59 protein-coding genes (2 of these 59 cut by a window edge) are annotated in these 56323 nt (G+C 55.2%); 31 read left to right on the plus strand and 28 right to left on the minus strand.

The genetic code is table 11. The features are described 5' to 3' along the window. The 7 genes from FHS72_RS09940 to mdh all read right to left on the minus strand — a co-directional run. Nucleotides 1–2209, minus strand: partial view of a 2-oxoglutarate dehydrogenase E1 component gene (locus FHS72_RS09940; RefSeq protein WP_183528620.1) — the 5' portion only. The gene continues 755 nt to the left of window position 1, outside the view; only the first 2209 of its 2964 coding nucleotides appear in the window; the start codon lies at nt 2207–2209; the stop codon falls past the left edge of the window. Beyond that, nucleotides 2206–2538, minus strand: a complete 333-nt coding sequence (locus tag FHS72_RS09945; RefSeq protein ID WP_183528621.1) for a hypothetical protein — start codon at nt 2536–2538, stop codon at nt 2206–2208. Before FHS72_RS09945 ends, FHS72_RS09940 begins: the two co-directional genes overlap by 4 nt. A gap of 53 nt (nt 2539–2591) precedes the next feature. Continuing rightward, nucleotides 2592–3476 carry a succinate--CoA ligase subunit alpha gene (gene sucD, locus FHS72_RS09950; RefSeq protein WP_183528622.1) on the minus strand — a complete coding sequence of 295 codons (885 nt, stop codon included), beginning with the start codon at nt 3474–3476 and terminating at the stop codon, nt 2592–2594. 148 nt (nt 3477–3624) lie between these two features. After that, on the minus strand, nt 3625–3816 hold the full coding sequence (locus tag FHS72_RS09955; RefSeq protein WP_183528623.1) for a hypothetical protein: 192 nt from the start codon (nt 3814–3816) through the stop codon (nt 3625–3627). Nucleotides 3817–4621: 805 nt separating this feature from the next. Beyond that, entirely contained in the window at nt 4622–4828 is a 207-nt protein-coding gene (locus FHS72_RS09960; RefSeq protein WP_183528625.1) for a hypothetical protein, read from the minus strand. 87 nt (nt 4829–4915) lie between these two features. Next, nucleotides 4916–6109 (minus strand): ADP-forming succinate--CoA ligase subunit beta, encoded by a 1194-nt coding sequence (gene sucC / locus FHS72_RS09965; RefSeq protein WP_183528627.1) that lies wholly within the window; start codon nt 6107–6109, stop codon nt 4916–4918. Nucleotides 6110–6397: 288 nt separating this feature from the next. After that, nucleotides 6398–7360 carry a malate dehydrogenase gene (gene mdh / locus FHS72_RS09970; protein WP_183528629.1) on the minus strand — a complete coding sequence of 321 codons (963 nt, stop codon included), beginning with the start codon at nt 7358–7360 and terminating at the stop codon, nt 6398–6400. Between the two features lie 405 nt (nt 7361–7765). On the opposite strand from mdh, the gene FHS72_RS09975 reads away from it, so the two are divergent. The 11 genes from FHS72_RS09975 (at nt 7766) to FHS72_RS10025 (ending at nt 15826) form a co-directional block, all read left to right on the plus strand. Beyond that, nucleotides 7766–8608 (plus strand): HpcH/HpaI aldolase/citrate lyase family protein, encoded by an 843-nt coding sequence (locus FHS72_RS09975; protein WP_183528631.1) that lies wholly within the window; start codon nt 7766–7768, stop codon nt 8606–8608. After that, entirely contained in the window at nt 8605–9150 is a 546-nt protein-coding gene (locus FHS72_RS09980) for an NnrU family protein (RefSeq protein WP_183528633.1), read from the plus strand. The genes FHS72_RS09975 and FHS72_RS09980 overlap by 4 nt, the downstream gene beginning before the upstream one ends. A gap of 3 nt (nt 9151–9153) precedes the next feature. Continuing rightward, nucleotides 9154–9357, plus strand: a complete 204-nt coding sequence (locus tag FHS72_RS09985; RefSeq protein WP_183528635.1) for a DUF1737 domain-containing protein — start codon at nt 9154–9156, stop codon at nt 9355–9357. After that, the gene (locus FHS72_RS09990) at nt 9357–10388 is read left to right on the plus strand and encodes a MaoC family dehydratase (protein ID WP_183528637.1); all 1032 of its coding nucleotides are present in this window, start codon (nt 9357–9359) and stop codon (nt 10386–10388) included. The genes FHS72_RS09985 and FHS72_RS09990 overlap by 1 nt, the downstream gene beginning before the upstream one ends. 220 nt (nt 10389–10608) lie before the next feature. Continuing rightward, nucleotides 10609–10992 carry a succinate dehydrogenase, cytochrome b556 subunit gene (gene sdhC / locus FHS72_RS09995; RefSeq protein WP_183528639.1) on the plus strand — a complete coding sequence of 128 codons (384 nt, stop codon included), beginning with the start codon at nt 10609–10611 and terminating at the stop codon, nt 10990–10992. Between the two features lie 12 nt (nt 10993–11004). Continuing rightward, nucleotides 11005–11376 (plus strand): succinate dehydrogenase, hydrophobic membrane anchor protein, encoded by a 372-nt coding sequence (gene sdhD, locus FHS72_RS10000; RefSeq protein ID WP_183528641.1) that lies wholly within the window; start codon nt 11005–11007, stop codon nt 11374–11376. Between the two features lie 18 nt (nt 11377–11394). Further along, a complete protein-coding gene (sdhA, locus tag FHS72_RS10005; protein ID WP_183528643.1) occupies nt 11395–13200 on the plus strand; it encodes a succinate dehydrogenase flavoprotein subunit in 1806 nt (601 codons plus the stop codon). Next, nucleotides 13200–13535, plus strand: a complete 336-nt coding sequence (locus tag FHS72_RS10010) for a succinate dehydrogenase (RefSeq protein ID WP_183528645.1) — start codon at nt 13200–13202, stop codon at nt 13533–13535. Before sdhA ends, FHS72_RS10010 begins: the two co-directional genes overlap by 1 nt. Next, complete coding sequence (locus tag FHS72_RS10015) at nt 13535–13825, plus strand: hypothetical protein (RefSeq protein WP_183528647.1); 291 nt, start codon at nt 13535–13537, stop codon at nt 13823–13825. The genes FHS72_RS10010 and FHS72_RS10015 overlap by 1 nt, the downstream gene beginning before the upstream one ends. A gap of 36 nt (nt 13826–13861) precedes the next feature. Continuing rightward, the gene (locus tag FHS72_RS10020; protein WP_183528649.1) at nt 13862–14641 is read left to right on the plus strand and encodes a succinate dehydrogenase iron-sulfur subunit; all 780 of its coding nucleotides are present in this window, start codon (nt 13862–13864) and stop codon (nt 14639–14641) included. 336 nt (nt 14642–14977) lie between these two features. After that, nucleotides 14978–15826, plus strand: coding sequence for an urea carboxylase-associated family protein (locus FHS72_RS10025; RefSeq protein WP_183528651.1), 849 nt, complete (start codon nt 14978–14980; stop codon nt 15824–15826). On the opposite strand, the gene FHS72_RS10030 is transcribed toward FHS72_RS10025, so the two are convergent. From FHS72_RS10030 to FHS72_RS10040, 3 genes are all read right to left on the minus strand, one after another. Next, on the minus strand, nt 15823–16404 hold the full coding sequence (locus FHS72_RS10030; RefSeq protein WP_183528653.1) for a hypothetical protein: 582 nt from the start codon (nt 16402–16404) through the stop codon (nt 15823–15825). The genes FHS72_RS10025 and FHS72_RS10030 overlap by 4 nt on opposite strands. A gap of 256 nt (nt 16405–16660) precedes the next feature. Next, nucleotides 16661–16999 carry an H-NS histone family protein gene (locus FHS72_RS10035; protein ID WP_183528655.1) on the minus strand — a complete coding sequence of 113 codons (339 nt, stop codon included), beginning with the start codon at nt 16997–16999 and terminating at the stop codon, nt 16661–16663. A 94-nt stretch (nt 17000–17093) separates the two neighbouring features. Next, on the minus strand, nt 17094–19061 hold the full coding sequence (locus tag FHS72_RS10040; protein ID WP_183528657.1) for a protein meaA: 1968 nt from the start codon (nt 19059–19061) through the stop codon (nt 17094–17096). A 157-nt stretch (nt 19062–19218) separates the two neighbouring features. Here FHS72_RS10040 and FHS72_RS10045 point away from each other — a divergent pair, with 157 nt between their 5' ends. The 6 genes from FHS72_RS10045 to FHS72_RS10070 all read left to right on the plus strand — a co-directional run bounded on the left by FHS72_RS10045 (nt 19219) and on the right by FHS72_RS10070 (nt 25880). After that, nucleotides 19219–20604: a 1-acyl-sn-glycerol-3-phosphate acyltransferase gene (locus FHS72_RS10045; protein ID WP_183528659.1), complete on the plus strand. Its 1386-nt coding sequence runs from the start codon at nt 19219–19221 to the stop codon at nt 20602–20604. Between the two features lie 57 nt (nt 20605–20661). Further along, nucleotides 20662–21027 carry a hypothetical protein gene (locus FHS72_RS10050; protein ID WP_183528661.1) on the plus strand — a complete coding sequence of 122 codons (366 nt, stop codon included), beginning with the start codon at nt 20662–20664 and terminating at the stop codon, nt 21025–21027. Between the two features lie 144 nt (nt 21028–21171). Beyond that, entirely contained in the window at nt 21172–22452 is a 1281-nt protein-coding gene (ccrA, locus tag FHS72_RS10055; protein ID WP_183528663.1) for a crotonyl-CoA carboxylase/reductase, read from the plus strand. 343 nt (nt 22453–22795) lie between these two features. Next, entirely contained in the window at nt 22796–23569 is a 774-nt protein-coding gene (locus FHS72_RS10060) for an autoinducer binding domain-containing protein (RefSeq protein ID WP_183528665.1), read from the plus strand. A gap of 94 nt (nt 23570–23663) precedes the next feature. Then, the gene (locus FHS72_RS10065) at nt 23664–24296 is read left to right on the plus strand and encodes an acyl-homoserine-lactone synthase (RefSeq protein ID WP_183528667.1); all 633 of its coding nucleotides are present in this window, start codon (nt 23664–23666) and stop codon (nt 24294–24296) included. 51 nt (nt 24297–24347) lie between these two features. Then, entirely contained in the window at nt 24348–25880 is a 1533-nt protein-coding gene (locus FHS72_RS10070) for an ATP-dependent DNA helicase (RefSeq protein ID WP_183528669.1), read from the plus strand. 16 nt (nt 25881–25896) lie between these two features. Here FHS72_RS10070 and FHS72_RS10075 read toward each other — a convergent pair whose 3' ends face one another. From FHS72_RS10075 to FHS72_RS10125, 11 genes are all read right to left on the minus strand, one after another. After that, entirely contained in the window at nt 25897–26646 is a 750-nt protein-coding gene (locus FHS72_RS10075) for a TIGR02186 family protein (RefSeq protein ID WP_183528671.1), read from the minus strand. After that, nucleotides 26646–27560 carry a sulfite exporter TauE/SafE family protein gene (locus FHS72_RS10080; protein WP_183528673.1) on the minus strand — a complete coding sequence of 305 codons (915 nt, stop codon included), beginning with the start codon at nt 27558–27560 and terminating at the stop codon, nt 26646–26648. Before FHS72_RS10080 ends, FHS72_RS10075 begins: the two co-directional genes overlap by 1 nt. 128 nt (nt 27561–27688) lie before the next feature. Continuing rightward, nucleotides 27689–28498, minus strand: coding sequence for a purine-nucleoside phosphorylase (locus FHS72_RS10085; RefSeq protein ID WP_183528675.1), 810 nt, complete (start codon nt 28496–28498; stop codon nt 27689–27691). Next, the gene (locus FHS72_RS10090) at nt 28482–29450 is read right to left on the minus strand and encodes an ABC transporter permease (RefSeq protein WP_183528677.1); all 969 of its coding nucleotides are present in this window, start codon (nt 29448–29450) and stop codon (nt 28482–28484) included. The genes FHS72_RS10085 and FHS72_RS10090 overlap by 17 nt, the downstream gene beginning before the upstream one ends. 3 nt (nt 29451–29453) lie before the next feature. Next, nucleotides 29454–30551 (minus strand): ABC transporter permease, encoded by a 1098-nt coding sequence (locus FHS72_RS10095; RefSeq protein ID WP_183528679.1) that lies wholly within the window; start codon nt 30549–30551, stop codon nt 29454–29456. Further along, nucleotides 30551–32152 (minus strand): ABC transporter ATP-binding protein, encoded by a 1602-nt coding sequence (locus tag FHS72_RS10100; RefSeq protein ID WP_183528681.1) that lies wholly within the window; start codon nt 32150–32152, stop codon nt 30551–30553. Before FHS72_RS10100 ends, FHS72_RS10095 begins: the two co-directional genes overlap by 1 nt. Nucleotides 32153–32249: 97 nt before the next feature. Continuing rightward, complete coding sequence (locus FHS72_RS10105) at nt 32250–33245, minus strand: BMP family lipoprotein (RefSeq protein WP_183528683.1); 996 nt, start codon at nt 33243–33245, stop codon at nt 32250–32252. 183 nt (nt 33246–33428) lie between these two features. Further along, on the minus strand, nt 33429–33848 hold the full coding sequence (locus tag FHS72_RS10110; protein ID WP_183528685.1) for a GNAT family N-acetyltransferase: 420 nt from the start codon (nt 33846–33848) through the stop codon (nt 33429–33431). Beyond that, nucleotides 33845–34429 carry a tRNA (adenosine(37)-N6)-threonylcarbamoyltransferase complex dimerization subunit type 1 TsaB gene (gene tsaB, locus FHS72_RS10115; RefSeq protein ID WP_183528687.1) on the minus strand — a complete coding sequence of 195 codons (585 nt, stop codon included), beginning with the start codon at nt 34427–34429 and terminating at the stop codon, nt 33845–33847. Before tsaB ends, FHS72_RS10110 begins: the two co-directional genes overlap by 4 nt. Beyond that, nucleotides 34426–34707, minus strand: a complete 282-nt coding sequence (locus FHS72_RS10120; protein WP_183528689.1) for a DUF6958 family protein — start codon at nt 34705–34707, stop codon at nt 34426–34428. Before FHS72_RS10120 ends, tsaB begins: the two co-directional genes overlap by 4 nt. 3 nt (nt 34708–34710) lie before the next feature. Then, on the minus strand, nt 34711–35274 hold the full coding sequence (locus FHS72_RS10125) for a NifU family protein (RefSeq protein ID WP_183528691.1): 564 nt from the start codon (nt 35272–35274) through the stop codon (nt 34711–34713). Nucleotides 35275–35599: 325 nt separating this feature from the next. On the opposite strand from FHS72_RS10125, the gene FHS72_RS10130 reads away from it, so the two are divergent. Continuing rightward, nucleotides 35600–36055 carry a universal stress protein gene (locus FHS72_RS10130; protein ID WP_183529117.1) on the plus strand — a complete coding sequence of 152 codons (456 nt, stop codon included), beginning with the start codon at nt 35600–35602 and terminating at the stop codon, nt 36053–36055. A gap of 54 nt (nt 36056–36109) precedes the next feature. Here the strand turns inward: FHS72_RS10130 and trpS are convergent, their stop codons facing one another. Next, nucleotides 36110–37144: a tryptophan--tRNA ligase gene (trpS, locus tag FHS72_RS10135; protein ID WP_183528693.1), complete on the minus strand. Its 1035-nt coding sequence runs from the start codon at nt 37142–37144 to the stop codon at nt 36110–36112. 87 nt (nt 37145–37231) lie between these two features. Here trpS and FHS72_RS10140 point away from each other — a divergent pair, with 87 nt between their 5' ends. From FHS72_RS10140 to FHS72_RS10155, 4 genes are all read left to right on the plus strand, one after another. Further along, the gene (locus tag FHS72_RS10140; RefSeq protein WP_183528695.1) at nt 37232–37924 is read left to right on the plus strand and encodes a rhomboid family intramembrane serine protease; all 693 of its coding nucleotides are present in this window, start codon (nt 37232–37234) and stop codon (nt 37922–37924) included. A 107-nt stretch (nt 37925–38031) separates the two neighbouring features. Further along, entirely contained in the window at nt 38032–39117 is a 1086-nt protein-coding gene (hisC, locus tag FHS72_RS10145; RefSeq protein ID WP_183528697.1) for a histidinol-phosphate transaminase, read from the plus strand. Next, nucleotides 39117–40040, plus strand: a complete 924-nt coding sequence (locus tag FHS72_RS10150) for a prephenate/arogenate dehydrogenase family protein (protein WP_183528699.1) — start codon at nt 39117–39119, stop codon at nt 40038–40040. Before hisC ends, FHS72_RS10150 begins: the two co-directional genes overlap by 1 nt. Beyond that, nucleotides 40037–40927, plus strand: a complete 891-nt coding sequence (locus FHS72_RS10155; protein ID WP_343042672.1) for an extensin-like domain-containing protein — start codon at nt 40037–40039, stop codon at nt 40925–40927. The genes FHS72_RS10150 and FHS72_RS10155 overlap by 4 nt, the downstream gene beginning before the upstream one ends. On the opposite strand, the gene FHS72_RS10160 is transcribed toward FHS72_RS10155, so the two are convergent. Further along, entirely contained in the window at nt 40913–42139 is a 1227-nt protein-coding gene (locus FHS72_RS10160; RefSeq protein ID WP_183528701.1) for an FAD-dependent oxidoreductase, read from the minus strand. The genes FHS72_RS10155 and FHS72_RS10160 overlap by 15 nt on opposite strands. A gap of 244 nt (nt 42140–42383) precedes the next feature. Between FHS72_RS10160 and ileS the strand changes: the two genes are divergently transcribed. Next, nucleotides 42384–45374, plus strand: a complete 2991-nt coding sequence (gene ileS, locus FHS72_RS10165) for an isoleucine--tRNA ligase (RefSeq protein WP_183528703.1) — start codon at nt 42384–42386, stop codon at nt 45372–45374. 22 nt (nt 45375–45396) lie between these two features. Then, the gene (locus FHS72_RS10170; protein ID WP_183528705.1) at nt 45397–45837 is read left to right on the plus strand and encodes a methylated-DNA--[protein]-cysteine S-methyltransferase; all 441 of its coding nucleotides are present in this window, start codon (nt 45397–45399) and stop codon (nt 45835–45837) included. 6 nt (nt 45838–45843) lie between these two features. On the opposite strand, the gene FHS72_RS10175 is transcribed toward FHS72_RS10170, so the two are convergent. From FHS72_RS10175 to fsa, 4 genes are all read right to left on the minus strand, one after another. After that, the gene (locus tag FHS72_RS10175; RefSeq protein WP_183528707.1) at nt 45844–46539 is read right to left on the minus strand and encodes a CDP-alcohol phosphatidyltransferase family protein; all 696 of its coding nucleotides are present in this window, start codon (nt 46537–46539) and stop codon (nt 45844–45846) included. Between the two features lie 143 nt (nt 46540–46682). Then, nucleotides 46683–47597 (minus strand): tyrosine recombinase XerC, encoded by a 915-nt coding sequence (locus FHS72_RS10180; RefSeq protein ID WP_246414639.1) that lies wholly within the window; start codon nt 47595–47597, stop codon nt 46683–46685. Beyond that, nucleotides 47594–48301 (minus strand): DUF484 family protein, encoded by a 708-nt coding sequence (locus FHS72_RS10185; RefSeq protein WP_183528709.1) that lies wholly within the window; start codon nt 48299–48301, stop codon nt 47594–47596. Before FHS72_RS10185 ends, FHS72_RS10180 begins: the two co-directional genes overlap by 4 nt. A gap of 209 nt (nt 48302–48510) precedes the next feature. After that, the gene (fsa, locus tag FHS72_RS10190) at nt 48511–49164 is read right to left on the minus strand and encodes a fructose-6-phosphate aldolase (protein WP_183528711.1); all 654 of its coding nucleotides are present in this window, start codon (nt 49162–49164) and stop codon (nt 48511–48513) included. Nucleotides 49165–49276: 112 nt separating this feature from the next. On the opposite strand from fsa, the gene FHS72_RS10195 reads away from it, so the two are divergent. The 4 genes from FHS72_RS10195 to FHS72_RS10210 all read left to right on the plus strand — a co-directional run bounded on the left by FHS72_RS10195 (nt 49277) and on the right by FHS72_RS10210 (nt 54295). After that, nucleotides 49277–51469: a primosomal protein N' gene (locus FHS72_RS10195; RefSeq protein WP_183528713.1), complete on the plus strand. Its 2193-nt coding sequence runs from the start codon at nt 49277–49279 to the stop codon at nt 51467–51469. 199 nt (nt 51470–51668) lie between these two features. Next, nucleotides 51669–52895 (plus strand): MFS transporter, encoded by a 1227-nt coding sequence (locus FHS72_RS10200; RefSeq protein ID WP_183528715.1) that lies wholly within the window; start codon nt 51669–51671, stop codon nt 52893–52895. A 78-nt stretch (nt 52896–52973) separates the two neighbouring features. Further along, nucleotides 52974–53846, plus strand: a complete 873-nt coding sequence (locus tag FHS72_RS10205) for a 50S ribosomal protein L11 methyltransferase (RefSeq protein WP_183528717.1) — start codon at nt 52974–52976, stop codon at nt 53844–53846. 101 nt (nt 53847–53947) lie between these two features. After that, nucleotides 53948–54295, plus strand: a complete 348-nt coding sequence (locus tag FHS72_RS10210) for a hypothetical protein (RefSeq protein ID WP_246414627.1) — start codon at nt 53948–53950, stop codon at nt 54293–54295. Between the two features lie 123 nt (nt 54296–54418). Here the strand turns inward: FHS72_RS10210 and FHS72_RS10215 are convergent, their stop codons facing one another. Next, complete coding sequence (locus tag FHS72_RS10215) at nt 54419–54625, minus strand: DUF1127 domain-containing protein (RefSeq protein WP_183528719.1); 207 nt, start codon at nt 54623–54625, stop codon at nt 54419–54421. Between the two features lie 342 nt (nt 54626–54967). Here FHS72_RS10215 and ruvC point away from each other — a divergent pair, with 342 nt between their 5' ends. The 3 genes in view from ruvC to ruvB are tightly spaced (at most 9 nt apart) and all read left to right on the plus strand, a layout consistent with a single transcriptional unit that may run on beyond the window. After that, the gene (gene ruvC, locus FHS72_RS10220) at nt 54968–55474 is read left to right on the plus strand and encodes a crossover junction endodeoxyribonuclease RuvC (RefSeq protein ID WP_183528721.1); all 507 of its coding nucleotides are present in this window, start codon (nt 54968–54970) and stop codon (nt 55472–55474) included. Beyond that, on the plus strand, nt 55471–56130 hold the full coding sequence (gene ruvA / locus FHS72_RS10225; protein ID WP_183528723.1) for a Holliday junction branch migration protein RuvA: 660 nt from the start codon (nt 55471–55473) through the stop codon (nt 56128–56130). Before ruvC ends, ruvA begins: the two co-directional genes overlap by 4 nt. A 9-nt stretch (nt 56131–56139) precedes the next feature. Then, nucleotides 56140–56323 carry the start of a Holliday junction branch migration DNA helicase RuvB gene (gene ruvB, locus FHS72_RS10230; protein ID WP_183529125.1) on the plus strand. It continues 836 nt past the right edge of the window, so the window shows 184 of its 1020 coding nt (coding positions 1–184); it begins with the start codon at nt 56140–56142; the stop codon falls past the right edge of the window.

A 56323-nucleotide genomic window follows, 5' to 3' on the forward strand; every position in this document is an offset into this window, starting at 1 on the left:
GGTCGAACATGATCTGCGCGCCGTTGGCAAAGTCACCGAACTGGGCTTCCCACAAGGTCAGCGCGTTTGGTTCGGCCAGTGAATAGCCGTATTCGAAGCCAAGAACCGCGTATTCCGACAGCATTGAATCGATGACTTCGTACTGTGCTTGACCTTCGCGGATGTGGTTCAGCGGGTAGTAGCGATCTTCGTTATCTTGGTTAATCAGGCCAGAGTGACGGTGGCTGAATGTGCCGCGTGTACAGTCCTGACCGGACAGACGCACGGGGTATCCTTCGGTCTGGAGCGACCCGAAAGCCAGCGCCTCGCCGGTGGCCCAGTCGATGTTTTCGCCAGTTTCAAACATCTTGGCTTTGGCATCAAGCAAGCGCGTCACGGTTTTATGCAACGGGAAGTCGACGGGGGCTGTGGACAGTGCCTTGCCGATTTCAGCGAAGGTTTCCTTGGAAATCGCTGTTTTACCGCGCTGGTATTTCTCTTTTTGACGATCCAGATGCGACCACTTGCCGTCAAGCCAATCGGCCTTGTTCGGTTTGTACTCTTTCCCGCTTTCGAATTCGGCATTCAGGTGCGCTTGGAACGCGGCCTTCATGTCTTCGATTTCGCCTTCTGGGATCAGGCCGTCTTTGACGAGACGTTCGGTATAAAGCGTCAGTGTCGTTTTCTGTTTCTTGATCTTTTTGTACATCACTGGGTTGGTGAACATCGGCTCGTCGCCTTCGTTGTGACCAAAGCGGCGGTAGCAGATGATATCCAGAACAACGTCTTTGTGGAACTTCTGACGGAATTCAGTCGCGACCCGCGCGGCGTGAACCACAGCTTCGGGATCGTCGCCGTTGACGTGGAAAATCGGCGCCTCAACCATCAGAGCGATGTCAGTCGGGTAGGGGCTAGAGCGGCTGAAATGCGGCGCAGTGGTGAAACCGATCTGGTTGTTCACCACGATATGCATCGTGCCGCCGGTTTTGTGACCCTTGAGACCGGACAGCCCGAAACCTTCGGCAACGACGCCTTGGCCTGCGAATGCTGCATCGCCGTGCAACAGGATCGCCATGACTTTTGTGCGGTCTTCGTCGTTTTTCTGGTCTTGTTTAGCGCGTACTTTACCCAAAACAACAGGGTTCACCGCCTCTAGGTGAGACGGGTTCGCGGTCAGCGACAAGTGTACGGTGTTATCGTCGAAAGACCGGTCGCTTGATGCGCCGAGGTGGTATTTCACATCGCCAGAACCATCGACGTCTTCGGGTTTGAACGATCCGCCTTGGAATTCATTAAAGATCGCGCGGTAAGGCTTTTCCATCACGTTGGCGAGGACGGACAAACGACCACGGTGCGGCATACCGATGACGATATCTTCCATGCCCAATTGGCCGCCGCGTTTGATGATCTGCTCCATCGCAGGGATCAGGCTTTCGCCGCCATCAAGGCCAAAGCGTTTGGTGCCCATGTATTTGACGTGCAAGAACTTTTCGAAACCTTCGGCCTGTACCAGCGAGTTCAGGATCGCCTTGCGGCCATTCTGGGTAAAGCTGATTTCTTTGCCGTAACCTTCGATGCGTTCCTTGAGCCAGCCCGCTTCTTCAGGGTTGGAAATGTGCATGTATTGCAGCGCAAATGTGCCGCAATATGTCCGGCGCACGATCGCGATGATTTCGTTCATCGTCGCGATTTCAAGACCCAGCACATTGTCGATAAAGATCGGGCGATCCATGTCGGCGTCAGTGAAACCGTAAGATTTCGGGTCCAGTTCCGCGTGAGCGTCACCTGTTTCGCGCATTTCCAGCGGATCGAGGTCCGCGATAAGGTGGCCGCGAATACGGTAGGCGCGGATGATCATCAACGCGCGGATGGAATCGAGAACGGCAGCGCGGACTTGTTCTTCGCCAAGCGCGACGCCTTTTTCAGCGGCTTTGTCTTTGATTTTCTTGCCAGCAGCGTCCGGTTCCGTCGCCCATTGGCCATCAAGTGCAGCTGTCAGGTCGTCGTTTGGGACCGGTGGCCAGTCCATACGGCCCCATGACGGACCTGCCGCCTCTGCCTTGGCGTCTGCGGGTGCATCGCCGAGAGACTTGAAAAATTCCTGCCAGCTTTCGTCAACCGCATTGGGGTCGTCGGCGTAGCGGGCGTAAAGTTGTTCAATGTATTCCGCGTTGTGGCCCTGCATAAAGGAAGAGGCGTGGAAAACGTCGTTTGGGGATTGGTCGTTCATGAGCGGACCTCATTGAGGGGGGTGTCGGAAACGGTGGGGGCGAACAGTTTCAGGCTAAATGACGCCGTCAAAAGGGAATAAGTTGGCAACAAGATGATGAGCCATGTCGTGACGGGCAGCGTATCAAGGTGTTGCACAAGCAGGTCGCCGAACGTGGCGATGCTGTTGAGTTGGTATGTCGTGACGGGCAGGGAGAATTGCATAAGAATGATTGCGGAAATCAGACCCACCGCTGCCAGCGTAAACCGCGAAAACACGGTCCGTGTTTCACGGTCCGTGGCCTGAAAGGTGTTGGTTACACCGGATCTTATGGCGTCTAGCAGTCCCATTGGTGCCTTCGTCTTTTGGTGTCGGTGGGCGGGGTTGCCCCCGCCCAGACCAATTATTTCGCGATTGCTTCGAGTACAGCTTCGCCCAATGTCGCTGGGCTGTCTGCCACGATGATCCCTGCGGATTTCATCGCTTCGATTTTGCTTTCTGCGTCGCCTTTACCACCGGCAACAATCGCGCCAGCGTGGCCCATGCGGCGGCCTGGAGGCGCTGTGCGGCCTGCGATGAAGCCAGCAGTTGGTTTCCAACGGCCTTTTTTACGCTCGGCTGCGAGGAATTCTGCGGCTTCTTCTTCTGCGGAACCGCCGATTTCACCGATCATGATCATCGAATGTGTTTCATCGTCGTCTAGGAACATGTTCAGGATGTCGATGTGTTCAGTCCCTTTGATCGGGTCGCCGCCGATGCCAACAGCCGTGGACTGGCCAAGGCCGGAATCGGATGTCTGTTTCACTGCCTCGTATGTCAGTGTGCCGGAACGGGATACAACACCCACGGAGCCACGTTTGTGGATGTGGCCTGGCATGATGCCGATTTTGCAGGCATCAGGCGTGATAACACCCGGGCAGTTAGGCCCGATCAGGCGGGATGCGGACCCTTCGAGGGCACGTTTCACGCGCATCATGTCCAGAACGGGGATGCCTTCGGTGATGCAGATGATCAGTTCCATCTCGGCGTCGATTGCTTCGAGGATCGAGTCGGCAGCGAACGGCGGCGGTACATAGATCACGGAAGCATTGGCTTCGGTGACAGATTTCGCTTCGTGGACAGAGTTAAAGATCGGCAGGTCCAGATGTGTTTGACCGCCTTTGCCGGGGGTCACGCCACCGACCATTTTGGTCCCGTAAGCAATCGCTTGCTCGGAGTGGAATGTCCCCTGCGAGCCGGTGAGGCCTTGGCAGATGACTTTGGTGTTTTCGTTGACGAGAATAGCCATAAGTTTAGTCCTTACTGGGCGTCGGTTAGAGTGGTTTGATTGGTCAGATGACCGCAACAGGTCGTTGCATGAGGCACGACATTGGGCTGACTGCTACCGTTGAGGGCAGATGTTTGCAGCGCATGAAATGTTGAGAAAATGTGCAGGCTCATGGCGTTTCCGCCATGGCAATGGCGACGGCTGTACCACGGAGTGGAGCGCCATCGACGTCAGGAGAATAAGGACGTTCGGCTTGTGGCGCCTCGCGCACGGGCAAGCTGGCTAATTCGGGGCCAGTACATGCAAAAAGGCCACAGGCCATAAAGCCTGTCGCCAGTAGTTTGATCGGTGTGCCCCGCATGTTTCACCCTTCTGGTTCGTCCCACAACGCATTTTACGCTATGGGGGCCCGAACCTTACCTGTAGGTGACCGGGCTCACTGTTTGTGGACCACAACGCACAGGAAGACCTGCAACTGGGACCAAATATTCTGCACTAATTCCAGTCACACCAGGACATGACGTCAGTGTACCGGACTTTTCGTAGTTCGTCGTTTGCGTACCTGCGCCGACACAAGCGGCCATTGACAGGGTAGAAAGGACAAGAATTGCTTGCTTAATCATGATTATTCGCCGTTCATCTCTAGTTTATCTAAAACTTGAATGATCTGCGGGTGAAGCAAAAATTAGGCGCAAATTTGACTTATTCGTGTCCTTGTTCGTTTGGTTGCGACAGCTGTCGCTGCGGTGTTTCGGGGTATCCCAGCGCAGCGAGCCGCGATGGGATGTGAGTAGTGGTTATTGACGAGTGTAAGGCGAAGCGGATTGTGGGCCACATCGGACAGGCAAGCCTGCGACGGGTTGTGAGTACTGCGCGCTGACGCCTGTCAAACCGGGGCAACTCGAAACGTGACCAGTGTGGTTACGGCTGACTTGCGTTGCTCCCTCTGTATTCATGCAAGCTGTTGTTGCGGTGAGGGCGATAAGTACGAGCATTGGCTTAAACATTGGTGTCATCCTTCGGTGCGTTGATCTGACTGGCACAGTGTTGTGCCTTGAAAACAGGTCTAGGTGCCAAAGGTTGACGAGATGTTGCAGTCACAATTCGCTTAAAATTCACTCCTCTCAAGTTTGATCGAACGTCGATAGTTTAACGTTAAAGATCGATTATTCGACTGGCTGGCTTTGCGGGCCACAACGTACTGGGTCACGGGCTGTTCCGACGGCAAAGGCCTGTTCTGATGGTGTTCCGGTGGTGCAATTCAGCGTCCCGACCCGTTCAAAGCTGGTATCTTGACCCGTTGTGCCAAGCGCATATTCGCATCCTGCCGCAAGTGTGAGGAGTGACGCGCTAACCAAAACTGACTTAAACATAAGATTTCTCCCTAAAAAGCGTTATACTCTGTCGAGTGGCACCCAAATATGGATGCCACATGCGATGTGCGGCTACGATGGTGTCGATTAGCCTTTGACCGCTTTCACGATCTTTTCAGCGCCATCTTTCAAGTCGTCAGCAGCGATCACATCAACGTCGGAATTGTTGATGATCGCTTTGCCTTCTTCCACGTTTGTACCTTCGAGACGAACAACCAGTGGAACCTTCAAGCCGACTTCTTTCACCGCAGCGACAACGCCTTCCGCGATCACATCACAGCGCATGATACCGCCGAAGATGTTCACAAGGATGCCTTTTACGTTTGGATCAGACGTGATGATTTTGAACGCTTCAGTCACTTTTTCTTTGGTCGCACCGCCACCAACATCAAGGAAGTTAGCGGGCTCTGCGCCGTAGAGTTTGATGATGTCCATTGTGGCCATCGCAAGACCAGCACCGTTCACCATGCAGCCGATTTCACCTTCAAGAGCGATGTAGTTCAGGTCATATTTCGACGCTGCCAACTCTTTTGGATCTTCTTCAGTTTCGTCGCGCAGGGCGGCGATGTCTTGGTGACGGTAGATTGCGTTGCCGTCGAAAGAAACTTTGGCGTCGAGAACCTTAAGGTCGCCTTTGTCAGTAACAATCAGCGGGTTGATTTCGAGCATTTCCATGTCTTTTTCGGTGAATGCTTTGTACAGAATACCCATCAAGCTGACGCACTGCTTAACCTGCGCACCAGTCAAACCAAGCGCAAAGGCGACGCGGCGACCATGGTAAGCTTGGTAGCCCGTTGCAGGATCAACTGTGAAGTTGAGGATTTTCTCTGGCGTGTTCTCGGCGACTTCTTCGATGTCCATGCCGCCTTCGGTAGAGACAACAAAGCCAATGCGGGATGTTTGACGATCCACGAGCAGCGCGAGGTACATTTCAGTTTCGATGCCGGAACCATCTTCGATGTAGACGCGGTTCACTTGCTTGCCAGCAGGGCCTGTCTGGTGCGTGACCAATGTGCGGCCCAGCATCTTCTTGGCTTCTTCAGCTGCTTCTTCAACAGATTTTGTCAGGCGCACGCCGCCTTTGTCGCCAGCGTCAGCTTCTTTGAAAGAACCTTTGCCGCGGCCACCAGCGTGGATCTGCGCCTTTACAACCCAAAGCGGGCCATCCATTTCGCCAGCGGCTGTTTTCGCGTCTTCGGCTTTCATCACCGGGCGGCCGTCGCTGACGGGGGCGCCATAAGATTTGAGCAATGCTTTGGCTTGGTATTCGTGGATGTTCATGTCTGTCCCTCGGTTGGGGTGAGTTTTGTTGACTGAAACATATCATGGGTTAAGAAAAAACTGCCAATTTTATGATCACCCAAAAAAACCGACATTTGTGATCACAGTGTTTTGGGGTGTGATCACAAAATGTAGCGCGTTCGCGCTAACATATGATTCGTTAATGATTGTTGGACATTTTAGGCGCACGGGGTGGCGGGAAGCCGCTGATCGAATGGCACCGCCGACGCGGCTCAACGAAAAAGGGCGCCCCTATGGGACGCCCTTTCGCATGTCTTGCAAGCTCGTTTATGCAAGTGATTCGTCGATGCCCTTACAAGCAGCGACCAAGCCTTTGACGGCGTCGACGGATTTGTCGAACATCGCTTGCTCGTCTTTGTTCATTTTGATCTCGACAACGCGTTCGATACCACCGGCACCGATCACTGTTGGCACGCCAACGTAGAAACCGTTCAAGCCGTAAGCGCCATCAACGTGTGCTGCACATGGCAGGACGCGCTTTTGGTCTTTGAGGTAGGCTTCGGCCATTTCGATGCCGGATGTTGCAGGGGCGTAGAACGCGGAACCTGTTTTCAGCAGGCCAACGATTTCCGCACCGCCATCACGTGTACGCTGAACGATTGCGTCCATCTTTTCCTGTGTGGTCCAGCCCATTTCGATCATGTCTGGCAATGGGATGCCCGCAACGGTGGAATAGCGCGTCAGTGGCACCATTGTGTCGCCGTGGCCGCCCAGAACGAATGCAGTCACGTCGCGCATGGAAACGTTGAATTCTTCGGCAAGGAAATGACGGAAGCGTGCGGAATCAAGTACGCCAGCCATGCCGCAAACCATGTGGTGTGGCAGGCCGGAAAATTCGCGCAGCGCCCAAACCATCGCGTCAAGCGGGTTGGTGATGCAGATCACAAATGCGTTTGGCGCATGGGCTGCGATGCCTTCGCCAACGGATTTCATAACCTTGAGGTTGATCCCCAGCAGGTCATCACGGGACATGCCTGGTTTACGTGCAACACCAGCTGTCACGATGCAAACGTCTGCGCCTGCGATGTCGGCGTAGTCGTTGGACCCTTTGAAAGACCCGTCGAATTTGCCCGCTGGGCCAGATTCGGAGATGTCGAGTGCTTTGCCTTGCGGCGCACCTTCGGCGATGTCGAACAGGACGACGTCGCCTAATTCTTTGACAGCTGCGAGGTGCGCAAGCGTGCCACCGATTTGTCCAGCGCCGATAAGGGCAATTTTAGGTCTAGCCATGAGAGGTATCCTCTGAGGGGTGAATTTGCCCAGATGCCTAGTCTGTTGTGTTGCGCGGTGCAAGTGTGCGGCGTTGCAGCATGTTCGCAGATGATTCTTAAGTTTGGGTTAACTTTCTGATAGCATGTGATATTTTCTGCATTTTGGTTTGTTAAGGCAGCATAAAAGTGTGTCGATTTTGTATGGATTTGGGCTGCTGGTGCGCCTCTTTATACCGCCGATTCTGGTGGTTTGGGACGATTTGAGCGTGCTTAACGTCATCCATGCTTGTGATGTTAAATGGCCGCCAACCCTCAAAGCCAGGGCCCCGAATATCGGTTTTCGCTGCGCTGCGGCGCATTTCGGGTTGAATGATTGTGTGGTTTTTGGTCATTGTTGCGCAACATTATTGCGAAGGAAGATTCGATGGATACCCGCCCAGCCCGTTCAGCCCTCTATATTCCCGGTTCCAAGGATCGCGCGTTGGACAAGGCGCGTGGCTTGCCTGTCGATATTATCCTCTTTGATCTCGAAGATGCTGTGTCTCCTGACGCAAAGGTCGAAGCGCGGGCGACTTTGGCCGCCGCGCTCAGCGCCGGTGGATACGGCCCGCGTCAAAAAATCGTGCGTATTAACGGTTTAGATACAGAATGGGGTCATGATGATGCAGCAGCCGTCGCTGCGATGGATTGTGATGCCGTCTTGCTGCCTAAAGTGAATAGTCCTGCGGATTTGGATGCGTTGGCTGAAATGATCCCTGATTTGCCAATTTGGGCGATGATGGAAACGCCGTTGGGGATTTTGAATGCCGCGAGCATTGCAGCACATCCGCGGCTCAAAGGGTTTGTGATGGGGACGAATGACCTTGCCAAGGACCTGACTGCGCGAAGCCGTCCGGCGATGACGGCGGCCTTGCAGCATTGCCTTTTGGCGGCGCGGGCGCATGGGGTTGTGGCGTTAGATGGGGTGTATAATGCGTTTAAGGATGACGATGGACTCGCAATCGAATGTGCTGAGGGGCGTGATATGGGGTTCGATGGAAAAACACTAATCCATCCCGCGCAGGTGGCTATCTGTAATGCTGCGTTCGGGCCGTCTGACGAGGATATAGCGCTTGCGACCCGTCAAATCGCGGCGTTCGAGGCGGCAGAGGCCGAAGGGCAGGGCGTCGCTGTTGTGGACGGAAAGATCGTTGAGAACTTGCACATTGTGACCGCACGGGCGACGTTGGCGAAAGCCGCAGCTATCGCCACGTTGGAGAAATCATGATCTATATTATTGCTGGCCTGATCCTATGGTCGGGTGTTCACTTTTGGAAGCGTATTGCGCCCCAAGAGCGGGCGAAATTCGGGGACAAAGGGAAGGGCATCGTCGCCGTCGGCTCTGTCGTCGCTATCGTGCTGATGGTGATCGGTTATCGCATGGCCGATGGTGCGTTTTATTGGGGCCGCAGTCCTGCTTTGACGGGTGTTAATAACCTGTTGATGTTGTTCGCATTTTATCTGTTTGCCTCCTCCGGCGCAAAAACGAAAATCACAAAGGTTATTCGTCACCCGCAACTGACTGCCGTCGTGGTTTGGTCAGTGGCGCATATTTTGGTGAACGGTGATACCCCGTCCTTCGTATTGTTCGGGGGCATGGCTGCTTGGGCGATCGCGGAAATGATCGTCGTCAGCAAGGCCGAAGGGCCGCGCGGACCGTATCATGAAGTGCCTGTGAAGAAAGAAATAACAGCCGTGATCGCGACGGTCGTTGTCTTTCTCGTCGTCGCTACAATCCATATTTTCCTTGGCTACAACCCGTTTGGATAAGACATGAAAATCTACCGCCTCTTGACCGAAGACGACAGTTCGGAATTTTGCCACAAGGTCTCGCTTGCGCTATCCAAAGGTTGGGAGCTGTACGGCGATCCGACTTATGCGTTTGACCATGCGAACGGCGTGATGCGCTGTGGTCAAGCCGTGACCAAGGACGTCGACACCCCTTATTCCCCCGAGATGAAGTTAGGTCAGCAATAATGGCACCCAAAACGAATGCAGGCCGCTTTTTTGAAGATTATGCGGTTGGCGATGTGATTACGCACGCCGTTCCGCGCACGATCAAAATGGGAGAGCGTGCGTTGTATCATGCGCTGTATCCTGCGCGTCATGCTCTGCATTCGTCGGATCAATTTGCCCAAAATTGCGGGCTGCCGTTTAGCCCGTTGGATGATCTGATTACGTTTCACACGGTTTTTGGCAAGACCGTGCCCGATGTGTCGCTGAATGCGGTTGCGAATTTGGGCTATGCTGAGGGGCGTTGGCATACATCGCTGTGGCCCGGTGATACGGTGACGGCGACCTCTGAGGTCATTGGTGTTAAACAGAACTCCAACGGGAAATCCGGTGTTGTTTGGGTGCGAACCGAGGGGCGTAACCAGCATGGCGAACTGCTGCTGTCCTATGTGCGCTGGGTGATGGTGCGTAAAAAAAGCGACGGTCCGGCGCCCGAAACGGTGATTCCTGATCTGGCGAAGGTGGTCGATCCGGCTGATCTGGTGATTCCGCAGGGACTTGATTTCACGAAGTATGACTATGCGCTGGCAGGCGAGCCGCATCGTTTGAGCGATTATAAAGTGGGCGAGGTTATCGACCATGTGGACGGTGTCACCATTGAGGAAGCCGAGCATATGATGGCAACGCGCCTGTGGCAAAACACGGCCAAGGTGCATTTTGACGCGACATTCCGGCCCGATGGGAAACGGTTAATGTACGGCGGTCATGTGATTTCGCTGGCACGGGCGTTGTCATTTAACGGCTTGGCGAATGCGCAGATGATTGTCGCGCTGAATGGCGGCGCACATGCGAACCCTTGTTTTGCTGGCGACACAGTGCGGGCATGGTCCGAAGTGTTGGATACTGCGGAAACATCAGCGCCGGGCGTTGGTGCGATCAGGCTGCGATTGGTTGCGACAAAGACGGCGGCGGGCGCGTTAAGAGGCGCGGATGGAAAGTACCTTCCCGATGTCTTGCTTGATCTTGATTACTGGGCGTTGATGCCGACGGGGTAACGATTTTTCGAGGAAAATCGCGTCTGGCGTCGCAGGTTACGTGTGAATTTGTGATCACACCTTTTGTGGCTGTGATCACAAGTCGCGAAAAAGTGGGCGTGTAGTGCAAATATTCATAGTTTCTTTGGATACCTCTGCGTGACTCTGCCTGCATAATCTTGCTAGAAAGCAGACAAAGCCTAAGCGCAGTTCGCTGTGCGAGCCAAAAAAGGGAAACAGCATGGCCGATGTGAACCGGGGCAATCGCCCTCTGTCACCGCATTTGACGATCTACCGCCCGCAAATGACGTCGATGACTTCTATCTTTGTCCGCGTGACCGGCAATGCCGTGATCGTTGCCGCACTGATGATCACGTGGTGGTTTGTTGCCGCCGCTGCCGGGCCTGACGCCTTTGCCACCGCAAACGGTTTCTTGACCAGCTGGTTTGGCGATCTTGTCCTGTTCTTGTCGACTTGGGCGATGTGGTTTCACACCTTTGGCGGTATTCGCCACCTGATCTGGGACATGGGTTACGGCCTTGAGGTCCAGAAATCCGAAACTATGGGCATATTGATGATTATCGGGTCCGTCCTGATGACCATTTTCTGTGTCGTCGTATTGTAAGGGATCAAAAACATGGCATTTGTAACTGATCGTAAACGCGTCGTCGGCATGGGGTCTGCTAAAACCGGCACGGATCATCATTGGAAAATGATGGTGTCGTCGATGGCCCTCGTTGTTCTGATCCCGCTGTTCATTTTCACCTTTGGCGCGACCCTTGGGTCATCCTACGAAGAGGTTGTTGCTTATTATTCCCGTCCTGTGCCTGCAGCGATTGCGGCCCTGACGTTCATGGTAAGCTTTTTCCACTTTCGCAAAGGTGTGCAGACATTGATCGAGGATTATGTGCATGGAACAATGCGCAAAATCCTGATCATCGCGATGATCTGTCTGTCATACGGTGCCGCAGCATTTGGCGTGATCGCCATCCTGCGCCTTGCCCTTTAATTCTGCCGGAGATTTTTGATGGCTGCTTACGAATATGAAACCCACTATTATGACGCGATTGTGGTTGGTGCCGGTGGTGCTGGTCTGCGCGCGACGCTGGGTCTTGCTGAACAAGGGTTGAAAACAGCCTGTATTTCTAAGGTGTTCCCAACACGCTCGCACACTGTTGCGGCGCAAGGTGGTATCGCCGCGTCCCTTGGTAACATGGGTCCGGATAGCTGGCAGTGGCACATGTATGACACTGTTAAAGGCTCTGACTGGCTCGGTGATATGGACGCGATGGAGTATCTGACGCGCGAAGCACCAAAAGCGGTTTACGAGCTGGAGCACTACGGCGTGCCATTCTCGCGGACTGAAAAGGGCGAGATTTACCAGCGTCCATTTGGTGGTCACACGACTGAATTTGGTGAAGGCCCGCCCGTGCAACGCACATGTGCCGCGGCTGACCGGACTGGTCACGCGATCCTGCACACGCTTTATGGTCAGTCTTTAAAGCAGCAAGCCGAGTTCTACATCGAATACTTTGCTATGGACTTGATCATGTCCGAAGACGGCGTTTGCCAAGGCGTGATCGCGTGGAAGCTTGACGATGGCACGATGCACATCTTCAACGCCAAAACGGTTGTTCTGGCGACTGGCGGTTACGGCCGCGCGTTCTTCTCGGCGACGTCTGCGCACACTTGTACGGGCGACGGCGGCGGCATGGTTGCGCGTCAGGGCTTGCCTTTGCAGGACATGGAATTCGTGCAGTTCCACCCGACTGGTATTTACGGCGCTGGCTGCTTGATTACTGAGGGTGCGCGCGGTGAGGGTGGTTATCTGACCAACTCTGAAGGCGAACGCTTTATGGAACGCTACGCGCCGACCTACAAAGACCTCGCGTCGCGTGATGTGGTGTCCCGCTGTATGACGATGGAAATTCGCGAAGGCCGCGGTGTTGGCGCCGATGGCGACCATATCCACCTGCACCTGAACCACCTGCCAAAAGAAACGCTAGACCTGCGTTTGCCGGGCATTTCGGAAAGCGCACGCATCTTTGCTGGCGTCGATTTGACCAAAGAACCGATCCCTGTGCTGCCGACTGTGCACTATAACATGGGCGGTATTCCGACGAACTATATGGGTGAAGTGCTGAACCCGACGGCTGATAACCCTGACGCGATTGTGCCGGGTCTGATGGCTGTTGGCGAAGCGGGCTGTGCCTCTGTTCACGGTGCGAACCGTCTTGGGTCCAACTCTTTGATCGATCTCGTGGTCTTTGGCCGTGCGGCTGCGATCCGCGCTGGTGAAGTTGTTGACCGCAATGCGTCGAACCCGACACTGAACCAAGCTTCTGTTGATTATGCGTTCGACCGTTTCGACGGGTTGCGTCATGCCAAGGGCGAAACGGCGACTGCCGATCTGCGCCTTGAGATGCAAAAAGCGATGCAAAAAGACGCGGCTGTGTTCCGGACTGACAAAACACTGGCCGAAGGTGTTGTCGCGATGGAAGAAATCGCTGGCAAAATGGGCGACATTAAAGTGACTGATCGGTCGCTGGTTTGGAACTCTGACCTGATGGAAACGCTAGAGTTGACAAACCTGATGCCAAACGCGTTGGCAACAATCGTGGCCGCAGAAGCGCGTAAAGAAAGCCGCGGGGCGCATGCCCACGAGGATTATCCTGATCGTGATGATGTTAACTGGCGCGTTCACTCTTTGGCGGTTGTTGATGGGGCGAAAACCACGTTGACGACACGTCCTGTGCATCTTGATCCGCTGACGACTGAATCTGAAGGCGGGATCGACTTGAAGAAGATCGCACCTAAAGCACGGGTTTATTAATGATCCGTTTCGCTTCAATCTGTGTGGCATTCTTCGCGATGGCAGCGTGTTCTGGCACGGGAAGTGTTGGGACTGACGCAATCGCACGCATTGCCGCAAAAGAAGTTGTGAATGGTATCGTTCAAACCCAACTGCCGGGCGTGAACGCCGAACCGCTGACTGATTGTATCATCGATCAGGCAAGTGGGGCTGAACTGTTGCAGATCGGGCAAGCCGCAGCACTTGGTAACAACGATCAAGCGACCACATCAGTTCTGAGCATCGCCCAGCGACCTGCGACGATCCAATGTGCGGCGCAAGATGTGTTAGGCCCTCTGGCCGCGTTAGGGTTGTGATGCGTAACGCGGTCTTGCTCTTTGCATTTCTCGGGATGGCGGCATGCGAATTGCCGCCACCTGATCCGGCGCTGACAGCGGACCGCTGCGAAGAACGGGCACGCGCGGCGCAAGGACCAACAGGCGAGATTAGCTTTGGCGCGAATAGCAACGAGGGTAATTTTGCCGAGGCAAGTGTCGGCGTGAGTTCCGACTATTTGCGCGGTGCCGATCCCGTTTTGGTCTACGAAAGATGTGTTTTTCAGCGCACAGGCGAATTGCCGATCCGGCCGCCTGTGCTGCGTAATTGATAGAATACTGGGCCGGTCCCAGAAGGAGAGAATGACATGGTACAACTGACGCTCCCTAAGAATAGCCGCATGGTGACGGGTAAAACTTGGCCGAAACCGACGGGTGCAACAAATCTGCGCAAGGTGCAGATTTATCGTTGGAACGAAGAAGACGGCAAAAACCCGTCTTTGGACACATACTTTGTCGATATGGACAACTGCGGGCCGATGGTTCTGGATGCGCTGATCAAGATCAAAAACGAGATTGACCCGACGCTGACGTTCCGCCGGTCTTGCCGTGAAGGTATTTGTGGGTCCTGTGCGATGAACATCGACGGGATCAACACGCTGGCCTGTATTTACGGCATGGATGAAGTTGACGGCGACGTTAAGATTTACCCGCTGCCGCACATGCCTGTGATCAAGGATTTGATCCCCGATTTGACGCATTTCTACGCGCAGCACGCATCGGTAATGCCGTGGCTTGAGACAAAAACGAACCGCCCCGCGAAAGAGTGGAAGCAATCCATTGAAGATCGCGAAAAACTGGATGGTCTTTATGAATGTGTGATGTGTGCATGTTGTTCCACATCTTGCCCATCCTACTGGTGGAACGGCGATCGGTATCTCGGACCAGCAGCGTTGTTGCATGCGTATCGTTGGATCATCGACAGCCGCGACGAAGCAACAGGCGAACGCTTGGATGATCTGGAAGATCCGTTCAAACTATATCGTTGCCACACGATTATGAACTGCGCAAAGACCTGCCCCAAAGGTCTGAACCCAGCCAAAGCCATCGCCAGCATCAAAGGCATGATGGTCGAACGGGTCGTTTAAGCGGTCACAGAATAGACAAAAGGCCCGCCAATTTGGTGGGCCTTTTTCGTTGTGTAGACCGTCTGTGGCTAGCGGGGATGGTTACGGATTTGGCTCGCGCCCAAAGAACCCACCTGCAACGACACTATCCGCTGATGCGCCATGAAAAATCCCTACCGTTTTTGCGTGACTGGCAAACCCTTGCAAATCGGCGGTGACGTCACTGCGCCAAATCGTGGGTTCGCTTACGATAACCTCGCCGCTAAATGTTGACGCACCGTGAGTGTCCCGCTGAGTGATCGTGTTCAACCTGATTTCACCCTTGTTTTCCGCGCATCATTCAGGTCTCTTGCGTTCATGACGAAATCCCCTCCTGAAGATGCCCAGTCGCGCCGCGCGGTGAAGCCTGTCATTTGTTATCCGGTGGATGCGCTGCCATCAGCGCCAGTCGCGGACTACGTTGCTGCGTTTATTGGCGCACCGATTGTCGCAAGCGCTACCGCCGCCCCGCGCGAGGCCGCGGCGATCCGCGTTCCTGCAGGGCACGTGTTGCGTATTTCCAGCGTTGGCGGACCGCAGGTTGGTGATTTGAACCTGTTCAACGCGAATAATCTGCAAGAGCGGTTTTATTCCGGCAAAACCCGTGCGCTGCATGGCGCCCATGTCAGCACTGGTGATCGGCTTTGGTCGCAATTGCCTTATCTACGCCCCATCGCGACGATCATTGCTGACACGCTTGATTGGTACGGTATCGATGATTTTGGCGGGTCTGTTCACGATGTGATCGGGACGCGCTGCGATCCTTACACCGGTAACCTATTGGGCGGGACGCAGTATCACCATTGCTGCCACTCCAACTTGACGCGGGCATTAGCCGATGAAACGGGGCTGTCGTTGGCAGAGGCTGAACCGCTTGTGCATGACGTATTGAATGTCTTTATGTGTACCGGATTTACGCGCGACACAGGCCAGTATTTCATGAAAGCGAGCCCAGTTCGGCCCGGTGATTATCTTGATATCTTCGCTGAAATTGAACTGCTTGCGGTGCTTAGCGCGTGCCCCGGTGGTGATTGCAGTGCCGAGCATTCGTCGGATACCGCCGCATGTTATCCGTTGCAGATGGACGTTTTAGCGCCTCGGGCAGGGGCGTTGACGGATTGGACGTCGCCGCCTGTTAACCAATACGACGGATCGCACGGCCGTTAAGGATTGCGTGTCGTCACAAATCCACCGGACATCAAATTGGTCTCGTTGCCGCCTTGGAATGCACCAAAGGCGCGGTCATTGCCGATTTCGCCGATCAATGTACCCGGAACACCATTAATCTCGACGTCGCCTGCGAGGTGGGTATTCTCGACGATCTGCGCATCAACGGATAGAAAACCGTCGCTACCAATCAGTGTCATGTCCGATAAATCGGCGTTGAGCGTAATTCTGCCCTCGTCGGTTAACGCATTCATGCCGTGTAGTTCATTATTAACGATAGAAATGTCGCGGATGATGGCCGCGCGGTAATTGCCTGTGAACGTGGCTTGCGCGGACAGTGGCGCTTGCGCAGGTTGGTTTGGTAAAATGCCGGCAAAAGCGCTGACGCCGACACCTACTTCATGTCCTGTTAAGAAAGAAACGGTATCGTCGATCACATCTGATTGGGTCTCAATGAGATTGTGTTCAAAATGCCCGTCAGCGGCAGGCGTACGAAACTCACCCTCTACGCTGATCTGCGCGACGCTAAGTTGCGCCGGCGATTTACTGCAAGACGCGAGGAAAATAGTTACCAGCAAAAGTGGCCATCGTTTTGAAAGCATAACTCAATCAATCTAAACAAGTCGAACAAAGTGCCGGAAATCGACACAACTCAATACGTGACCCCTGCGAAAATAGCGGAGTTACCTTAGGTGAATTGATGATCGTTTCGGGCGACCACTGCAAGTGTCGGGAAATTTTCAACCGACGCCTGTGTGGATTATGCCCCAGATTAAATGTGAAAAGGGGCAACCCGTAGGTCACCCCTATTACAGAAAATAACTGGGTAAGGTGCTATATTTCCATTGCTTCGGGGGCAGCCCCAGATGCAACAGCGTCTTTAAACCAAGTGGGCTGACGACCTTTGCCAGTCCATGTTTGGGTTTTGTCCGTTGGGTTGGCATACTTTGCAGGGGCTTTTGTTTTTGGCCCAGTTGCAATTTTACGTGCCTTTTTCACAGGCGCATCGCCCGTAATATCAGCAAGTGTATATCCGTGTTTCGCCGCAAGTTTCGCAGCTTCGTCCCGGACGGCCTTAAGTTCTTTATCACTAATTCGAGTAAGCGCTTTGTCCACGTCTTTTTGAAGCTTTTCAAGCTCCTTGCGAGACATACCTTTCAGGTCAATTTTCATCGGTATCTCCGTTTGAATTCACGCGCAAATCACCCCAAACTTCCGTAGGGTTTACGCGTGTACGACGGCCATACACGAAAAACGAGATAGATGTCTATTCCGCAGCGACTTTTCGTGGATCAACTAAAGCCACGATATCAAACATGATTTTGTTCAACTCGAAGTCCTTTGGCGTATAGACGCGCGCGACGCCCATTTCCTTTAGTTTCAATGCGTCTTCTTCGGGAATAATACCGCCTGCAATAACAGGGATATGAGACAGGCCTGCTTGCTTTAATTTGACCATAACGTCTGCAATTAAAGGCAAATGAGAGCCGGACAGAATAGACAGGCCAATCACATGCGCGTCTTCTTCGCGGGCGGCGTTGACGATGTCTTCGGGTGTGAGGCGGATACCATCATAGGCGATGTCCATGCCGCAATCACGCGCACGGGTCGCGATCTGTTCAGCCCCGTTCGAATGACCGTCAAGCCCAGGTTTCCCAACAAGAAATTTCATCCGGCGACCAAGTGCGGCGCTGACAAGATCGACCTGTTCGCGAATATCATCGAGACCTTCGGTTCGGTTCGACGGGCTGTTGCTGACGCCAGTGGGTGCGCGGTATTGACCGAACACATCGCGCACAACGTCGGCCCATTCGCCTGTCGTTACACCCGCTTTGGCGCAGGCAATTGACGGGATCATGATATTTGTGCCGTCAATTGCGGCGGCGCGTAATTCGGCAATGGCGCTATTTACAGCGGCCGTATCGCGGTCTGATTTCCATTTCGCCAAACGATTTAATTGATCAGCTTCGGCTGCTGGATCGGACACCATAATAGCATCATCGCCCGCCGTCAGTGGCGACGGTTCGCCTGCCTGCCATTTATTAACACCAACAACGGTTGTATCGCCGGATTCAATTCCACCGATGCGTGTTGCGTTTGAATCGACAAGACGCGATTTCATATAGGCAATTGCGCCAACCGCGCCGCCCATTCCGTCGATTTGTTTCAGCTCTGCTCGCGCACCTTCTTTGAGCGCATTTACTTTGCGATCAATCGCGGGATTGCCGTCGAATAGGTCTTCGTATTCCAAAAGATCAGTTTCATAGGCTAGAATTTGTTGCATCCGCAGCGACCATTGTTGGTCCCAGGGACGCGGAAGGCCTAACGCTTCGTTCCAGGCGGGCAGTTGCACAGCGCGCGCGCGGGCATTTTTGGACAGTGTGACGGCAAGCATTTCGATGAGGATACGGTAGACGTTGTTTTCGGGTTGCTGTTCGGTCAGGCCAAGCGAATTGACCTGCACGCCATAGCGGAAACGGCGGAATTTCGGGTCTTCGACACCATACCGTTCCTGACAAATCTCGTCCCATAACTCGACGAACGCACGCATTTTGCATAGCTCGGTCACGAACCGGATACCCGCATTCACAAAGAACGAAATGCGGCCAACCATGGCTGGGAAATGCTCTGCGGGAACTTTGTTTTTGAGGTCATCCAGCACGGCGGTGGCGGTGGCGAGCGCAAAGGCGAGCTCTTCTTCCGGCGTCGCACCGGCTTCTTGCAGGTGGTAGGAACACACGTTCATCGGGTTCCATTTTGGCAGGTGTTCGCGGGTATAGGCCGCGACGTCGGTGATCATGCGCAAAGACGGTTCTGGCGGGCAAATGTAGGTGCCGCGCGACAGGTATTCTTTGATTATGTCATTCTGAACAGTGCCTTGCAGGGCGCTGATGTCCGCGCCTTGTTCCTCTGCGACGGCGATATAAAGCGACAGTAACCACGGTGCGGTCGCGTTGATCGTCATCGAGGTGTTCATTTGATCAAGTGGAATATCGTCAAACAACGCCCGCATATCGCCAAGGTGCGATACGGGTACGCCGACTTTGCCGACTTCGCCTTTGGCAAGCAGATGATCGCTGTCGTAGCCCGTTTGCGTTGGCAGATCGAAGGCCACAGAAAGCCCGGTTTGCCCCTTTGCCAGATTGCCGCGATACAGTGCATTTGACGCGGTCGCGGTGGAATGGCCTGCGTATGTCCGGAACAACCAAGGTCTCGTTTTCTGCGCTTGCGACATGGGGATGCTCCGGAATCAGGGTGGGTAATAATCTTTCGCTAAAGCATCAGTATTAGACATTTTATACTGGTGTCAATTCGCTGCGATGCGGCATCCACGTTTTTCTTGAGGAAGTGATGGGATTTACGTCAACGCCGCCGCATGGCAATGTCAGCGCATGACGCAACCTGTGACGCTGCCCCTTTGGGCGTTCATTCTGATCGTGCTTTTCGCAGCAGTGACGTTTGCGTCGCATTTCCTATTTCCATCGGTCCGTTGGTATTTTCGGCGGCGTGCTGAAAAGCTGATCGCGCAGTTGAATACGCGACTAGAGCGCCCGATTGAGCCGTTCAAATTAGCGCGGCGCTACGATATGATTCAACGTCTGCTGTATGATCCCGATATTACGCAGGCGATTGTGGATCATGCTCGTGAACATGATGTCCCTGAAAACGTCGCGTTTGAAAAAGCACGGCATTACGCACGCGAGATTGTACCGTCATTTTCCGCGACTGCATATTTCACCTTTGGGATGCGGATTGCGAAATGGTTGTCGCGGATGCTGTACCGTGTGCGGTTGGGATCGTTTGACCGCGATGCGTTGCAATCATTGGACAAAGACGCGACCGTGATCTTTGTGATGAACCACCGCAGCAACATGGATTACGTGTTGGTAACGTATCTGGTCAGCCGCGCGTCAGCCCTGTCTTATGCTGTAGGCGAATGGGCGCGGGTTTGGCCGCTATCTGGTGTGATCCGGATGATGGGTGCTTACTTTATCCGGCGGCGGTCGCGCACTATTCTCTATCGGCGCGTGCTGGCGCGGTATGTCCAGATGTCCACGGACGCTGGTGTGACGCAGGCGATGTTCCCTGAAGGCGGGTTAAGCCTGACGGGTGAGGTTGGTAAACCAAAACTGGGTCTGCTGAATTACATCGTCGATAGCTACAAGGCGGGTGGGCGTGATGTGATCTTTGTGCCTGTGGCGCTGAACTACGATCAAGTGCTCGAAGATCGGTTCCTGATTAAAGCAGGCAAAGGCGGCAATCGCAGGTTCCGCCCGCCCGCGTGGACAGTTGTAAGTAGTGTGGCGATGTATTTCTGGCTACGCATTACGGGCCAATTCAAAGGGTTCGGTACGGCGTCTGTCGCCTTCGGTTCGCCGTTATATCTGTCCAGCTTTCCGATGAAGTCTGATTTGGCCCAAGAAGTCGGGCACGAATTGATGGGGCGGATCAGAGCGGTGGTGCCAGTCCTTGCTGCACCCTTGGTTGCGCGGGCAATTACGGTCGAAGGTGCGACGTCTGTAGCGGCGATAGAAGTTTCGGTTGCAGGCATGTTGGACGCGCTCAAAGAAAAACGTATGCCGCTGCCAAAGCGGAATGTGCATGCGATTGTTGATGAAACGCTCGCGCGGTTTTCGCTGCGTGAGTTGATTGTGCGCGACGAAGATGAAGTGCGCGTTATCGGTGATGGCATCGACGTGCTTGATTACTATGCAAATTCGATCAAGCACCATTTCCCGCAGGATACGAATTTATTAGCGCATTCCAGTCTTGCCTGAATGACAATTCCTGTGCCTAATAAACGGCATATTCAATAAATATATAGGAGTTCTTTCATGGCATTTCATTTCAAATCGCTGATCGCCGCGGGCATCATTGGTACGGGTCTTGCTGGATGTGCTGACGTGTCCAGCAGTGGCGGCGGTAGTCAGGTCGTGATTGCCGCGAACAAAGTTGTGAACATTCAGAACAACACCGGCCGCACCATTTGGCGGTTCTACGGATCGCCGACATCAACGAATAGCTGGGAAGAAGACATTCTAGGCTCGACCGTGCTGCCAGCAGGGCAATCGCGCAACGTCGACTTTGCGGATGGTCGGACCAGCTGCGGCTACGACATGAAGGCAGAATTCCAAGACGGCACGAGCATCGTGAAAAACAGCATCGACGTTTGCACCGTGTCTGGCGTGTCCTTTCCATAAGGTCGCTGCGACGCGGCAGACATAAAATTACAAAATGAGCGCCTGTGGTGTTGCTTTGTTTCGCGATCAATCTTATTGCTAGGTCAGACGCCCGATTCTGCGGCGCGGCATAGACACAGGAACGATAGCGAGATGGAGCGCACCATGGCCCTTGATTTAACTGCAGGCGCAGACGCCTACTCAGCCACGCAAAAAGACCTATACGAGATCGGTGAAATGCCGCCGCTCGGGCATGTCCCCGCGCAGATGCAGGCATGGACGATCCGCCGCGAACGCCACGGCGAGCCGGACAAAGCATTCGAGATCGAAACCGTCGCCACGCCGAAACCTGACAGCCACGAAGTGTTGGTGATGGTGATGGCCGCTGGCGTTAATTATAACGGTGTTTGGGCCGGATTAGGCGTGCCGATAAGCCCGTTCGACGTGCACAAGGCGGAATTCCACATCGCGGGTTCCGACGCATCCGGCATCGTGTGGGCGGTTGGTGACAAGGTGAAACGCTGGAAAGTTGGCGACGAGGTTGTGATCCATTGCAACCAAGATGACGGCGACGACGAACACTGCAACGGCGGCGACCCGATGTATTCCCCGTCGCAACGGATTTGGGGCTACGAGACACCGGATGGATCATTCGCGCAATTCACCTGTGTGCAATCGCAGCAATTAATGCAACGGCCTAAACATCTGACGTGGGAAGAGTCCGCGTGCTACACGCTGACGCTTGCCACGGCCTACCGGATGTTATTCGGCCACGAGCCGCATGAATTGAAACCGGGTCAGAACGTCTTGGTTTGGGGCGCGTCCGGTGGTTTGGGGTCATATGCGATCCAATTGATTAACACCGCAGGCGCAAATGCGATTGGGGTAATCAGCGACGAATCCAAGCGTGATTTTGTGATGTCGCTGGGCGCGAAAGGCGTGATTAACCGCAATGACTTTAGCTGTTGGGGCCAAATGCCGACGGTGAATACTGACGAATATAAAACGTGGTTCGACGAAACGCGTAAATTCGGCAAAGCGATTTGGGAAATCACGGGTAAAGGCAATAACGTCGATATGGTGTTCGAACATCCCGGCGAGGCGACGTTCCCTGTGTCCACTTTCGTGTGCAAACGCGGCGGTATGGTTGTGATTTGTGCGGGGACGACGGGCTACAATCTGACGCTTGATGTGCGGTATATGTGGATGCACCAGAAGCGCCTGCAAGGCAGCCACTTTGCCAATCTCAAACAGGCGTCAGCGGCGAATAACTTGATGGTTGAACGGCGTTTGGACCCGTGTATGTCCGAATGTTTTGGCTGGGATCAGATCCCAGAGGCACATACCAAAATGCGCAAAAACGAACATAAACCGGGCAATATGGCGGTTCTTGTTCAAGCGCCTAAAATGGGTCTGCGCACGTTCGAAGATTGCATCTCTGACTAGACCATCCTTCGACTGACTTGATCGCTAGGGCGCATCCATAATTGGGTGCGCCCTTTTGCTTTCAATGCTTTGCCCGACGCCGACCCGCTATTTCGGGGGAGGCAAAAACCGTCGGTGATATGGTTAAAAACGCCATGCTACCTTAAGTTGTTAGCGATTTGTTAACCTTATTCGCGAAGGCTGAAAATGGGACATCAATGGATCATCGACGTGATTGTCGATCTTAAAAGTTTTGCTCAGCAGAACGAATTGCCACGCTTGGCCGAAGAACTGGCACGGGTCGCGGCTGTCGCTGACGCTGAGCTAGACGCGGACAAGAGGGGCGCATCACATTTGATGCGATGTGAGGACACTGACGCTAGACGATTTTCTACTCAAGCTTGACGCTGTTACGGCTGTTGAAGAAATTCACGGGCTGACGTTCGATCTTCGCGATCATTACCGCATTGATCACGTCGTCTATCATTGGGTCAGCGCCGAGGGCGATCAATATGGATTTGGAACCTACTCTCCCAAATGGGTCCAGCATTATGTCGACAAAGAGTATTTGCGCATAGATCCGGTGGTCGTCGGCTGCTTTCAAGGTGCGCAGCCCGTCAATTGGAAACGTCTCGATTGGAGCAGTAAAGCCGCGCGGCAATTCAATTTAGACGCGGTCGCGCATGGCGTCGGAAATCAGGGATATTCGATCCCGCTACGTGGTCCAAACGGGCAATTCGCGATCTTTAGCCTGTCGCACAACTGCGACGACGACGTTTGGGCGGCATTCACAATCGAACATCTGCGCGATTTTGTTTTAATCGCATATTTCCTGAACCAAAAAGCGTTGGAGTTAGAGAAAAACCGCGTGCCAGAACCAACCCGCCCTTTATCGCCACGTGAGGTGGACGCGTTAACCTTTTTAGCGATGGGTTACGGGCGGGCGCAGGTGGCTGAAATGCTTACGATTTCGGAACATACACTAAGGGCCTATATCGAAAGCGCGCGTTTCAAGCTTGGCGCTGCAAACACGATCCACGCGGTTGCAAAGGCAATCGCGGACGGACATATCATCATTGGTGGTGCTGCTCGAGATGCTGCAGGCGGGTGGCCGGGCAGAGAAATCGCCACGCATTAATCATATCTTAACTACTTGTTTTCGTGCCGTAAGTAATTCTTCATCCTAATGCGCCAATCCTAACCATGTTTTTGAACAGGTTAGGGAACGGTACATGCTGCGCTACATTTACGGACGAGACCTTTGGTGCGAACCAAAGTTGCAAAAAACGATGCATTTGGATCGGGCGGATCAATTTCAGCGCCGTCTTGGTTGGGCGGTCAGCGTCGATAATCGTGGTTGGGAATGCGACGAATACGACCGCGATGACACGCTTTATGTGATTTGGGTGATGCCGGACGGCACGCACGGCGGCTCTATGCGGTTCATTCCGTCCTCGGGGCAAACCATGGTTAACGATCACTTCGGTAGACTGCTTGGCGGACGTGTGGTGAGTGATCCTTTGATTTGGGAATGCACGCGCTATTGTTTGCGCGATGGTGTGCCGTCGCGCGTCGCTGCAGCGCTTATGTTGGCGGGCGGGGAATTGATGCGGGCCTATGATTTAACGCATCTGTTGGGGGTCTTTGATGCCCGCATGATCCGCATTTACCGGATGATCGGGGCAAGTCCCGACGTGCTGGGCAGCAGCGGCACAGGGCGCGATCAAATCAGTGTTGGTTTGTGGCAATATCGCCCGCTTGATCGCGTGAATGTGCTGCGCCGCGCAGGGTTTTCATCCCAGACGTCAGAGCATTGGTTTTACCGGTCGATGGGCCGCCCTGTGATCTTGCCAAAAGCGGCGTGATCAGGTCCGCGATCTCTGGCACCTCGCGGGTGGGCGGGGTAGGGTCGGCGCATGAATATGCCGACCAAAATCACCTTCTCAGACGATCAGGCCGAAGCCTGGGATGCTGTCGCTGACGCCCTTCGCTTGTCGGGGGTTGATCTGGACGACAGTCTGCTGATGCCACCGGCGTCGGGCAAATCATCCGTGATGGCGGTGATTGGCAAGGCGGGGTCGGGTAAAACGATGCTGCTAGCCAAGCTGTACAAAGCCTTGGAAGATGCGGGCGTCGATATTATCTCAGGCGATTGGGAAGGCAAAAAGCGCAAGGATCGCAGGACATTAGCGATCCTCGCGCCCACGAACAAAGCGGCGTCTGTGTTGCGCAATCGCGGCGTACCTGCGACGACGATTCACCGTATTTTGTACACGCCGGTTTACGATCCCGAATACGAAAAGGTCGCGGAATGGCTGGCCGGATCGGGCGAAAAACCTGATATCGAAGGGCTGACCGAAGTTGCGCTGGACCGCGCATTTGCGTCTTACGAGATCAATAAATCCGTACCTGCCGCGCTTGCGGCTGCTGGATTGCGCGGGTCTGATTTCATCACAGGTTGGAAGCGTCGCGAAGAAGCGTTGGACATCGGATTTATCGACGAAAGCTCGATGCTCGACGCCAAGCAATTCGAAGACCTGCAAGAGATTTTCCCAACGCTTGTGCTGTTCGGCGATCCGGCGCAGTTGCCGCCTGTGCAATCATCCGGTGGGATGGTGTTCGAGACGCTGCCGAAGAAAAAGGTCAAATCGCTCGAACGGGTTCACCGCCAAGATGCGGGCAACCCGATCCTTGATCTGGCACATGCGCTTGCTGATCCGATGCTCGACTTTTATCATTTTGAAAAGATGGTCGCCGAAGCCGCGCAGCGCGATGAACGCGTCGTCATGGCGCAGCGTGTCGAATCGGACTTGATGGCGCGGTCGCCTGTGTTGGTCTGGACCAACAAAACCCGCATCCGGCTGATCCACGCATTTCGTGCGGCGTATAACGCGCCAATGGATGAATTGCTCGAAGGTGAACCGTTAATTTGCGACGGTATCGAGCTACCGATGAAGCACCGCAAAAAGCGGCTGGACCTTGAAGCACGCGGTCTGATTAAAGGCGCGCAAGTCGTCTACCTCGGACCTGGGCGCAAACCCGGTTTCTCGCGTTTGCACGTTATGGGGGCCGAAGAGCCGCAAATTTCGGCCGCATCGATTGTGAAGATCGAACAGGAAGGCGACGAAGAACCATTCATCCCATTCGCCGCACGCATGGGGGCGACGTTCCTGCACGGGGCGGCCGTCACGATCCATAAAGCGCAGGGTTCTCAATGGGATACGGTTCAAGTTTTCGCGCCTGATATTGAAATTGCCGCACGGATGGGGCGGGTCGAAGCTGGGCAACCGCTATGGAAACGCCTGACCTATGTGGCGATTACGCGGGCTGAAAATCAGTTGCGATGGGTCGTGCGAAATCGTCTTGCGAAGCCGTCAGGCGAATTGCGGATCGATGATTTGAGAGCACCTGCTGCACCGCTGGAATTGTCAGGCGGCGACGAAGTCTAATCGCGATCAGACCGATTTAGCGGCGGAACATGGTAAAGATGGCAGAAGCGCCCCAGCCTGCAGCGATCGCAATCGCCAGCGACATCAAACCGTAAATCATCGCGTTTTCATGCGCGAGATTGTACAACCAACGTTCCAAACCGACCTTTTTGACCGGAATCGTCGTTACATAGACGTCAACGATCTCGCCACCACGAGTCAGGTAAATTTCAGCGGTATAATCGCCTTCGGTCAGGTTGGCAGGCATCGAAATGTTGGTGCGAAACAGCGTTTCGTCCTCGACAAGCACCGCATCGGACAGGGTTTGATACAACCGCTGACCTTGACGAATGCGGATCAGCGCGTCTTCGAAGTCAGTCTCATATCCGTCGGGCTGGCCAAACGTCCGAATGGCGGTGTTGATGCTGATCCGCGCGCCATTGTCGTTTTTTGTGCTCAGAATATCAGACAGCGGCATGTTCGTGGCGACGGCGTAGAACGACGGCGCGACCGCAACATCCACCGAATCTGTATTCACCCAGATGCCGAGTCTGCGTTCTTTCCGGCGGACAGTCACGGGAATATCCGGTCCGGCAACGGTGATAATCACGCCTAGGTCTTCGCCTGTTGGGGCGGGCGCATCGCGCTTCACCGCTCCGAAAATTAGGATGTCAGAGCCGTCAAAGTTGGCGGTGATCGCCACCTCATCGTGGCTCAGACCGAGCACGATTTCTTCCGCGCTCGCGGGGGCGGCCAAGGCGCATAAAAGGCAAATCAGGCGCAACATCAGTGACCACCCTCAGTGCCGATTGAATACAGCTCGGCAGGTTGTACAAGCAGGTCAAACGCCAGCTTGCCACAGACCAACAGCACCATCATCGCGAGTAGAATGCGTAGCTGTTCGGCTTTCATTTTGACGCCAATCCGTGTGCCGATTTGCGCGCCAATGACGCCACCGACCAGTAGTAAAACCGCCAGTACGATATCGACGGTGTAGTTCGTCGTGGCGTGCAGCATCGTTGTGAACGCCGTCACAAAAATGATCTGAAACAGGGAGGTCCCAACAACAACTTTCGTCGGCATGCCAAGCAGATAGATCATCGCGGGGACCATGATAAAGCCGCCGCCGACACCCATAATCGCGGCCAAGACACCAACCAGAACACCAACGATCAGCGGTGGAATGACAGAAATATACAGACCAGAGACGCGGAATTTCATCTTGAACGGCAGGTTGTGAACCCAAGTGTGTTTTCGCCGCGTCGGCGGTGCACCTTTGCCGGATTTACGGATCGCGCGCAGGCTTTCGATGAACATCAGCCCACCGATCAGCCCCAGAAAAATGACGTAACAAAGTTTGACCAGCAAATCGACTTGGCCCGCAGCGCGTAGGTAATTGAACAAAACAATGCCAAGGCCGGACCCAACCAATCCGCCAATCAGCAGCACCGTTCCCATGCGCAAATCCACGGTTTTGCGTTTAAAATGCGCAAGAACTCCGGAAAATGACGATGCAACGATTTGGTTCGCTTCGGTGGCGACGGCCACGGCGGGGGGTATGCCGATAAAGAACAGCAGGGGCGTCATCAAGAACCCGCCGCCCACGCCAAACATGCCCGATAGAATGCCCACAATCCCGCCAAGACCGAGTAAAAGGAAGGCGTTCACCGAAACTTCGGCGATAGGAAGGTAAATTTGCATGGCTGTTCCGAGCGCGTTGAAGGTCGCTGCGCACACATGACCCGACTGGGCCTATGAAGTCAAACCCCGCAGGCGACTTTTTCCGCAGGCTAACGTTGAGTTTGCGGCGTTGGCCTTAGAAGCGAGCCTCAGTTGGACATATCACGCAGCCAACGGCGCAGCACTTTTTCCAGTTTTGCAGCGCCGATCGGGGCCATTGATTTGGTATGCTCGTGGCTAATGTTCTCGTCGGACATGCCTGCCGCCATATTCGTGATACACGAAATTGCTGCCGCTTTCAGGCCAAGGAACCGCGCGAGGATCACTTCGGGTACTGTCGACATGCCGACCGCGTCCGCACCTAACATCTTGATTGCGTTGATTTCTGCGACGGTCTCAAACGAGGGACCGGAATACCAAGCGTAGACGCCGCTGTTCATTTCGACGTCTTCGGCTTCTGCCGCGTGGCGCATTGCGGCGCGAATGCCGGGATTGTAGCAGTCTTTCATCGGCACAAAACGGCGGTCAGTTGGTTCGCCGATCAGCGGGTTCAGGCCCGAGAAATTGATGTGATCCGACAGGTTCATGATCGATCCGGTTGGCATCGCCTGGTGCATTGATCCCGCCGCGTTGGTGGCGACCATCGTGTCCGCGCCGAGTTCTTGCAGCACTTCCAACGGGTGGCGCATCGCGTCGCCCCGACCGGATTCGTAGTAGTGTGATCGGCCGCCAAACACGGCGACGCGCACACCTTCAAGGTCGCCGATTGTCAGGCTGGCTTTGTGGCCAGAGACGCCCGCATGCGGAAATCCGTCGAGGTCTGCATAGGGGATCGACACGCCGTCCACTTCGTCCGCGATATGGCCCAGTCCGGACCCAAGGATCAGGCCGACGTTAACCTTTGCGTCGCCAGCGCGTGCGCGAATGACGTCGGCGACGGCTTTAGCGTTCTTTGACATAAGGTTCGCCTCCGGCGCGTGGTGGGATCGCTTTGCCGACGAAACCGGCGAGAATAATCACAGTGAGAATATACGGCAGTACGTCCAGCAACTGGCCGTTTACCTTGAACGAAAGTACCGCTTCGATCAGGTCTGGACGCAGTGCAAGAGCCTGCAGGAAACCAAACAGCAGTGTCGCATACAGCGCGTACCATGGCCGCCATTTCGCAAAGATCAACGCGGCAAGCGCGATATATCCACGCCCCGCGCTCATGTCTTTCACAAAACCAGCTTGCAATGCGGTCGCAAGGTAAGCCCCTGCAATACCACACAAAACGCCACAGATGCCGACGGCAGCAAAGCGCAGACCGACAACAGATACACCTGCGGTATCCACAGCCGCAGGGTTCTCGCCCACAGCGCGCAGACGTAGGCCAAATCGGGTACGATATAGGATCCACCATGTCGCTGGCACACACAGCAGGGCGACATAAACAAGGATCGTGTGACCCGAGATCAGTTCGTAATATATCGGCCCCAAAACAGGCACGTCACGCAGGCTATCCGCGAAGGGCAGGGTGATCGGGTTGAAACGCGCAGCACCAGATAGCTGCGGTGTACGGCCCCCTTGGGCGAACCAGCTTTGCGCGATGACAACAGTCAGGCCCGCCGCGAGAAAGTTAATAGCGACGCCGGAAATCAGTTGGTTGCCACGGAAGGTGATCGAGGCGAGGCCGTGAATCCCGGACAGAACCAACGACGCCGCGATGCCCGCAAGCAAGCCAATCCAGACCGAACCGCTAGTGTAGGCGACGGCGGCGGATAGGAACGCGGCGGCCAGCATTTTGCCTTCGAGGCCGATGTCAAAAATGCCTGCGCGTTCCGAAAATAACCCAGCCAGACAAGCCAACAACAGCGGTGTGGCAAGGCGCATGGTAGAGTCGAGGATTTGTAAAAGCGTAAGAAGATCCATGATTTACACCTCCCCCTTTTTGCGTCGCATGGCGAGGAACATTTTCTCAAGCGGGCTGCGGACCATGTTGTCCAATGCGCCTGTGAACAGAATGACGAGGGCTTGAATCACGACGATCAATTCACGTGGGATCGAGGTCCATAGCGCCAATTCCGCGCCGCCTTGATAGAGAAATCCGAACAGGATCGCGGCGAGAAATACGCCAAACGGGTGGCTGCGGCCCATCAATGCGACGGCGATCCCGATGAAACCTGCGCCTTCAACCGCGTTTAAAACAAGGCGTTCGGCCTCTCCCATCACGTTATTGATCGCCATCATGCCTGCCAAACCGCCAGAGATCATCATTGAAATCATGATGATTTTCGTCGGGCTGATGCCCGCATATTTTGCAGCGCTTTCAGAATGGCCAAAAGCGCGAATTTCATAACCTAAACGCGTTTTCCAGATCAGCGCCCAGACCGCGATGCAGGCTGCGATTGCGACAAAAAACGACACGTTCGCAGGTGCGCCGCGGAACAGCGTTGCTTCACCGAAGCTGAACATGTCTTGGAACGACGGCAGGTGAGCGCCTTCAGCGAATTTGCGGGTCGCGGGTTCCATGCCGTCGGCTTTTAACGCGCCGATCAGCAGGTAGTTCAGCAATGCGGCAGCGATAAAGTTGAACATGATCGTCGTAATTACGATGTGGCTGCCGCGTTTCGCTTGCAAATACGCGGGGATCGCCGCCCATGCAGCGCCGAATAATGCGGCCCCAGCCGTTGCGCCGATCAGCGCCACCGACCAGTGCGGCCAAGGAATATAGAGACAGACCAAAGCGACGCCAAGCCCGCCCAAAACCGCCTGACCTTCGCCGCCAATATTGAACATCCGCGCGTGAAACGCGACGGCGACGGCAAGCCCGGTGAACATAAAGTTGGTCGCGTAATACAGCGTATAGCCCCAGCCGTAGGTCGAGCCTATCGCGCCTTCGATCATCAATTTTAACGCGGCTGTTGGACTTTCACCGATGGCAAGGATCACAAGTGCCGACAAAAAAGCCGCTAATAACAAAGAGATCAGCGGGACAAGGACCACTTCGGCCCATTTTGGCATGACATCCATTAGTGCAACTCCTTGCCGGTGCCAGCGTGGGCGAGGTTTTCTTCGATGGCTTCGACGATAGGCTTATCCGGCATTTCCGTGATCCCTGCCATCAGCAGTCCCAATTCTTGTTCGTTTGTTTCAGACGGAAGGCGTTCGCCCATGATTTTGCCGTCAAACATCACGGCCACGCGGTCAGAGAGCGACAGAATTTCCTCTAGCTCGACCGATACCAACAGGATCGCTTTGCCTTGATCGCGCAGTGCGACGATCTGTTGGTGGATGAATTCAATCGCGCCAATATCCACGCCGCGTGTCGGTTGCCCGATCAGCAGCAGGTCAGGATTGCGTTCGATCTCGCGGGCAAGAACAATCTTTTGCTGATTCCCGCCCGAGAAATTCTTGGACGCGAGTTTTGGATCAGGCGGCCGCACGTCAAAGCGTTCCATCTTTTCGATGGTATCCTGACGGATGGCGTTATTATCCATGAACAGGCTGGACCGTTGGTATTTTTCGTCATGGTGATAGCCAAACGCGGTGTTTTCCCACGCGCTATAATCCATGATCAGACCTTCACGTTGGCGATCTTCTGGGACGTGGGCGATTCCGCGTTTGCGGCGCGATTGCCCGTCAGATTTCGCGCCAGTCAGGTCCAATTCAAGACCATTCACGAGGATCGTACCTGTCGCTTTTTCATAGCCGCCAAGCACTTCAAGCAGTTCGGATTGACCATTGCCAGCCACACCCGCAATGCCGAGGATTTCACCTGCTGCGACGTTAAAGCTAACGTCTTTGACGCGGTGCACGCCTTTGTCATCGGTGACGTTCAGGTTCTTAACTTCAAGGATATTTGCACCCGGCTGTGCAGGTGCTTTATCCACTTGTAACAGTACCTTACGGCCAACCATCAGTTCGGCCAATTCCTGCGGTGATGTCTCGGATGTCTTGACCGTCGCGGTCATTTCGCCGCGCCGCATCACCGACACCGTGTCAGTCGTATCCATGATCTCGCGCAGCTTGTGGGTGATCAGGATGATGGTTTTGCCTTCGGCCTTCAGGCGTTCCAAAATGCGGAACAATTGATCGGCTTCGGCAGGGGTCAGCACGCCCGTCGGTTCGTCCAAAATCAGAATGTCGGCCTTGCGATACAGCGCTTTCAGGATCTCGACGCGCTGCTGCATGCCCACGCCGATATCTTGGATCAGCGCGTCAACTTCAACGTTCAAGCCGTATTCATCGGCGAGCGCTTTCAGTTCTTTACGGGCGCGGTTCAGCGACGGTTTCAACAACGCGCTGTCCTCTGCACCTAAGATCACGTTCTCAAGCACAGTAAAATTCTCAACCAGTTTAAAGTGCTGGAACACCATTCCGATACCTGCCGCAATCGCAGCTTGGCTGTCAGGGATCGACGTTTTCTGACCGCCGATGAAAATCTCACCAGCGTCGGCCTTATAGAACCCGAACAGGATCGACATCAGCGTTGATTTGCCCGCGCCGTTTTCGCCGATAATGCCGTGAACCGTGCCGGGCATGACGCGGATTGAGATGTCTTTGTTGGCTTGCACGGGGCCAAAAGCCTTGGAAATTCCCTTTAGCTCAATCGCGGGGGCCATATCGGTCATTGGGTCTTCTTTCACAAAAGTGAGTTCGCGTCGAAAATGAAGTGGGCCGCACCATTTGAAACGGTGCGGCCCTGATCGCTTGGCCTAAGGCATCAACTTAAAAGTCGAGAGCCGGGCAGGATTCGTCAGTGTTGTAGTTGTGGACAGAGATTTCACCCGCAACAATCGACGCCTGAGCTGCATCAAGAGCCGCTGTCATTTCTGCAGTGATCAGCGCTTCGTTGTGCTCGTCAACCGCGTAGCCCACGCCACCGTTGGACAGGTCCATGACGTTAAAGCCAGCTTCCAGCGTGTCGCCTGCGATCAATGCGTCGTAAACCGCGTTATCAACGCGCTTGAGCATGGATGTCAGAACTTCGCCCGGGTGCAGGTAGTTTTGGTTCGCGTCAACGCCGATAGATAGAATGTCTTCGTCAGCAGCTGTTTGCAGAACGCCAACACCAGTACCACCAGCGGCAGCATAGATCACGTCAACACCTTGAGAAATCTGCGCTTTTGTCATTTCAGACCCTTTAACCGGGTCGTTCCAAGCCGCAGGCGTTGTGCCTGTCATATTCGCAACAATTGTCGCGTCTGGATTTGCAGCCAATGCGCCCTGCGCGTAGCCACATGCAAAGTTGCGGATCAACGGGATGTCCATGCCGCCGATAAAGCCAACAGTGCCAGTTTCAGACGCCATCGCGGCCAGCATACCAACAAGGTATGAACCCTGCTCTTCAGCGAACACGATAGAGCGGACGTTTGGCGCGTCTACAACCATGTCGATGATTTGGAATTTGGTGTCTGGATAGTCGCCAGCAACGTCGCCCAGTGCGGATGCCCACGCAAAGCCGGCCATCACGATTGGGTTTGCACCAGTTTCAGCGAAACGACGGATCGCTTGCTCGCGCTGTGCGTCGGACTGAATTTCAACTTCAGCGTAAGTGCCGCCAGTTTCTTCGGCCCAGCGCTGTGCGCCGTTGAATGCGGATTCGTTGAAGGATTTGTCGAACTTGCCGCCGAGATCAAACAGGATCGCGGGATCAGCAGCGACGGCGCCGGCGGACAGCGCCAGCACGGCAGTCGCGCCGAGGAATTTTGTTGTAAGGGTCATATTGGTATCTCCCGGGTCGTTGTGATGAGGGGAAGGCCACCGGCTTTCCCCCAAAAGCCAAACCGGTCTGTGCCGGTTTATCGCACGATAAGGCATTGCCAGCCCGCTAGGGTCAACCGGTTTTTCATGGAGAGTGGTAAAATTTTGACCAACCGGTCAATTTTTAAGCGCAAGTTTGGTGGATCACGCCTGAACCAAGGTTCGACGTAGCACGGCTGCTGCGACTTTGGTGCCATCGGGGCGATTGTAATAGTTGGGGCGCATACCGACGTTTTTGAAATTGTTGTTTGCGTACAGCTCTTTAGCAGCAATATTGTCAGCCGCAACCTCTAGAAAGGCCGACTGCGCCTGTTGTTTTTGCAAGGCGTCTATAAATGCGGCAAGGCAAATCTGGGCAAGGCCCTGACGCTGAAATTCGGGCGCGGTGGCAATCGTCAGCACCTCTGCTTCGTCGGCGATCAACCGCCCCAGCACAAATGACCGCACGTCACCCCGCAGAATCACTCCTTTAGAATCAAGCAGCTCTGCGAATTCAGCGGCACTCCATGGTCGCGATTGGGTGAAAGCTGCAGCATGAACCTGCGCAAGCGCCTCTGGCGTCATGGTAGAATAACGGGTGCCGCATCGCGTGGCGGCGCGGCATCGGCAGCACGGACATAATAGGGGGCAGGGCGTTCGGTGACGTGGGGCGCACGGTCACGCGCAATCAGCGCGATATGCTGGATCATGTCCTCGGCCGCGATGATTGGCGGCGCGATCTTCGCGACATCGGACGCGGCAGGGACAAGCACGGCGGTGCTGATGATGTCGGCAAAGGTCTGAATATAAACGTGATCTCGGGGTGCTGCGACTTGGGCAACAACCGGACGCGCAAGACCGTGAACTTGGGCCTCCAGATGCGTCACGCCAATCGCAGGGACGCCAAGGCCCAAGGCAAGGCCGCGCGCCGCAGACACGGAAATCCGAATACCGGTAAAATTCCCCGGACCGGTCCCCACGCCAATCGCATCAAGATCGGCCCATGTTAGATTGTTTTCAACCAGCACGTCTTCCAGCATCGGCATCAGATGTTCAGCCTGTCCCTTTGCCATTGGATCGACGCGCACGACAATTTTGTCGTCGATGATCAAACACGCAGCACAGTGGGCCGTCGCCGTGTCAAACGCCAGAACTTTGCTGATCATACCTTGGTCCACGTCAATGGTTTTGTCGCATGACGGGTCAGTGCGTTCTTCGCTTCAAGATCTAGCTGTACGCATTTGATCCACCAGCCTGCTGTCGCACCGCCGGGGAACACATCCTCGGGCAAATGCGGCAGTGTGGCTGTTTTGATCTGCGCGTATGTCATCGGATCGGACGACATGCCTTTCAGCATCGCGTGGCGCATCGCTGTATATTTCGCAGCGTCCACATTCGTGATTTTGCCCGGCGTATTGACGTTTTCGACGGCGATCTTTGTCATGGCTTAGGCCGCGACAGGGCGCACTTCGATCACTTCTGGGATGTAGTGACGCAACAGGTTCTCGATGCCCATTTTCAAGGTCAACGTAGACGATGGGCAGCCAGCACAAGCGCCTTGCATGTGCAGATAAACGATCCCGCGCTCAAAACCGTGGAACGTGATGTCGCCACCATCTTGGGCAACAGCAGGACGGACGCGCGTGTCGAGCAATTCTTTGATTTGCCCTACGATTTCGCCGTCATCGCCAGTGTGTTCGGCGTGACCAGATGTAACCTCGTGATCGGCACCCATCACAGATGCGCCGGACTGGTAATGTTCCATGATCGCGCCAAGAATACCTGGCTTGATGTGGTCCCATTCAACGTCGTCAGCTTTGGTCACGGTCACAAAATCATTGCCGAAAAAGACGCCATTCACGCCGCCAGTCGCAAAGATGCGTTTGGCCAGCGGGGACGCTTGCCCAGCTTCGATTGTTGGAAAATCAGCGGTGCCGACTTCCAGAACGCTTTGGCCCGGCAAGAACTTCAGCGTGGCTGGGTTCGGTGTGGATTCGGTTTGAATAAACATGCGTAGGGCCCCTTTTTGGTCCCTTATGATATGCGCCTGACGAGCGTTTCTGTCAAGGGATTGGAATCATTCTAAGTTGGTGAAATTCAGTTAACACGGCGACTTTCACAGAACCGTTACGGGAATCATGCAGCCTAGACGCGTCCGATATCCCAAATCGGCGGTTGCGTGCCCGTCCCAAGTTTCACGCAGTCAGTTGGATGCGTCCGGTGTTCCCCCGCCGGACGCATTTCGTTTGGCGCTCAGGTTGAGGCGATACCGATTGCCAGCCTTGCGCAGTTCCGGCACAATCAGCCCAAGTCGAAAAAGGGAGGCAGAAATGCCAATGCGGAAATTTTTGGTTGTCCTTGATGACAGCCGCGAATGTCTCAACGCGATGCGGTTCGCGGCGATGCGCGCTGCAAAAACGGGTGGTGGCGTCGAAGTCCTGTCGATTATTCCACCGGATGAATTCAATCACTGGATCGGTGTCGGTGAAATCATGCGGGCCGAAGCGCGCGAACGGATCGAAGTTCACTTCGAGGTCTTCGCAAAGTGGATGCGCGATAAACAAGGGGTGAACCCAAAGCTTGTGATCCGCGAAGGCGAGCCAATCACCGAACTTCTGGCGCAAATTAACGATGATCCGGATGTTGGTGTTCTGGTCTTGGGCGCGGGTGCCGACAAAAAGGGCCCCGGTCCGTTGGTAACAGCGCTGTCGCGGCAAGCGGGCGATTTGCCAGTACCAATGACAATTGTTCCGGGCGAAATGTCCAAAGAGCGACTAGAAGCGATTACGTAAAAAAAACGGCTGCCCAATCGCTTGGGGCAGCCGTCCTATACCGTGTCGGATTGCTTAACGCGCCGGACGCAAAAGCCCCACAATATCGTAGGTCTGCTGCAAAATCGGCTCTGCAATCTCGCGAGCCTTAACAGCACCATTCGCCAAAATCCGGTCGATTTCAGCAGGGTCATCCATCAAACGCGCCATCTCAGTGCTAATCGGGCTCAGTTTCGCAACAGCCAGATCAGCCAGCGCAGGTTTGAACTTACCCCAACCCGCACCCGCATATTCGGCGATCACATCGTCAGGACTGCGATCATCAAGGGCTGCGTAAATCTCGACGAGGTTCTTGGCTTCGGGCCGATCTTTCAGCCCTTCCATCGTGTCAGGCAGCGCATCCGGATCGGTCCGCGCTTTTTTAAACTTTTTCGCGATCTGGTCGGCATCATCCGTCATATTGATGCGTTCCATGTCACTTTCGCCGGACTTCGACATTTTCTTTGTCCCGTCACGCAAGTTCATCACACGGGTCGCGGGACCGTCGATGACCGGAATGGTCTCAGGGAAAAAGTCGGTTTTGAAGTCGTGGTTAAACTTTTTACCAATATCGCGGGTCAACTCGACATGCTGCTTCTGGTCTTCGCCAACAGGCACATGCGTCGCGTGATACAGCAAGATGTCAGCAGCCATCAGGGCAGGATAGGCGTAGAGGCCCAGCGACACCTTTTCAGCGTTCGCACCCGCTTTGTCCTTGAACTGTGTCATCCGGTTCATCCAGCCGACACGCGCTACGCAATTGAAAATCCAGCCTAATTCGGCGTGTGCGGCAACAGCAGATTGATTGAACAAGATCGACTGCGCAGGATCAAGACCAGACGCCAGATAACCAGCAGCGACTTCGCGTGTGGCTTTAGCCAGCTCTGCGGGGTCCTGCCAGACCGTAATCGCATGCATGTCCACCACACAGTAAATCGTCTGCATGTCGCCTTGCATACCAACGAAACGCTTGATCGCGCCAAGATAATTACCCATCGTCAAGCCGCCGGAAGGTTTAATTCCGGAAAAAACGCGGGGTGTGAATGTTGATTGTGATGTAGTCTGTGTCATGGGGCAGGTCCACTCTGGCCATCTGAAATGAGGTCGCATACCCATGCCAGAGAGATTTGTGAGTTTCAACAGCCCTAAGGGACCGCCATGCACAGTGATCCGAGTTTTGAACCGCCCGTAAACCCGCTTCCGCCGGTTATAATCGTGCTGGCATTGATAATGGTTTTGGTCGAAGGCGCGTTGTCGCTGGCTGGCGCTGCTATCATCGGCGGACCGACGGGTATCGGCTGGCGCATCGGTGCGTTGCAGGATTACGGCATATCGCCATTGGTGCTCGACGTAATCATGACGCGGGGCGACTATAGTTTTGACCTGACCCGCCGTTTTATAACCTACCCGTTTATTCACGGTAACTTCACACATGCGTTGTTCTGCGTGGCATTGCTGCTCGCGCTCGGCAAATTCGTCGGTGACGCCTTTGGCTCGGTGCGGACGTTGGTGGTTTTTGTTGGCGGATCAATCTTTGGGGCTTTGGCCTTTTGCCTGCTCGCATCAGACATGAGCCCGCTATTCGGAGCCTACCCGCCGATTTTTGCGCTAATCGGGGCGTACACCTATATCCTGTGGCTGCGGCTCGGGCAGTCCGGCCAAAACCAAATGACAGCGTTTCGCCTGATCGGGTTCCTTTTGGCGCTGCAATTGGTGTTTGGACTGTTGTTCGGCGGTGGCCAATCGTGGATCGCAGAGCTCGCGGGATTTGTGTTCGGCTTTGTCAGTGCAACGATCCTCGTGCCCGGCGGCTGGGGTGCGTTGCTCGCTAGGTTGCGCGAACGTAGCTGATCCCGCGATTTTCGCCCGAAAATCTGTGCGATACGCATAGCAGGTTCGCTCTGGTCAGATCACCGCTGTCCAGCTAGAAAACACCCGACCAATTGGGGAATATGACAATGGCCAACCAAATCAAGCCGCAACCCGGCATCATGGACATCGCGCTTTACGTGGGCGGCGCGTCTCATGTGGATGGCCAGACGAATGTTCTGAAACTGTCGTCCAACGAAAACCCGCTTGGGCCGTCTTCGGCCGCGAAAGACGCGGTCGCGCGTTCAGTCCACGAGATGCACCGTTATCCGTCGACGGATCACACGCCATTGCGCCAAGCCATTGGTGAAACATGGGCCGTTGACCCTGATCGCGTGATTTGCGGCGTTGGCTCTGACGAAATTATCCACTTTCTCTGCCAATGCTACGCAGGCAAAGGCGACGAGGTCATCCACACCGAACATGGTTTTGCGATGTACCGGATTTCCGCGCTCGCAGCGGGGGCGACGCCTGTCGAGGTCAAGGAAAACGACCGTGTCACGGACGTTGATGCGATCCTCGCAGCGTGTACCGACAAGACAAAGCTTGTCTTCATCGCGAACCCGAATAACCCCACCAGCACCATGATCGGTGAAGGTGAAATGATCCGGCTCGCCGACGGCATCCCACCGCAAGCGATCCTCGTTCTTGACGGTGCCTACGCCGAATTTGTCGATGGTTACGACGGTGGCGTTTCGATCATCGAGGCCCGCGATAACGTCGTCATGACCCGCACATTTTCCAAAATCTACGGACTAGGCGGCTTGCGCGTTGGCTGGGGTTACGGTCCAAAAGAAATCATCGACGTGCTGAACCGCATTCGTGGTCCGTTCAACTTGTCTAGCGCAGCACTTGCCGCTGCCGAAGCATCCGTGCGCGATACGGATTATTTGCAGAAGTGCCGGATTGAGAACGCAAAATGGCGCGACTGGCTGTCAAATGCGCTCGCTGAAATTGGCGTGCCGTGCGACACATCGACGGCCAACTTTGTGCTCGCGCGGTTCGGGTCCGAAGCAGAGGCAAACGCCTGCGATGACCACCTGAAATCCGAAGGCATCCTGATCCGCCGCGTTGCAGGCTACAACCTGCCGCATTGCCTGCGGATCACTGTCGGTGACGAAAGCGCATGCCGCCGCGTCGTCCACGCAATCGCCCAATTCAAAGGGGCGCGTTAATGGCGGTGATTTATGAACGTGTGGCGCTGATCGGCCTTGGTTTGATCGCGGGATCAATGGCACATGCGATGCGCCGCGCAGGCTGTGTAGGCGAAATCATCGGCACCGCACGGTCCGCCGAAACGCGGGCAATTGCCGCAGAGATTAACCTGTGTGACCAAATCGCTGACACGGCAGCAGAGGCCGTCAAAGACGCCGATTTGGTGGTACTTTGCGTGCCTGTGGGCGCAATGGCATCCGTCATGGATGAAATCGGGCCTTTGTTAAAGCAGGGTGCGACGTTGACGGATGTGGGGTCTGTGAAACAGGCCGTGATCGACCTGGTGTCGCCCTATGTCCCTGAGGGTGTTCATTTTATTCCGGGCCATCCGCTGGCTGGGACTGAACATTCAGGTCCGCGTTCCGGCTTTGCCACACTGTTTGATAACCGCTGGAACATCCTTGTGCCGCTCGAAGGTGCTGATCAAACCAAGGTCGATCAGCTTGCCGATTTCTGGACTGCGCTGGGCGCAAAAGTCACCACAATGACGCCGGACCACCACGATTTAGTTCTCGCCGTCACCAGCCACACGCCGCACCTGATTGCTTACACGATGGTAGGTGTCGCGGATGATCTGGCCCGCGTCACTGAAAGCGAAGTCGTTAACTTTTCCGCCGCAGGTTTCCGTGATTTCACCCGTATCGCGGCCTCCGATCCGACGATGTGGCGTGATGTTTTCCTGACGAACAAAGATGCGACGCTCGAAATCCTGGGCCGCTTCACTGAGGAATTATTCGCGCTGCAACGGGCAATCCGGCAAGGCGACGGCGAGCATCTGCACGATTATTTCACGCGCACACGCGCGATCCGACGCGGCATTATCGACGCGGGCCAAGATACGGCAGAACCCAACTTTGGCCGCGCTCCCGGTACGAAAGAGTGATCAAACGGGCGGCGATCTGTCTCTGCGTCCTGTCCGCGAATGTTGGCTGGGCGCAGGACGCCACGCAACGCCCGCAGCCGCGATCTGAAGCGCAAGAAACAGCGTCAGACTTGGCAGATGAACGGCCTTTACCACGGACGCAAACGGACAGTTCGCTCGCGCCAGCCCCCAGCATTCCAACAGCAACGTTGCGCCCGGAACGACGCCCCTACGAACGCCCCGATCTCGCATATGGCGCAGCAACCGACCCACAATTGCGGGCAGAGCAGGACTTGTTCGCGTTCAGTCCCACCGCCCCCATCTCATCAGAACGCCCCTCGCTACGGCCAGCCGCGATTGAACAGGCAGCCGTGCAACGCGCAACGGCGATCCGGCGCGGCCAAGTGTGTGGCGACCCCGCGATCCAAGGCGAAGTCATCGGAAACGTGAACGGCAACGGGCGCTGCGGCATCGACGATGCAGTGCGTGTGCGCGCGGTGGCGGGCGTAACCTTGCGGCCCGCAGCGACGATTGATTGCGCCACCGCTTCGGCGCTCAAGCGTTGGGTCACGACGGGGGCCATGCCCGCGACAGGCGGTCAGGTATCGTCGTTACGGGTCGTGTCGCATTACTCTTGCCGCAACCGCAACGCCGCATCTACGGGCCGCTTGTCAGAGCATTCCTTTGGCAAAGCTATTGATATTGCTGGCATCGGTTTGAAAAGCGGACGCGAAATTACGGTCCTGACCGGATGGAATGCCGCGCGTGATAGCACTGCGCTGCGCACGATGTGGCAGGCGGCGTGTGGACCGTTTGGGACCGTTTTAGGGCCGAACGCAAATCGGTTCCACCGCGACCATTTCCACTTTGACACTGCCAGTTATCGATCAGGATCATACTGCCGTTGAGGCGGGCGAATTTTCGCGAAAATTCGGGGTCCCAACATGCGTTAACCGTCCCGTAGGCGGTAGGATTGTCCCGCGCACAATCTGCGTCAAAACGCTGGGCGCTGGCGGAATTTGCGACACAGGAAACATCACATAATCGCGTAATTTTGGCAGGAACGTGCTGTCCGATTGATACTGTGGCGTAAAAGCTGCCGACATCGCTTGGAATGCCCAAACATGCCAACGCCGCGCTTTTGCATACAGGGCAGGGGCGCGGTCCAAACTGGCCACCGAGACCGCCCTTGCCAACGCCAAAGCATCCAGCAAAGCCATGTTCGCCCCTTGGCCTAATTGCGGGCTCGCGCGGTGGGCCGCGTCACCTATATGCACGACACCATCGCCATAAGGTTTGCGCAGTGTTCCATGCGTATAACGGGCCATCGTCATTTGATTTGCCGCCGTAATTTGGTCCGCAAATGGCGCAAACGCGGGCCAAAGCGCTGTCGCTTCATCGCGCCACGCATCTAATCCACGCTCTTGCCACGCCGCATGTCCATCGCGCGGCATCGACCAGAAAACCGCAGCTTTGGGCGTGTCATCACCGGGCAATGTGCCAATCGGCAACACGCCAACCATGCGGTCTGCGCGGCGGTAGCACTGGCTCAGGTAGTCAGGCGGCAGGTCCGTTTCGGGCCAGTCCACAGTCCCCCAAATCGCACCATAAGCCAGCGGACGCGACGCAATCGGGGATAGGGGCGATCCTGCGCCCGCACTGTCGATGATCAGATCAAACGGGCCAAAGCTTTGACCATCGGCGGCGTAAAGCATCCCGCCTCCGGCCTTCACGATCTCGGCGCTGCTGATCAGGCGCAGATCACGGGTCTTGCTCGCCACGAACAGCGCGTCAAGCAAGCTTGCGCGGTGAATGGCGAGCCCACGTTGCTGCCCGTGCCTGCGGTCATAATGCACGTCCAGCACGCGTCGCCCTGATGGCTCTACGTGTCCCAACATGCGTGTGATGAAGTTGCCTTTTGCCCGCGCCAAGTCACCAGCACCGACGCAATCCAAAACCGCTTGGCCAATCGGCTGGATCACAAGTCCCGACCCAACAGGGCGCGGCGCATCAAACTGATCGAACACCGTCACATCGTGCCCCTGATCGGCGAGCATCGACGCCACCGCAAACCCACCAATTCCGGCACCCACAACGGCAATCTTGTTACTGGCAGACATCGCACACCTCAAACACACACTTTGGCGCGTCATAACTGGTTTCGCACAGGCGGACCATGGGGTGCGTTACATCTTTACCCTCGCGGGTCAGAGGCTTATAAGCCCGATTATGAGCCATCGCATGATGATCCAGATACGAATTATTCACCCGGCTGTCTGACCACCAGACCAGCCGGGCTTCAGGTGTTGCGACCGCGCGCCGCCCCTCACCCTATGACGTGATATGATCCAAAGGACGCCACCCATGTGCGCCGACACCCCCGAATATAAAACCACTCTGAACCTGCCAAAAACCGATTTCCCGATGCGGGCTGGCTTGCCGAAACGTGAACCCGAATGGCTAGAACGCTGGAACAGCATCGGCGTTTACGACCGGCTGCGCGACAAAGCTAAGGCAGAGGCACGTGAACCATTCACGCTGCACGACGGTCCGCCATACGCCAACGGCCACCTGCATATCGGTCACGCGCTGAACAAGATCCTCAAGGATTTTGTGGTCCGTTCGCAGCAGATGATGGGCAAAGACGCACGCTACATCCCCGGTTGGGATTGCCACGGCCTGCCAATCGAATGGAAAATCGAAGAGAAATACCGCGAAAAAGGCCGTGATAAAGACGACGTGCCTGTGGTTGAGTTCCGTCAAGAATGTCGTGAGTTTGCAGCGGGTTGGGTCGATATTCAACGCGAAGAATTCAAACGCCTCGGCGTCACAGGCAAATGGGAAAACCCGTACCTGACAATGGATTTCCACGCCGAGCGCGTGATCGCTGAGGAATTCCAGAAATTCCTGATGAACGGCACGCTGTACCAAGGGTCAAAACCCGTCATGTGGTCGCCAGTCGAGCAAACCGCATTGGCCGAAGCTGAAGTCGAATACCACGACAAAGAAAGCCACGCGATCTGGGTTAAATTTGCCGTCCGCCACAAGGGCGAAGGCGTTGAAATGGCGATGTTGGACGAGACCACCGACTTTGAAGGTGCGGACCAAGCGCTGGCAGAAGATTTGCTGAACACATCCGTCGTGATCTGGACCACAACGCCTTGGACGATCCCGTCGAACAAGGCGGTCGTTTACGGCGCAGCCTACGATTACGGTCTCTACGAGGTTGTCGCGACGCCTGAGGAAAGCTGGTGCACCATCGGCGAGAAATTCATCCTCGCCGACAAACTGGCCGAAGGTGTGCTGACCAAAGCACGGCTTGAAACCAACATGTGGCGCCGCATCCGCAGCGTCGAAACGTCAGAGCTTGAAACGATCTCGCTGCGTCACCCGCTTTCGGGCGTCGAAGGCGGCAATGGCGAATGGGACGCACCACGCGATTTCCGTGCGGCACCCTTTGTGACCGACGAAGACGGGACCGGTTTTGTGCATTGCGCACCAAGCCACGGTATGGACGAATTCGAACTCTACCGCGATCTGGGCATGCTCGAAGACGTCATCACCTATAACGTTACCGAAGACGGCTCTTTCCGCGCTGACCTGCCATTGTTTGGCGGCAAACGTATTTTGCGGGAAAAAGCCAAAAAAGGCGATTGGGAAGGCGACGCAAATGCGGCCGTGATCGCAAAACTGACCGAGGTTGGTGGGCTGCTTGCACGTGGCAAGATCAAGCACAGCTACCCGCATTCGTGGCGCTCTAAAGCCCCGATCATCTTCCGCAACACTGCGCAATGGTTCGCGTCGGTGGACAAAGCGGTGGGCGACGGTCAGGACACCTACGGCACAACAATCCGCGAACGCGCACTGCGCTCTATCGACGAATTGGTGACATGGACGCCGCAAAAAGGGCGCAACCGCCTCTATGCAATGATCCAAGATCGGCCTGATTGGGTGCTGTCACGACAACGCGCTTGGGGTGTGCCGCTGACCTGCTTCACCAAAAAAGGCACGCTGCCAACCGACGACGACTTCCTGTTGCGCAATGACGAGGTGAACAGCCGGATCACCGCCGCGTTCGAGACCGAAGGCGCGGACGCATGGTACATGGACGGGGCCAAGGAACGGTTCTTGGACGGTATCGTAAACCCCGACGACTACGACCAAGTCATGGACGTTCTCGACGTGTGGTTCGACTCTGGTTCGACCCACGCTTTCACCCTGCGCGACCGTGAAGACGGGTCCGACGACGGGCTTGCTGATCTCTACCTCGAAGGCACAGACCAACACCGTGGCTGGTTCCATTCGTCGCTCTTGCAGGGCTGCGGAACTATGGGCCGCGCGCCATACCGTGGCGTGATGACCTGCGGATTTACCTTGGATTCCAAAGGCATGAAGATGTCTAAATCCTTGGGCAACATCATCCCGCCAAAACAGGTAACAGACCAATACGGCGCTGACATCCTGCGTCTCTGGGTGGCACAGGTCGACTATGAAAACGACCAACGGATCGGTGACGAAATCCTTAAAGGGGTGTCCGACAGCTACCGCCGCCTGCGCAACACAATGCGCTTCTTGCTCGGCTCGCTGAACGATTTCTCCGAGGCAGATCGCGTCGATGCAGCCGACATGCCAGAACTCGAACGCTGGGTTCTGCACCGCTTGTCGGAACTCGACGAGACCGTGCGCAAAGGCTACGCCGCCTACGATTTCCAAGGCGTTTTCCAAGCGGTCTTTTCCTTCGCAACCGTTGAATTGTCAGCGTTCTACTTCGACGTCCGCAAAGACGCGCTGTACTGCGACGGCGACACAGCACGTCGTCGGGCATCACGCACCGTCCTCGACATCCTGTTCCACCGCCTGACCACATGGCTCGCGCCAATCCTCGTGTTCACGATGGAAGAAGTCTGGCTGGAACGGCACAAAGGCGACGATGTTTCGATCCACCTCGTGGACATGCCCGAAACACCAACAGCGTGGCGCGACGATGCCTTGGCTGAAAAGTGGGCAACCGTGCGCCAAGTGCGCCGCGTTGTAACTGGGGCCTTGGAAGTCGAGCGGACCAACAAAGTCATCGGCGCGTCGCTAGAGGCGGCACCGACCGTCTACGTGACCGAAGATGTGGCTAAGGTGCTGGAAACAGTGACTTTTGACGATCTGTGTATCACGTCGGGCATCACCGTCAGCACTGACGCGGCTCCAGCGGATGCGTTCACCAATGACGATGTGGCAGACGTGGCCGTGGTCTTTGAACGGGCGGAGGGCGAGAAATGCCAGCGTTGCTGGAAGATCCTGCCAGACGTCGGCACGCACGCACACGCAGGTGTCTGCGGACGCTGCGACGCAGCCCTTGCTTAACGAAAACCAACAGCGGGCCGGAATGGAAACTCCGGTCGGCCCGCTGACGATTGTTGTGGAAAACGACGCTGTGGTGGCGCTGGAATGGGTGAAACCGCAGCGCCGCGACGACCATCCGGTTCTGGATGCCGCGCTAGAACAACTCAGCGATTATTTCGCAGGACATAGGCAGGATTTCGATCTGCCGCTCGCGCCCCAGACCTCTGATTTTCAAAAGATATTCGGTCAGGCGCTTTGCGCCATTCCTTACGGCGAAACGCGGACCTACGGCGATCTCGCCAAGTTGCTGAACCGACCAGCCCAAGCGATAGGACAGGCCTGCGGCGCTAACCCCATCGCTATTCTCATCCCTCGTCACAGGGTTCTCGGGGCAAACGGGCTGGGTGGTTATTCCGGGGCAGGGGGCGTTGAAACAAAGATCAAGCTGCTTCAACTCGAAGGGGCCGGATCGCTGCTTTTATGATCCGGATTAACCGTCTTTGCCATACATCGCTTGTTGAATCGCACCCGCGCCGAGCAGGTAAATCGACGTGATCATCAACCCGTAATGAGCCCACGATGCAGGATGAAATTCCACCAACGCGGCCCAACCTGCGAACACGGTCCATAGCAATGCTGTCGGTAGCGTTATCTTGCGCCAACGCTCTGTCCGTACCGGATGCACAAATTTGACTGGGAAAAACATCGCGGCGGCCAGCAAGGCCACAAGAAACAGGCTGACGTAGAAATTCGGTTGGATCGCAAACAACACAAGAACGACCATATTCCAGCATCCGGGGAAGCCTGAAAAGGAGTAATCCTTTGTTTTCATACGCGTATCTGCAAAGTAAAGCGCCGACGCAAAGGTGATCACAATGATCGCAAACCACCCCGTCCAGCCGGGCAAAAGGCCGGATTTGAACAACGCGTAGGCGGGGATGAACACGTAGGTCAGGTAGTCGATGATCAAATCGAGCAAGACCCCGTCAAAGATCGGGGCGTTTGTTTTGACGTCATATTTACGGGCCAACGGGCCGTCGATGCCATCCACGAAAAATGCGACAACGAGCCACAGGAACATCATCGACCAATTTTGATCGACAGCGGCGAGCATCGCGAGCATCGCAAAGACTGCGCCCGTGGCGGTGAGCAAATGAACGGCGAGGGCTTTTTGAGATAGTGTCATTGGGCGTACATGCCGGAAATTGGCCGTGGGGGCAATCGCAAGACGCAGGCACGCTGCGTCGAGGATGGCGCGGTTTTGTGAAAATGGTCAGCGGAGTTGGTTTTGAATTTCGAAAACATATAATAACCTATATAAACAGTAACTTACGCTTTTGGATGTGCCCGATTATAAACGTCCATCAAGTGCGCCGTGTCAACGGCAGTGTAGGCTTGGGTAGTCGAAAGGCTGGCATGGCCGAGCAGTTCTTGGATCGCACGCAGATCGCCGCCCGCAGTTAGCAGATGCGTGGCAAAGCTATGCCGCATCGCATGTGGCGTGGCCGTGGCCGGGAGGCCCAGTTGCAATCGTGCCTTTTCCATCACTTTTTGGACCATACGCGGGTTCAACGCACCGCCGCGCGTACCTCTGAAAAGCGGGCTGTGCTGTTCAACGGGGTGGGGGGACAGGCGCAAATAAGTCGCGACCGCGTCCTTCGCCGCGTCGATTACAGGCACGATACGCTCCTTGCCGCCTTTGCCCTTGATAACCAACGTATCGGGCAGGGGCACCGATGCGCCCGTGAGGCTAAGTGCCTCAGAAATCCGCAATCCACACCCGTAAAGCATTGTCACAACAGCCATATCACGGGCTGCGACCCAGCTATCGCGGGCTTGCAACTCGACAGTGTCGATCATCGCGGCAGCGGCATCAATCGCCAGCGGACGGGGCAGTTTTTTGGTGAATTTTGGGCTGCGTGTGGACAGAACCGCAGTCGGTTCAAACCCTTCCCGCTCAGACAGCCAACGGTAGAAGGTTTTTACCGCAGACAGTGAGCGTGCGAGCGACCGCGCGCCAACGCCGCGTCCGCGTTCATGCGCCATCCATGCCCGCATATCGCTGACCGTGATGCGGGCAATCGGACCGAGCCCTTGGGCGTCGCCATGGTGCTGCGTCATGAACGCTAAAAACCCCATGACGTCCGTTTGATACGCCTTTAACGTGTTCTCAGCCGCATCATTCAATGCGCGGCAATGGTCCAACCATGCCGCCATCGCGTGAGTGAGAGATGGAGAAATCAGGCGAGCCACCGGCGCATCGCGCGTTCAAACACACCGCCGAAAAACGTCAAAAGATCAGTGCCTTGCTGCGGTGTAAATTGGTGCGGATCTTCGGATCCCATCACCAGCATGCCGGGCAAACGGTTCGGACCGAAGTCCAATTTCAGACACGCTTCGGACCGGATGTAGCTGGCTTTTTCGCCGAAAAGACTGGTCTCATCAGCGGTAATCTGGCGCAGCGTGACCTGCCGGACCGACATATTGCGGCCTTGGGTGATGTAATCGTCGATCTCGCCGACGGGCACGACACGCACCACATCCCGGACTTTTTTCACAGCGTCATTCGGTTCGGCGTCTTCGCTTTCCAGCACCAGACGCATCACATCAACGCGCAACGTGTCAGCGACGTCACCGGACAGATCATGCAAAAACGCTTCAAATTCAGTGGCATCCATCATCCGCAGCACGGCGCGGTGGATTTGGTTCGTACCAGCTAGATTTTCGTAAGCAGCGGCAATCACAGACCGATGCGTGTCCTCAAGTCGGTCTAGCCGCGCCTCAAGACGTTCCATCGCGATGCCACGCAGGTCGACAATATTGCCACCCATCGTCGATTCATTGGCCGCCACGAGGGCGCTCATGATGTCTTTATCCTCGAGCAATGCCTCGGGATCAGAAATGATTTTGGCGCGGATATCCGCGTCCATTTGGGGTGTGCTAGTCATATGAGCCTGCTCGCTGCGGTATTATTTTGTTGAGATATAGCAGAGCGCGACCCGCTTAGGCAGACTTTTTTCTAACGGTGGCGGCTAAACGGGGCATCGCTGCAACACGGGGTATGTTTGATATTGATTAATAAGGGACAAATTTCGGACCTCCGTAAAAACAAAAATGGCGGCACGAGGCCGCCATTTCGTATATATACCGACAAGTCTTAAAGAATTGTGATGCCGGCTTTTTTAACGTCAGCCATGAAACCGGCCAGACCTTTGTCGGTCAAAACGTGGTCTGCCATCGCTTTGATCACTTTTGGCGGTGCGGTGCAGACGTCAGCGCCGATTTTTGCGCATTCGGACATGTGGTTCGCAGAGCGGATCGACGCGGCCAGGATTTGGGTCTCGAAACCGTAGTTGTCGTAGATCGTGCGGATGTCGTCGATCAATTCGAGCCCATCAATGTTAATGTCATCCAAGCGACCGATGAACGGGCTGATGAATGTAGCGCCCGCTTTTGCGGCCAAAAGCGCTTGGTTTGCTGAGAAACACAGGGTTACGTTAACCATTGTGCCTTCGTCGGACAGCGTTTTGCAGGTCTGCAAACCGGCCCAAGTCAGCGGCACTTTTACCGCGATGTTATCGGCGATTTTCGCCAATTTGCGGCCTTCAGCCAACATGCCTTCGGCGTCTAATGCGACAACTTCGGCGGATACTGGGCCAGACACGATGTCACAAATTTCTTTGGTGACTTCCAAAATGTCACGGCCAGATTTCGCGATCAGCGACGGGTTTGTTGTCACGCCGTCAACCATGCCAAGGGCGTGCAGTTCTTTGATCTCATCAATCTCAGCTGTATCTACGAAAAATTTCATCTGTGATCCCTCCGGGGAATGGGTTGGCGTTTGTTGCGCCAGCGTTTACCTCAGAATGGACGGGTCTGAAAGCCCTTACCGTAACGACAACCAGCCGCCCGGAGGGCAGTCCTTGAGCCAAGAATTTTTCCATGAAGGTGAGTTAGTCGCGGTTTTGACCGCCCAACCGCTAGATCGGTTTCTGGACTACAAAGCAACCGAAGGGGGCTGCCACCTTGGCGCGTTCGTCGAGGTGCCGTTGGGACCGCGCAAAGTTCTGGGTGTTGTTTGGGGGCCGGGCAAGGGCGATTTTGACTATAACAAGGTCCGATCTGTTATCAGGGTTCTGGATGTTGCGCCGATGCGCGATGAAATGCGGACTTTCCTGACGCGTGCCGCTGATTATACGTTGACGCCGTTACATGCGATGCTGCGCCTTGCGACCCGTGCGCCCGGACTTGGCGATGCGCCGTCGATGCGCAAGGTGTACCGGTTGGGTGATCAAGAACCGGATCGGATCACTGCCGCACGAACCAAGGTGCTTGAGGTTTTGAGCGACTATGGCGGTTTGTCTTTCACTCTTAAAGAACTGGCAGACATGGCTGGCGTTGGGTCGTCGGTCGTCAAGGGCCTCGTGAAACTGGGTGCGGTAGCCGAAGTCGACGCCCCCCGCGATATGCCGTATCCGATGCTTGATCCGGATTATGGCGGTAAAGAGCTTAGCGTGGGTCAGGCGGCGGGCGCAGAAGCGTTACGTGCAGATTTGCGCACTGACAAATACGGAACGACGCTTTTGAAAGGCGTCACAGGATCAGGCAAAACCGAAGTCTACCTAGAGGCCGTGGCCGAATGCCTGCGTATGGGACGCCAAGCCTTGGTCCTGTTGCCAGAAATCGCGCTGTCTGGCGAATTCATTAACCGTGTTGAGGCGCGATTCGGCATGAAGCCCGCCGAATGGCATTCAGGCGTCACGATGACTGAACGCCGCCGCTGCTGGCGGATGGTCGGGCAGGGTGATGCGCAGCTGATCGTGGGCGCGCGATCAGCGTTGTTTCTGCCGTTTCAAAACCTTGGCCTTGTCGTTGTCGATGAGGAACATGATACGTCATATAAACAAGAGGATGGTGTCCTTTATAATGCCCGCGACATGACCGTGCTACGGGCGGCGATCAATGGGGCGCAAGTTGTTTTGGCGTCCGCTACGCCGTCGCTGGAAAGCTGGGCAAATGTCGAACAAGGCAAATATAAACGGCTCGAGTTAAAATCTCGTTACGGCCCCGCGATTATGCCAAAAATGTCTGCAATCGACATGCGGGTCGAGGATCTGCCCGGCGGTAAATGGGTGTCGCCCACGCTACGCAACGCCATCGCGCAACGTATTGAAAAGGGAGAGCAATCGCTTGTTTTCCTGAACCGTCGTGGCTACGCGCCGATCACGCTTTGCCGTGCCTGTGGGCATCAAATTGCATGCGATCATTGCGATGCGCGGATGGTCGAACATCGCTTTCTCAAACGCTTGATGTGCCACCAATGTGGTGAAACAAAACCGATGCCAAACGTCTGTCCGCATTGCGAGGCAGAGGACAAACTTAGCGCAGTTGGCCCCGGTGTTGAGCGTATGGGTGAAGAAATTACAGAGCTATTTCCCGATGCGCGCGTCGCTGTCTTGTCGTCCGATTTGTACGGTTCTGCGAGGGCGATGAAGGCCCATATCGAAGAGATCGCGAAGGGCGGCACCGACATTATTATCGGTACGCAATTGGTCGCAAAAGGCCATAACTTTCCGTACCTTACGCTTGTTGGGGTGATTGATGCGGACCTTGGTTTGCAGGGGTCTGATTTGCGCGCAGCAGAGCGGACATTTCAGTTAATGCGGCAGGTTGCGGGACGTGCTGGGCGGGCGGAAACACCGGGTGAGGCGATGTTGCAGACGTATCAGCCTGAACACGGTGTGATCCGCGCGATTTTGGCTGGCGACGAAGAGGCGTTTTGGGCGGCTGAGGCGGGCGAACGTCGCGCCGCTGGTGTGCCGCCTTACGGTCGAATGGCCGGAATAATCCTGAGCGGCCCGTCGGCGGAAGAGGTGTTCGAATTGGGTAACGCATTGGCAAGACAGGACTTACCGCTGCGTAAAATCGGGGCGCAGGTGTTTGGGCCAGCGCCCGCGCCGATTGCACGGGTCCGTGGACGTCACCGTGTGCGGCTGCTTGTGAAGGCGGAAAAATCAGCGCCGTTGCAGCAAGCTTTGGCAGAATGGGCGGGGCAATTCCGGTTGCGTGGCGATCTGCGCATGGCAATCGATATTGATCCGCAGAGCTTTTATTAAGCGCGAAAAACGCCTTGTGACTTGCGTGCACAACACGTGCACAAGGCGTGCACCGCGTTGACATATGTGACGGCCCGAAAACCTGATGGCCGTTAACGTTATCTTCAAACTTGCGTGGTTTAGGTGAACGCAATGAGAGCGGACCCAAAACGGCACAGCCGCGCTTTTCAACGGGGGCGTTGAGGCGTAAAGCATTGTGATGAAGATTATCCGCCTCGAAGATGCCCGGTCGCTGCCATTTTGGCAGCAGCCTGTGACGCTGTTGTTTTTGTTCGCCATGGCGATGCCCGTGGCGTTTGCGACGTGGTCGGCGTTGTTGAATAACTTTGTGATTGAGGTCGCGCATTTCGACGGCTCTGACATCGGGTGGCTACATACTGTACGCGAGATACCCGGCTTTTTAGCCGTGGGGGTGATCGCGTTGATTATGGTGATGCGCGAACAGGTTTTAGGGATTGTCGCGCTTGTGATGCTGGGCATTGCCACTGCGATCACGGCTTATTTCCCGTCAATGGGAGGGATATTAACGATTACGATGCTGTCGTCGATTGGGTTCCACTACTTTGAAACGGTGAACCAGTCTTTGCAGTTGCAATGGATCGAAATCAAACGCGCCCCACAGATGTTGGGATGGTTAACTGCTGCTGGATCTGGGGCCACGTTGGTCGCGTATTTGCTGATTGTGGGAACATGGAAGACGTATGGTCTGAGCTATAATTTTGTGTATCTGGCGGCTGGTGGCTTTACTGCCTGCGTCGCGATTTTCGCGCTTGTGGCGTATCCACAGTTTGAAGCGCCGCATCCACAGCTAAAGACGTTTGTGCTACGCCGTCGGTATTGGCTGTATTACGCGCTGCAGTTTATGTCGGGCGCGCGACGTCAGATTTTCGTTGTTTTCGCGGGCTTTATGATGGTCGAGTTATTCGGTCTCGAAGTTCACGAAGTCACGCGGTTGTATTTGATTAACCTCGTAGTGAATATTGTCTTTGCGCCAATGATGGGGCGTTTGGTCAGCGTGTTCGGTGAACGTCGGGCGCTGCTGTTTGAATATGCGGGGTTGGTTGTCGTCTTTTTGGCCTATGGCGGCGTTTATTATTTCGGATGGGGCGTCGTCGTGGCGGCGACGCTATATGTTGTTGACCATATCTTTTTTGCCCTCGCGCTGGCGCTGAAAACTTATTTCCAGAAAATCGCGGACCCCGGTGATATCGCACCGACTGCGGCTGTGGCATTTACGATTAACCATATCGCGGCGGTCTTTCTGCCCGCTGGTTTGGGCTATTTGTGGTTAACGTCACCGGCTGCGGTGTTTGTTTTGGCGGCCTTCATGGCCTGCGTTTCGTTTGGTTTGGCGCTGTTAATCCCACGCCACCCGGTGCCGGGATACGAGACGCGGCTGCAAACGCCGCTTGCTCTGGCGGACTGATCGGGCCTCCTTTGCGTTTTTGTTTTGACCCGCGCTGCAGCAAAGCATACCGGAGGACAAACCGCAGAGGGCGAAGACATGACGACTTATTCAGCATTGACGACATTACCGGGCGAAGATCTTGCCACACAATTGGGCGACGCGCTGGAAGCATTAACGCCAGAACCAACCGGCGTTGGTGTGTTCGAGATCGAAGATGGCTCTGGTCTATGGGAGGTCGGCGCGTATTTCGACGAACAACCAGACGTCGCTGGGCTGTCCGTATTAACCACGTTGTACGATGTGAAGCCGTTTGTTGTGTCCGAGGTTCCCGACACGGATTGGGTCGCGCATGTGCGCCGCGAATTGGCGCCAGTGACGGCTGGCCGCTTTTTCGTTTACGGCAGCCACGACGCGGACAAGGTGCCGGATGATTGCACGCCGCTATTGATCGAAGCGGCGATGGCGTTCGGTACGGGCCACCACGGCACGACGCTGGGCTGTTTGCAGGCGTTCGACCGCTTAGTTAACGCAGGTTTCACATCTGGCAAAGTTGCGGATATCGGTTGTGGTACAGCGGTTTTGGCGATGGCTGCGGCCACGGTTGTGCCTGAAACTGTGATCGCGACAGACATCGATCCAGTGGCGGTGGACGTTGCAGAAGTGAACGTGACCGCGAACAACTTGCAAGGGCAGGTGCAGTGCGTTGTGGCCCCCGGTTTCGAGACGCCAGTGCTGAAAGAGGCCGCGCCGTTCGATCTGATTTTCGCGAACATCTTAAAAGGGCCATTAATCGGCCTTTCTGCCGACATGGCGAAAGCCACAATTGCAGGTGGTCACGTGATTCTTTCGGGTATTTTGAACGAACAGGCTGACGACGTGATTAACGTTTATGAAGGAAATGGATACAGTTTAATGCATCGCGATATCATTGTTGAATGGACGACGCTGACATTCACCAAAAAGCCTTAGTTTTATCGCAAATTTGGGCGTTGCCCCATTTTTGACACATTTTAGCGTCAGTTTTTGTTAACGCCCGACTGGGCAGGATTATTGTTTGAGTGAGGTCTTTTATGGCTTATGTTAATGCGCCTTTTGAAAAGCGTGTACGCAAAATTGTGCGGACGAATAACCGGATGGCGAATGCGGGTGTTGTCCACAAAATGAAGGCTGACGGCTTGGTTGTCGCTAAGCCTCGTCTATACACGCCGCGTTTTCCATGGCGTGGTTTGGTCCTGCTAACCTTGGTTATCTTCGTTTTTAAAGGGTACGTGCATTACGCGCTAGGGGAAGCTGATTTTGACCAGCGGATCGCGGCATTGTCCGAAGGGACCGTGTTTGAGCAAGTCGGGGGACTTGCGATGCATGCGGATCCAGTGACGCTGTCAGTGTCAGGGCTACTTAACAATTTCTTGAAGTAGTTGGGTGCAGGGCGGGAATTTCCCGCCCTTTTCCTTGCCCATTTTTAAACAAATACGACATAGAAAAGGCCGGTGGGGATGTCCCAACCGGCCTTTTTGTCGTTCTGATCGTGCAATCGCGACTTAGCGTGTGATTGCGTTAATTTTGTCCAGATCAGCAAATGTGAGGCCGATATCGTCCAATTCACGGGCGGTCAATTTGGACAATGCTTTGCGTGTAACGCGCATATCGTTCCAAGTTGCCAAAGCGCCCATCATTTGAGCGAATACGTTAGAAAAACGGCCTGCATTCAGGACGGCGACGGGACGTGTGGTGTCAAAAGCGGCCATAGCCATGCTCCTTAGCTGGTGCTGCATTGCAGCGTTGTTGTCTGATGTTGCCCACTTAGGAGGCTTTTTGAAAACAAACTAGGGTCTAAATCCGCATATGACCTATGCGTTTTTGACATGCCTCTATTTGGCGGCAAAGCCCTTAGTTTTATGCTGTTCACGGGGCTGTGAGGTGTGGCGAATTGTTGCCGAAGGGTCACCTTTACGGCTGGTTGTCGCCAATGCTGCGGTTGCGGCGAAAATCGTGGGCGTTTGGGGTGTTCCAGTTCCCGCTTGGTATATGTTCGCCTTTTGTGCTAGTTGAGGAAAAAGATCAAAAACTGGATTGGGTGAGGGCAGAAAATGCGCGTTTTGGGGATTGATCCGGGCTTACGGAACATGGGTTGGGGAATCATTGACGTGTCCGGTAGTCGTATGACGCATGTCGCGAATGGGATTGCTCATTCCGTTGGGACTGATTTAGGCGTGCGACTGCTGTCGTTGTATGAACAATTGACCGACGTGATCCACACCTACTCTCCTGAAACCGCTGCGGTTGAGCAGACATTTGTGAACAAAGACGCGGTTGGCACGCTGAAGCTGGGGCAGGCGCGCGGGATCGCGATGCTGGTGCCAGCAAAAGCGGGATTAGATATTGGTGAATATGCCCCTAATGCTGTGAAAAAGGCGGTTGTTGGTGTGGGCCACGCCGCGAAAGCGCAGATCGACCATATGGTGCGACTGCAATTGCCGGGCGTGAAAATTGCGGGGCCTGACGCCGCTGATGCATTGGCGATTGCAATTTGTCATGCCCACCACCAACAATCCGCGAACCATTTGGCGCGGGCAATTGCAAAGGCATCAGCATGATTGGCAAGATTTCAGGCATTATCGAGTATCGCGGCACCGATCACGTGCTGATCGACGTGCGCGGCGTCGGCTATATTGTCTATGTGTCGGATCGCGTGAAGGCCGGATTGCCTACAAATGGCGAAGCGGTTGCGTTATTTACCGATCTGTTGGTGCAAGAAACGAATTTGCAACTTTTTGGCTTTAACTCTCTGGTGGAAAAAGAATGGCATCGGCTTTTGATGACGGTGCAGGGCATTGGGGCAAAGGCGTCGATGGCGATCCTTGGGACGTTGGGTGACGAAGGTGTCAGTCGTGCCATTGCGCTGGGCGATTGGAACGCGATCGCCAAAGCAAAAGGGGTTGGTCCAAAGACCGCGCAAAAGGTGATTCTGGACCTGAAGGATAAAGCACCTGCTGTGATGGCGATGGGCGGAACCTTGGCGGAAAATCTGGAAAGTGATGTGTTGGAACCTGTTGAGGCGCCAGCGCGGAAACGTGTGGCGGCACCAAAAGCGAATCCGGCGCAACCTGAGGCGTTATCAGCCTTGGGGAATTTGGGCTATGCGCCGGGTGACGCGGCGGGTGCCGTGGCCGAGGCATTAGGGGCGCAACCAGATTTGCAGACGGCCGGATTGATCCGTGCCGCCTTGAAGCTGTTGGCTCCAAAGGAGTAAGGGGTGTCTATGCAAGAGCCGGACCCAACCTTACGCCCCGAACGCCAGCCCGAAGATTCGGATCGCGCGTTGCGTCCGCAGACGCTGGATGAATTTATCGGACAGCGCGATGCCCGTGCGAACCTGAAGGTGTTTATCGAGAGCGCTAAGCGGCGCGGCGAGGCGATGGATCACGCATTGTTTCATGGACCGC

Source organism: Yoonia ponticola, from assembly GCF_014199395.1.
In the GTDB taxonomy this organism is placed as follows: domain Bacteria; phylum Pseudomonadota; class Alphaproteobacteria; order Rhodobacterales; family Rhodobacteraceae; genus Yoonia; species Yoonia ponticola.

Bases quoted from the DNA above. Each gene is read 5' to 3' on its own strand.
- FHS72_RS10075 (WP_183528671.1), bottom strand. From the start codon at position 26,646: ATGTTGCGCCTGATTTGCCTTTTATGCGCCTTGGCCGCCCCCGCGAGC.
- FHS72_RS10185 (WP_183528709.1), bottom strand. From the start codon at position 48,301: ATGACTAGCACACCCCAAATGGACGCGGATATCCGCGCCAAAATCATT.
- ccrA (WP_183528663.1), top strand. From the start codon at position 21,172: ATGGCCCTTGATTTAACTGCAGGCGCAGACGCCTACTCAGCCACGCAA.
- FHS72_RS10065 (WP_183528667.1), top strand. From the start codon at position 23,664: ATGCTGCGCTACATTTACGGACGAGACCTTTGGTGCGAACCAAAGTTG.
- tsaB (WP_183528687.1), bottom strand. From the start codon at position 34,429: ATGATCAGCAAAGTTCTGGCGTTTGACACGGCGACGGCCCACTGTGCT.
- FHS72_RS10100 (WP_183528681.1), bottom strand. From the start codon at position 32,152: ATGACCGATATGGCCCCCGCGATTGAGCTAAAGGGAATTTCCAAGGCT.
- FHS72_RS10175 (WP_183528707.1), bottom strand. From the start codon at position 46,539: ATGACACTATCTCAAAAAGCCCTCGCCGTTCATTTGCTCACCGCCACG.
- sucD (WP_183528622.1), bottom strand. From the start codon at position 3,476: ATGGCTATTCTCGTCAACGAAAACACCAAAGTCATCTGCCAAGGCCTC.
- sdhC (WP_183528639.1), top strand. From the start codon at position 10,609: ATGGCCGATGTGAACCGGGGCAATCGCCCTCTGTCACCGCATTTGACG.
- FHS72_RS10035 (WP_183528655.1), bottom strand. From the start codon at position 16,999: ATGAAAATTGACCTGAAAGGTATGTCTCGCAAGGAGCTTGAAAAGCTT.
- sucC (WP_183528627.1), bottom strand. From the start codon at position 6,109: ATGAACATCCACGAATACCAAGCCAAAGCATTGCTCAAATCTTATGGC.
- FHS72_RS09945 (WP_183528621.1), bottom strand. From the start codon at position 2,538: ATGGGACTGCTAGACGCCATAAGATCCGGTGTAACCAACACCTTTCAG.
- FHS72_RS09985 (WP_183528635.1), top strand. From the start codon at position 9,154: ATGAAAATCTACCGCCTCTTGACCGAAGACGACAGTTCGGAATTTTGC.
- FHS72_RS09960 (WP_183528625.1), bottom strand. From the start codon at position 4,828: ATGTTTAAGTCAGTTTTGGTTAGCGCGTCACTCCTCACACTTGCGGCA.
- FHS72_RS10125 (WP_183528691.1), bottom strand. From the start codon at position 35,274: ATGTTTATTCAAACCGAATCCACACCGAACCCAGCCACGCTGAAGTTC.
- FHS72_RS10200 (WP_183528715.1), top strand. From the start codon at position 51,669: ATGAAGATTATCCGCCTCGAAGATGCCCGGTCGCTGCCATTTTGGCAG.
- FHS72_RS10045 (WP_183528659.1), top strand. From the start codon at position 19,219: ATGACGCAACCTGTGACGCTGCCCCTTTGGGCGTTCATTCTGATCGTG.
- FHS72_RS10110 (WP_183528685.1), bottom strand. From the start codon at position 33,848: ATGACGCCAGAGGCGCTTGCGCAGGTTCATGCTGCAGCTTTCACCCAA.
- FHS72_RS10070 (WP_183528669.1), top strand. From the start codon at position 24,348: ATGAATATGCCGACCAAAATCACCTTCTCAGACGATCAGGCCGAAGCC.
- hisC (WP_183528697.1), top strand. From the start codon at position 38,032: ATGGCCAACCAAATCAAGCCGCAACCCGGCATCATGGACATCGCGCTT.
- trpS (WP_183528693.1), bottom strand. From the start codon at position 37,144: ATGACACAGACTACATCACAATCAACATTCACACCCCGCGTTTTTTCC.
- FHS72_RS10095 (WP_183528679.1), bottom strand. From the start codon at position 30,551: ATGGATGTCATGCCAAAATGGGCCGAAGTGGTCCTTGTCCCGCTGATC.
- FHS72_RS10040 (WP_183528657.1), bottom strand. From the start codon at position 19,061: ATGTCGCAAGCGCAGAAAACGAGACCTTGGTTGTTCCGGACATACGCA.
- ruvC (WP_183528721.1), top strand. From the start codon at position 54,968: ATGCGCGTTTTGGGGATTGATCCGGGCTTACGGAACATGGGTTGGGGA.
- FHS72_RS10085 (WP_183528675.1), bottom strand. From the start codon at position 28,498: ATGTCAAAGAACGCTAAAGCCGTCGCCGACGTCATTCGCGCACGCGCT.
- FHS72_RS10215 (WP_183528719.1), bottom strand. From the start codon at position 54,625: ATGGCCGCTTTTGACACCACACGTCCCGTCGCCGTCCTGAATGCAGGC.
- FHS72_RS10130 (WP_183529117.1), top strand. From the start codon at position 35,600: ATGCGGAAATTTTTGGTTGTCCTTGATGACAGCCGCGAATGTCTCAAC.
- FHS72_RS09990 (WP_183528637.1), top strand. From the start codon at position 9,357: ATGGCACCCAAAACGAATGCAGGCCGCTTTTTTGAAGATTATGCGGTT.
- sdhD (WP_183528641.1), top strand. From the start codon at position 11,005: ATGGCATTTGTAACTGATCGTAAACGCGTCGTCGGCATGGGGTCTGCT.
- FHS72_RS10080 (WP_183528673.1), bottom strand. From the start codon at position 27,560: ATGCAAATTTACCTTCCTATCGCCGAAGTTTCGGTGAACGCCTTCCTT.
- FHS72_RS10015 (WP_183528647.1), top strand. From the start codon at position 13,535: ATGCGTAACGCGGTCTTGCTCTTTGCATTTCTCGGGATGGCGGCATGC.
- FHS72_RS10025 (WP_183528651.1), top strand. From the start codon at position 14,978: ATGACGAAATCCCCTCCTGAAGATGCCCAGTCGCGCCGCGCGGTGAAG.
- FHS72_RS10150 (WP_183528699.1), top strand. From the start codon at position 39,117: ATGGCGGTGATTTATGAACGTGTGGCGCTGATCGGCCTTGGTTTGATC.
- FHS72_RS10010 (WP_183528645.1), top strand. From the start codon at position 13,200: ATGATCCGTTTCGCTTCAATCTGTGTGGCATTCTTCGCGATGGCAGCG.
- FHS72_RS09955 (WP_183528623.1), bottom strand. From the start codon at position 3,816: ATGCGGGGCACACCGATCAAACTACTGGCGACAGGCTTTATGGCCTGT.
- FHS72_RS10160 (WP_183528701.1), bottom strand. From the start codon at position 42,139: ATGTCTGCCAGTAACAAGATTGCCGTTGTGGGTGCCGGAATTGGTGGG.
- FHS72_RS10205 (WP_183528717.1), top strand. From the start codon at position 52,974: ATGACGACTTATTCAGCATTGACGACATTACCGGGCGAAGATCTTGCC.
- FHS72_RS10020 (WP_183528649.1), top strand. From the start codon at position 13,862: ATGGTACAACTGACGCTCCCTAAGAATAGCCGCATGGTGACGGGTAAA.
- FHS72_RS10140 (WP_183528695.1), top strand. From the start codon at position 37,232: ATGCACAGTGATCCGAGTTTTGAACCGCCCGTAAACCCGCTTCCGCCG.
- ileS (WP_183528703.1), top strand. From the start codon at position 42,384: ATGTGCGCCGACACCCCCGAATATAAAACCACTCTGAACCTGCCAAAA.
- ruvA (WP_183528723.1), top strand. From the start codon at position 55,471: ATGATTGGCAAGATTTCAGGCATTATCGAGTATCGCGGCACCGATCAC.
- FHS72_RS09980 (WP_183528633.1), top strand. From the start codon at position 8,605: ATGATCTATATTATTGCTGGCCTGATCCTATGGTCGGGTGTTCACTTT.
- FHS72_RS10105 (WP_183528683.1), bottom strand. From the start codon at position 33,245: ATGACCCTTACAACAAAATTCCTCGGCGCGACTGCCGTGCTGGCGCTG.
- FHS72_RS10210 (WP_246414627.1), top strand. From the start codon at position 53,948: ATGGCTTATGTTAATGCGCCTTTTGAAAAGCGTGTACGCAAAATTGTG.
- FHS72_RS10170 (WP_183528705.1), top strand. From the start codon at position 45,397: ATGGAAACTCCGGTCGGCCCGCTGACGATTGTTGTGGAAAACGACGCT.
- mdh (WP_183528629.1), bottom strand. From the start codon at position 7,360: ATGGCTAGACCTAAAATTGCCCTTATCGGCGCTGGACAAATCGGTGGC.
- sdhA (WP_183528643.1), top strand. From the start codon at position 11,395: ATGGCTGCTTACGAATATGAAACCCACTATTATGACGCGATTGTGGTT.
- fsa (WP_183528711.1), bottom strand. From the start codon at position 49,164: ATGAAATTTTTCGTAGATACAGCTGAGATTGATGAGATCAAAGAACTG.
- FHS72_RS10120 (WP_183528689.1), bottom strand. From the start codon at position 34,707: ATGACAAAGATCGCCGTCGAAAACGTCAATACGCCGGGCAAAATCACG.
- FHS72_RS09975 (WP_183528631.1), top strand. From the start codon at position 7,766: ATGGATACCCGCCCAGCCCGTTCAGCCCTCTATATTCCCGGTTCCAAG.
- FHS72_RS10090 (WP_183528677.1), bottom strand. From the start codon at position 29,450: ATGGATCTTCTTACGCTTTTACAAATCCTCGACTCTACCATGCGCCTT.
- FHS72_RS10050 (WP_183528661.1), top strand. From the start codon at position 20,662: ATGGCATTTCATTTCAAATCGCTGATCGCCGCGGGCATCATTGGTACG.